41 protein-coding genes and 1 riboswitch are annotated in these 45882 nt (G+C 48.0%); of the genes, 7 read left to right on the top strand and 34 right to left on the bottom strand.

The genetic code is table 11. The annotated features are described in order from the left end of the window. Window positions 1–186 precede the first annotated feature (186 nt). From ABEW34_RS27865 to queC, 6 genes are all read right to left on the bottom strand, one after another. Window positions 187–801, bottom strand: a complete 615-nt coding sequence (locus ABEW34_RS27865) for a hypothetical protein (protein WP_430163812.1) — start codon at window positions 799–801, stop codon at window positions 187–189. 28 nt (window positions 802–829) lie between these two features. Then, window positions 830–2143, bottom strand: a complete 1314-nt coding sequence (locus ABEW34_RS27870; RefSeq protein WP_430163815.1) for a cohesin domain-containing protein — start codon at window positions 2141–2143, stop codon at window positions 830–832. A gap of 608 nt (window positions 2144–2751) precedes the next feature. Beyond that, complete coding sequence (gene queF, locus ABEW34_RS27875) at window positions 2752–3249, bottom strand: preQ(1) synthase (RefSeq protein ID WP_430163818.1); 498 nt, start codon at window positions 3247–3249, stop codon at window positions 2752–2754. Between the two features lie 195 nt (window positions 3250–3444). Next, window positions 3445–4182 carry a 7-carboxy-7-deazaguanine synthase QueE gene (gene queE, locus ABEW34_RS27880; RefSeq protein WP_430163821.1) on the bottom strand — a complete coding sequence of 246 codons (738 nt, stop codon included), beginning with the start codon at window positions 4180–4182 and terminating at the stop codon, window positions 3445–3447. Beyond that, window positions 4175–4660, bottom strand: coding sequence for a 6-pyruvoyl trahydropterin synthase family protein (locus tag ABEW34_RS27885; protein WP_430163824.1), 486 nt, complete (start codon window positions 4658–4660; stop codon window positions 4175–4177). The genes queE and ABEW34_RS27885 overlap by 8 nt, the downstream gene beginning before the upstream one ends. Then, on the bottom strand, window positions 4657–5352 hold the full coding sequence (gene queC, locus ABEW34_RS27890) for a 7-cyano-7-deazaguanine synthase QueC (protein ID WP_430163908.1): 696 nt from the start codon (window positions 5350–5352) through the stop codon (window positions 4657–4659). Before queC ends, ABEW34_RS27885 begins: the two co-directional genes overlap by 4 nt. Window positions 5353–5593: 241 nt before the next feature. Further along, a riboswitch (PreQ1 riboswitch) is annotated at window positions 5594–5637 on the bottom strand. A gap of 202 nt (window positions 5638–5839) precedes the next feature. Here queC and ABEW34_RS27895 point away from each other — a divergent pair. Further along, entirely contained in the window at window positions 5840–6634 is a 795-nt protein-coding gene (locus tag ABEW34_RS27895; protein WP_430163827.1) for an AIM24 family protein, read from the top strand. A 106-nt stretch (window positions 6635–6740) separates the two neighbouring features. On the opposite strand, the gene ABEW34_RS27900 is transcribed toward ABEW34_RS27895, so the two are convergent. From ABEW34_RS27900 to ABEW34_RS27930, 7 genes are all read right to left on the bottom strand, one after another. After that, on the bottom strand, window positions 6741–7148 hold the full coding sequence (locus ABEW34_RS27900) for a VOC family protein (protein WP_056040071.1): 408 nt from the start codon (window positions 7146–7148) through the stop codon (window positions 6741–6743). 22 nt (window positions 7149–7170) lie between these two features. Next, the gene (locus ABEW34_RS27905; RefSeq protein ID WP_430163830.1) at window positions 7171–7896 is read right to left on the bottom strand and encodes a nucleoside phosphorylase; all 726 of its coding nucleotides are present in this window, start codon (window positions 7894–7896) and stop codon (window positions 7171–7173) included. A gap of 1 nt (window position 7897) precedes the next feature. After that, window positions 7898–8569, bottom strand: a complete 672-nt coding sequence (locus ABEW34_RS27910) for a sulfite oxidase-like oxidoreductase (RefSeq protein ID WP_430163834.1) — start codon at window positions 8567–8569, stop codon at window positions 7898–7900. Window positions 8570–8613: 44 nt separating this feature from the next. Beyond that, window positions 8614–9537 (bottom strand): ABC transporter permease, encoded by a 924-nt coding sequence (locus ABEW34_RS27915; RefSeq protein ID WP_430163837.1) that lies wholly within the window; start codon window positions 9535–9537, stop codon window positions 8614–8616. Window position 9538: 1 nt separating this feature from the next. After that, window positions 9539–10591 carry an ABC transporter permease gene (locus tag ABEW34_RS27920; RefSeq protein WP_430163840.1) on the bottom strand — a complete coding sequence of 351 codons (1053 nt, stop codon included), beginning with the start codon at window positions 10589–10591 and terminating at the stop codon, window positions 9539–9541. Window positions 10592–10595: 4 nt separating this feature from the next. Further along, window positions 10596–12083, bottom strand: a complete 1488-nt coding sequence (locus ABEW34_RS27925; RefSeq protein ID WP_430163843.1) for an ABC transporter ATP-binding protein — start codon at window positions 12081–12083, stop codon at window positions 10596–10598. A 171-nt stretch (window positions 12084–12254) separates the two neighbouring features. Then, window positions 12255–13325, bottom strand: coding sequence for a BMP family lipoprotein (locus ABEW34_RS27930; protein ID WP_430163846.1), 1071 nt, complete (start codon window positions 13323–13325; stop codon window positions 12255–12257). 237 nt (window positions 13326–13562) lie between these two features. Here ABEW34_RS27930 and ABEW34_RS27935 point away from each other — a divergent pair, with 237 nt between their 5' ends. Then, window positions 13563–14945, top strand: coding sequence for a hypothetical protein (locus ABEW34_RS27935; protein WP_430163848.1), 1383 nt, complete (start codon window positions 13563–13565; stop codon window positions 14943–14945). 131 nt (window positions 14946–15076) lie between these two features. Here ABEW34_RS27935 and ABEW34_RS27940 read toward each other — a convergent pair whose 3' ends face one another. Next, the gene (locus tag ABEW34_RS27940; protein ID WP_430163850.1) at window positions 15077–15547 is read right to left on the bottom strand and encodes a MarR family winged helix-turn-helix transcriptional regulator; all 471 of its coding nucleotides are present in this window, start codon (window positions 15545–15547) and stop codon (window positions 15077–15079) included. Window positions 15548–15773: 226 nt separating this feature from the next. On the opposite strand from ABEW34_RS27940, the gene ilvD reads away from it, so the two are divergent. Continuing rightward, window positions 15774–17459 carry a dihydroxy-acid dehydratase gene (gene ilvD / locus ABEW34_RS27945; protein ID WP_430163852.1) on the top strand — a complete coding sequence of 562 codons (1686 nt, stop codon included), beginning with the start codon at window positions 15774–15776 and terminating at the stop codon, window positions 17457–17459. A 475-nt stretch (window positions 17460–17934) separates the two neighbouring features. Here ilvD and ABEW34_RS27950 read toward each other — a convergent pair whose 3' ends face one another. Then, entirely contained in the window at window positions 17935–19311 is a 1377-nt protein-coding gene (locus ABEW34_RS27950; RefSeq protein WP_430163855.1) for a polysaccharide deacetylase family protein, read from the bottom strand. Window positions 19312–19477: 166 nt separating this feature from the next. Here ABEW34_RS27950 and ytvI point away from each other — a divergent pair, with 166 nt between their 5' ends. Further along, window positions 19478–20623, top strand: coding sequence for a sporulation integral membrane protein YtvI (gene ytvI, locus ABEW34_RS27955; RefSeq protein WP_430163857.1), 1146 nt, complete (start codon window positions 19478–19480; stop codon window positions 20621–20623). Between the two features lie 7 nt (window positions 20624–20630). On the opposite strand, the gene ABEW34_RS27960 is transcribed toward ytvI, so the two are convergent. Next, window positions 20631–22463, bottom strand: a complete 1833-nt coding sequence (locus ABEW34_RS27960) for a peptidoglycan D,D-transpeptidase FtsI family protein (protein WP_430163860.1) — start codon at window positions 22461–22463, stop codon at window positions 20631–20633. Window positions 22464–22640: 177 nt separating this feature from the next. Here ABEW34_RS27960 and ABEW34_RS27965 point away from each other — a divergent pair, with 177 nt between their 5' ends. Both ABEW34_RS27965 and ABEW34_RS27970 read left to right on the top strand, forming a co-directional pair. Beyond that, window positions 22641–23597 (top strand): phosphodiester glycosidase family protein, encoded by a 957-nt coding sequence (locus ABEW34_RS27965; RefSeq protein WP_430163863.1) that lies wholly within the window; start codon window positions 22641–22643, stop codon window positions 23595–23597. Window positions 23598–23602: 5 nt separating this feature from the next. Then, window positions 23603–24616: a GtrA family protein gene (locus tag ABEW34_RS27970; RefSeq protein WP_430163866.1), complete on the top strand. Its 1014-nt coding sequence runs from the start codon at window positions 23603–23605 to the stop codon at window positions 24614–24616. Window positions 24617–24831: 215 nt separating this feature from the next. Here ABEW34_RS27970 and ABEW34_RS27975 read toward each other — a convergent pair whose 3' ends face one another. From ABEW34_RS27975 to ABEW34_RS28025, 11 genes are all read right to left on the bottom strand, one after another. Further along, a complete protein-coding gene (locus ABEW34_RS27975; protein WP_430163910.1) occupies window positions 24832–26883 on the bottom strand; it encodes a methyl-accepting chemotaxis protein in 2052 nt (683 codons plus the stop codon). A 374-nt stretch (window positions 26884–27257) separates the two neighbouring features. After that, window positions 27258–28517 carry a peptidase U32 family protein gene (locus tag ABEW34_RS27980; protein WP_430163913.1) on the bottom strand — a complete coding sequence of 420 codons (1260 nt, stop codon included), beginning with the start codon at window positions 28515–28517 and terminating at the stop codon, window positions 27258–27260. A gap of 56 nt (window positions 28518–28573) precedes the next feature. After that, window positions 28574–29506 (bottom strand): peptidase U32 family protein, encoded by a 933-nt coding sequence (locus ABEW34_RS27985; protein ID WP_430163869.1) that lies wholly within the window; start codon window positions 29504–29506, stop codon window positions 28574–28576. 14 nt (window positions 29507–29520) lie between these two features. Beyond that, window positions 29521–30618, bottom strand: coding sequence for an endolytic transglycosylase MltG (gene mltG / locus ABEW34_RS27990; RefSeq protein ID WP_430163872.1), 1098 nt, complete (start codon window positions 30616–30618; stop codon window positions 29521–29523). A gap of 89 nt (window positions 30619–30707) precedes the next feature. Then, window positions 30708–31022 (bottom strand): DUF1292 domain-containing protein, encoded by a 315-nt coding sequence (locus ABEW34_RS27995; RefSeq protein ID WP_430163875.1) that lies wholly within the window; start codon window positions 31020–31022, stop codon window positions 30708–30710. Further along, on the bottom strand, window positions 31022–31318 hold the full coding sequence (locus ABEW34_RS28000) for a DUF1292 domain-containing protein (protein WP_338555341.1): 297 nt from the start codon (window positions 31316–31318) through the stop codon (window positions 31022–31024). The genes ABEW34_RS27995 and ABEW34_RS28000 overlap by 1 nt, the downstream gene beginning before the upstream one ends. A 54-nt stretch (window positions 31319–31372) precedes the next feature. Next, a complete protein-coding gene (ruvX, locus tag ABEW34_RS28005; RefSeq protein ID WP_056040037.1) occupies window positions 31373–31789 on the bottom strand; it encodes a Holliday junction resolvase RuvX in 417 nt (138 codons plus the stop codon). A 21-nt stretch (window positions 31790–31810) separates the two neighbouring features. Then, window positions 31811–32074, bottom strand: coding sequence for an IreB family regulatory phosphoprotein (locus ABEW34_RS28010; RefSeq protein WP_056040153.1), 264 nt, complete (start codon window positions 32072–32074; stop codon window positions 31811–31813). A gap of 59 nt (window positions 32075–32133) precedes the next feature. After that, complete coding sequence (alaS, locus tag ABEW34_RS28015) at window positions 32134–34767, bottom strand: alanine--tRNA ligase (protein WP_430163880.1); 2634 nt, start codon at window positions 34765–34767, stop codon at window positions 32134–32136. Window positions 34768–35289: 522 nt separating this feature from the next. Next, a complete protein-coding gene (locus ABEW34_RS28020; RefSeq protein WP_056040033.1) occupies window positions 35290–36360 on the bottom strand; it encodes an AI-2E family transporter in 1071 nt (356 codons plus the stop codon). 227 nt (window positions 36361–36587) lie between these two features. Then, on the bottom strand, window positions 36588–37646 hold the full coding sequence (locus tag ABEW34_RS28025; protein WP_430163883.1) for a hypothetical protein: 1059 nt from the start codon (window positions 37644–37646) through the stop codon (window positions 36588–36590). A gap of 473 nt (window positions 37647–38119) precedes the next feature. Between ABEW34_RS28025 and ABEW34_RS28030 the strand changes: the two genes are divergently transcribed. Next, window positions 38120–39478: an Nramp family divalent metal transporter gene (locus ABEW34_RS28030; RefSeq protein WP_430163886.1), complete on the top strand. Its 1359-nt coding sequence runs from the start codon at window positions 38120–38122 to the stop codon at window positions 39476–39478. A 53-nt stretch (window positions 39479–39531) separates the two neighbouring features. Here the strand turns inward: ABEW34_RS28030 and ABEW34_RS28035 are convergent, their stop codons facing one another. The 7 genes from ABEW34_RS28035 to skfA all read right to left on the bottom strand — a co-directional run bounded on the left by ABEW34_RS28035 (window position 39532) and on the right by skfA (window position 45726). Continuing rightward, window positions 39532–39966 (bottom strand): TlpA family protein disulfide reductase, encoded by a 435-nt coding sequence (locus ABEW34_RS28035; protein WP_430163888.1) that lies wholly within the window; start codon window positions 39964–39966, stop codon window positions 39532–39534. A gap of 19 nt (window positions 39967–39985) precedes the next feature. Further along, window positions 39986–40492, bottom strand: a complete 507-nt coding sequence (locus tag ABEW34_RS28040) for a HEAT repeat domain-containing protein (protein ID WP_430163891.1) — start codon at window positions 40490–40492, stop codon at window positions 39986–39988. Between the two features lie 17 nt (window positions 40493–40509). Further along, window positions 40510–41979: a sporulation killing factor system integral membrane protein gene (gene skfF, locus ABEW34_RS28045; RefSeq protein WP_430163894.1), complete on the bottom strand. Its 1470-nt coding sequence runs from the start codon at window positions 41977–41979 to the stop codon at window positions 40510–40512. Further along, window positions 41972–42700 carry an ABC transporter ATP-binding protein gene (locus ABEW34_RS28050; RefSeq protein ID WP_430163897.1) on the bottom strand — a complete coding sequence of 243 codons (729 nt, stop codon included), beginning with the start codon at window positions 42698–42700 and terminating at the stop codon, window positions 41972–41974. Before ABEW34_RS28050 ends, skfF begins: the two co-directional genes overlap by 8 nt. 11 nt (window positions 42701–42711) lie before the next feature. Further along, on the bottom strand, window positions 42712–44226 hold the full coding sequence (locus tag ABEW34_RS28055; RefSeq protein ID WP_430163900.1) for a CPBP family intramembrane glutamic endopeptidase: 1515 nt from the start codon (window positions 44224–44226) through the stop codon (window positions 42712–42714). Between the two features lie 27 nt (window positions 44227–44253). Then, window positions 44254–45459: a sporulation killing factor system radical SAM maturase gene (skfB, locus tag ABEW34_RS28060; RefSeq protein ID WP_430163903.1), complete on the bottom strand. Its 1206-nt coding sequence runs from the start codon at window positions 45457–45459 to the stop codon at window positions 44254–44256. Window positions 45460–45552: 93 nt separating this feature from the next. Continuing rightward, a complete protein-coding gene (gene skfA, locus ABEW34_RS28065; RefSeq protein ID WP_430163906.1) occupies window positions 45553–45726 on the bottom strand; it encodes a sporulation killing factor in 174 nt (57 codons plus the stop codon). Window positions 45727–45882 lie beyond the last annotated feature (156 nt).

Here is a 45882-nt window from a genome sequence, read left to right on the forward strand (position 1 = left end):
AGAACAATTTCTCTTGCTTGTTTCTTGCGTCCGAACCGTGTATCTCTCGGCCGGAATTAGAATATACCATGGGTTCCTATACTATTGCAAGTGTTTTTTCGAAAATAAATTAAAAAACATTCATAGCCACTCTTATTGCAGCTAAATAAGACCCCTTATTCTCTAGCTCAACCTTGCCCCTTCCATCTACATTCTGACAATTAAGCCCTCCTGTCTAATCAGTTGCCATTCCTCTGCGGAGGCAAATGCAGGCTTATGTCCCCAATCATCGTCTATTCCATATTTCATTTGGCAGTACGCCAGCGTCAAACAGGCCATCATCGCATCTGTCGCATGTTGATTTGCCTTGCCTGCTTTTTGGCCTCTCTGTTCCAGGGGGATAAGATTGCTATTAAAGGATATATGAAAGTCAGGATCTATCTTCACCTTAAAAACATCTGGAAGCCGCTGAATGTCGTGAAGCTCCTCCCTATTCAATCCAAGCCTGGACCAGCCATTGCTCGGATAAACCTCGTACAATCTCGAAGACTTCTCCCCCTTCCGAGCTGTAAACGGGTAGATCGTGGCGCTGTCCATCACGTTCAACAGCAGCCTGCGACTGCCAAGCAACATGCCATTCATACTGATTGGCGTTGTCGCAATCGGGCTTTTGGCATTCGCGGCGATGTCGGTAATGCGACAATCGACAGCATCATTTTTTCCACGATGCACATTACCGAATTTCGTTTTAAACCGCTCCCTTGTATCGGAATAAGCTGCCGCTATTAAATCCTCCCATGAAGATCGATAGTGAAGCCGCAAATGCTCCCGTGGAATGGAGAAGGGAATATCAACACCCCATGGAGCAGGCGATTGCTGCTACAGTTCCATTTGAATCAATTGCTTCAACAACCACTTTATGAACATCATCTGTGCCATCGTACCACACGTTGCTATAATCAACGCTGCTACTGAGTGCTTCCGCTGAAACTTTCCCAGAAATCGTATGTTTTTGCTCACCCTGCCCGTTCAAAACGGTTACTACTGTATTTTTCACCGACTCATATTCAATCACCTCTGCACTGCTGTTCAGCGCCTGGACCTGAGACAGATCAAAACGGAATGTTCCCGCTGTCATGCTTGAAAAATGAAGGGTCGCAAAAGTTCCAGCACCGCTGTAGCCCGTTATATCCCCGACCAGCGATACAATATAGTCAGTACGCACGCGCCCATTGCCCAGTTCGACTATTTTCTCTCTCGTAATGAGCGCTGCACCAGCATTCGCTTGCTGCTGATGATTTCCAAGTGCAACGCTTGGCCCCGTCGAGCCCTTAAGCAATGCGCTGTCATAAGTCAGACTGAACTGTGCGGCATACAAATCATTGACTCGGGCAAAATCAATAGCGATATCAAAAGTCTCACCGATTGCTGCTTCGATTTTAGAAGCAACCGCTGCAATTGCAGGTTCCGTCGGTTCTTTTTCACGTACGTAATCGACAGTGTAGATCGGCTGTCTGCCATTAAACGCAGCATCGTGAACGGTTACATAAAATCGGTTAAGCCCATATTTAAGCGGCACTTCAACGCTAAATTCACCATTTTCAGCAAATGTTCCATAATAATATGTGTTTGAAGAATTACTAGGGCTAACAGACACCGTAATGCCTGAATAATTGCCCAATGCATCAATCATCAAATCGCTGATGACACGCCCATGAATCGTTCCTACATCATCTACTGCGGTCACAGACGGTTCACTCAACTCAGAAACAGGCGGCGTCAAATCAATAATGACATCGATAAGCTTATCCAATAGCAAGTCCTCTTCTCCCAAGCCCACCTGTGGAATGATCGCATAATGGCCTTCTTCTAATTGGATATGCTCCGAATTAAGCCACACCTCTCCCATCCAAAAGGCATAACCATAGTAACCCGGCCCCATATTTTCAGTGTCCTTGAACAATCTTCCTTTATAGGTTAGCGTCTCCCCTTCTATCGCGTAAACATCAAGAGAAAAATACGGGAGATGCTCGTTGACATTGACATCAATATTCGTAAAATCTGCGTAATTATCCCAATCTGGCGAAATCGCATAAATATCAAGTGTCAGATCTGAAATCGGCTCAATCTGCTGAGAGCTGGCCTTTAATTTGCTAAAATTCATTTTGTCAAAGCTCATTGGCAGCTTAATTTGCTTTTGGTCTGTAGAAGGCTGCGATTCTGCCCCCTCTACGTGTATGTTTGAAAAAACAGAGAAAGCGTGAATGCAAATACGAATGTGAGTACTAGCTCCTTTCTAAAAATGAGTTTGTAATTCCTACGTTGCAGCATAACATTCCTCCTTAATTGATAAATAGCAGGTGGCAAAAACCAAGTCTAACTTTCTCGTGCCATCCATCTGATCATTTTATAGGAGAACCTCTGCAAAAAATGTAGAATTGCCTGCATGCAAAAAATCCGGAATCCCATCTTAATGAAGAATTCCGGATTTTTTGACGTTATTACTCTAGTGAGGTCAAGCTAATTAGAATCGAAAGCTCCGTTCGAGCGCTAGCGTTTTGCTTTTTTAACGCTTTTCTTAGAAGCTTTCGCTTTCGAAATATAGCTGCTGCCACGGCTTCCGCAACTATCGCGATTTCCACGGCTGCGGCGGCTTTTGTGGCAGGAATCTTGAGTCGCATCTACGTCGGAATACTTCTATTCAATGATGGCGGTTTACAACGTTGATTTGATGCACAACCTCAACGATTCGCGGATGAAAGACGTCGTTTACTAGCGGTTATCTATTTTTTCCGGGTATAAGTCATGGTTCATCAGGCGGTTTTCCGCCATCTGCTCGTATTTTGTGCCCGGCTTCCCATAATTGCAATAAGGGTCGATAGAAATGCCGCCACGCGGCGTGAACTTGCCCCATACCTCAATATAGCGGGGGTCCATCAGCTTGATCAAATCGTTCATAATAATGTTTACACAGTCCTCGTGGAAATCTCCGTGATTGCGGAAGCTGAATAAGTACAGCTTGAGCGACTTGCTTTCTACCATCTTTACATCAGGAACATAGGAAATATAAATCGTGGCAAAATCCGGCTGCCCCGTCATCGGGCAAAGGCTCGTAAAATCCGGGCAATTAAACTTCACAAAATAATCCCGGTACGGATGCTTATTATCAAAGGACTCCAAAATTTCCGGCGAATATTCGAACGTATAAGCTGTTCCCTGATTGCCAAGCAGGCTGATCCCCTGCAGCTCTTCCTCTTTTCTTCCACTCATCGTTATTCACTCCTTCTCTTATCACTCATCGCAAGCCTTCTATTTATAAACCCCTCTATCTAGGCACAGTGAACAAGCGTAAACGGCTGAAAGCCGTCCTCTAGCGGCAAAGCTACGGTTTCACGTAGAATCATAGAGAATGGATGGAAAAATGATATCCACTCCTAAATTTAAATAAAGCGTTACTCCGCTTGGCTAAACGCCGCGTTTGTTGCCCCACACCCAAGCGTGCAGCTGCGGCAGCACCCTCACCTGATTCATATCGCTGCGAACCATCACGCGTTCAATCAGCCATTCATACCGCTTCACGAGCTTGTCGCGCAGCTTGCCATTATCGCCTTCGGCAAGGTCATCATTGCCCGCTTGAACGAAAAAAAGCACTTCCGGATACCGCGCGTGTACACTTGCGGCATATGCCAGGTCAGCGTCGTCAAATACGACGACCTTCAGGCTAAAGCTGCGTGCCGCCTCCGACAGCCGGCTTACGATCTGGTCCAGCATGTCCCAGTTGGTCATCATTCCGGAGCTGGGCGGCTTGGGCGACAAGGTCAGCTCGTCAATGTCGAGCAGCCAGTCCTGCCACTTGCTGCCCTGCGTTTCCAGCGCAACCTGGATGCCTGCGGCATGCAGCCCGTGCACCAGCTCGCCCGCATGGCGAAGCAGTGCCGGGTTGCCGCCGGACAGCGTCACATGCGAGAACGCTTCTCCGCCGACGGCGTGCAGCTCCGACATCACTTCCGCTGCGGTGAGCATGCGGATCTCATCCTTGCCTGTTCCATCCCACGTAAAGGCAGAATCGCACCAAGCACAGCTGTAGTCGCAGCCGGCTGTGCGGACGAACATCGTTTTTTGTCCGATGACCATCCCTTCCCCTTGCACAGTCGGCCCGAAGATTTCCATAACCGGGATACGTGCTTCAGCCTGCTTAAGCATCGGGAGCAGCCGCCTCATCTTGGACTTGCTTAGCCGCTAACAGCTGAACCGTCTTTTTGGGGCGGTAAATGACGTAGCTCGTTGGCGTCTCGCGCAAAAACACTTGGACACAGCGCGGCTTGTTCGCCAGCTGATCCAAATAATTTTGCGTAATTTCATAGATGGTGCGCGCAACGACTTCCGTTGTCGGAAAATACTCCGCGCTTTGCGCATGGAAATGCTCGTTGTCATCATTTAAATACGTATGGTCAAAGCGGTCATGAATAAGCCGCTTAATGAGAGCAAAATTAACAAGAAAACCGGAAGCATCGAGCTCATCGCCAGCGATCGTCACATTGGCGAAATACGTATGCCCATGGATCTGGGCACATTTGCCCGCATCGGCGCTCGGAATGCTGTGCGCGGCGGCAAAATGCATATCTTTGTTCAGCTCATAGCTGTAGGAATGTGTTGCGGAAGGGTAAATTTGCTGAATCACTCGGCCATCTCCTCCTTGCGGGAAGACAAATATTGCTTGAGACCCTGCGATCTGAGCTTGCATGCCGGGCATTCGCCGCAGCCATCTGAGATGATGCCATTGTAGCAGGTCAGCGTCTTGTTTCTGACGAACTCGAAGGCGCCCAGCTCATCGGCAAGCTGCCACGTTTGCGCTTTATTCAGCCACATGAGGGGGGTCTCAATGACGAACGGGTAGTCCATCGCGAGATTAAGCGTCACATTCGTTGATTTAATAAAGATGTCACGGCAATCGGGATAGCCGCTGAAGTCCGTCTCACAAACGCCGGTTACGACCGTATGTGCGCCAATCTGCTTGGCAAGTATCGCTGCGAACGATAGAAACAGCAAATTACGGCCATCTACGAATGTCGTCGGCAGGCCGCTTTCTGTTTGTTCAATCGCAATATCGTCCCTCGTCAGCGCATTTGGCGCCAGCTGATTAAGCAGTGACATATCCAGCACATGATGCTTGACGCCAAGCTCCTGCGCAATTTGTGCAGCAGAGTCCAGCTCCAGCTTGTGGCGCTGTCCATAATTGAACGTCACAGCCTCCACAACGTCATAACGCTTGAGAGCCCAAAATAAACAGGTCGTGCTGTCCTGCCCTCCGCTAAATACGACGACGGCTTTTTTCGCCGCTTGTCCGCCTGATGCTGCTTGATTTTGCTGCATTTCTTGTGCTGCTTGCATTTCTTGTGTTGCTGTCATCTTTCATTCTCCTCTCTTTAATGCCGGCTAGAGCCGGAGCATGCAGAGAGATCCTTCGAACCTTTTGCCCATAAAACAAGGTGAAACGGCCGAAAGCCATCCTCTGGCGGCAAAGCTGCCGTTTCGCGATGAAATATAAGAGTGTATAAAGGTGAAAATTATACCTTCTTATATTTAAAAAAACGGAATTCATCCTGCCATTCCATTTTCCTTAGTTTTTTATAGAGGGAGTTCGCGAACCTCTCCTGTCGTGATGCGCCGTGTGCAGCGTTCACTCCAGACTTTACATTTTCACACCTCTCGTACTATAGCACAGCTGCGGGCCGCTGAACAAGGGAAGACATTGGGCCCACACAAGGATAATCGAGCTTTTTGTCGAATACATGAGGGACTGGAAATACTTCACTTTCATCATCCTATAAAATGCATGCAACAGGAGGAAGATACGTCAATGGCTTTTAAATTAAATAATGTGAAAGAAAACAAAAACGTCTTCATTCAAGATCAAATGGGCGGATTCAGCATTTTGGAATACAAAGAGGATCTCAGCTCCACGAATGCTCTGGAAGCACAAGCGAACTATTTTATGAATCAAAGCAATATGCGCAAAAAACAGCTGATGATTGAGCTCAGCAACAATGAAATTATGATGAGCGCAGGTGCCATGCAGTATATGATTGGCAGCATTGAAATGAATTCCGGCATTAAAGGCGTCGGCGGATTGATGCGCAATTTAGTCGCTGGCGCTGTAACCGGCACGTCCGCCGTCAAACCGGTATACAAAGGGACAGGCACGATTATGCTGGAGCCGACCTATCGCTATTTGTGGCTTATTGACGTGGACAACGACCACATCGTCATCGAGGACGGCCTATTTTTAGCCTGCCACTCGACTCTCGAATTAAGCGTAAGCGCACGCAAAACACTTTCCTCGGCTGCGCTTGGCGGCGAAGGGCTGTTTAATTTAAGCGTTAGAGGCAAAGGCGTGCTCGCTATAGAAGCGCCGATCCCTTCAGAAGAAGCGGTTGTCGTCGAGCTGCAAAATGATGTGCTTAAGGTAGACGGCAACTTTGCTTTGATGTGGTCGAGCTCCCTTGATTTCACTGTAGAAAAATCCGGAAAATCGCTTTTGGGCTCCGCCGCTTCGGGCGAAGGTCTCGTTAACGTGTACAGAGGAACGGGCCTCGTATGGCTAGCGCCGCTTACCGACTACAAACCGTTGCCACAAGCAGGAGCACGACGTTAATCCGACATACACACAAAAAAGACCGCTCTCCCCTCAAAAGGGAGTGCGGTCTTTCGTATGAACGCCTATTAAGAAAGCTTTTTAAGAACGCCTATTAACGGGCAGATTAGCGGGCAGGCAAATTCAACTGCCACGATACGCCATATTTATCCTCCAGCCAGCCGAACAACGTGCTGACCGGCGATGGCGACAATGGCATTAATACTTTGCCTTCCTCCGCCAGCTTCGCGAAAACCTCGTTGATTTCCGCCTCGCTGTCGCAATTTACAAATAAGGAAAGAGCAGGAGTAAAGGCATGGGGATGCGAATCGCTGAGTTGGTTGTCAATGCACATCACCTGCTGGCCTTTTATTGAGAAAATAGCGTGCAGCACCTTAGGCTTAGCGCCAGGCTCGCTTTGTGGATAATACTTTGCGCTTACAATGTCAGCATCCTCGAACGTGGAAACATATAGCTTCATCGCCTCGTCAGCTTGTCCCGAAAACATCAAAAATGCAAATACCTTCTGCTCCATTTGACCTTCACTCCCTCTTCAATTATGCGCTTGCCAGTGTCACAGCTGCGTTCAAAGCAGCAGCAATTTCCCGTTCGATTGCTTCTGCTACAACGTTCGTATGCGGATCATATTCTTGTGCCAAATCGGCATCGGCATAGCCATCCAAAGCTAGAATCGCTCCGGCGCGTGCACCTCGCAGCGTTGCAATAATGTACAGTGCGGCAATCTCCATCTCGACTGCAAGCGCGCCAGCCTGCTTGTACTGCTTATGCGGAATGTCCACGACGCCTGTAAAGAAAGCATCAAGTGTAACGGTAATACCCTTCTTCACAATGCCGCCTTCCGCAACAGCCGCCGCATAAAGGGCGCTGCTGACTTCATGATCGGCAACCGCGGGAAAGCCTTCTGGCACCAGCTGGCGCGTCAAGCCGTCTGCGCGAACCGCAGCCGTGCTGACAACTAGGCTGCCGGCCGGATAATCGGCCGAATAAGAGCCCGCTGTCCCAACGCGGATCAGCGTCGTTACGCCGCCCTTGATCAGCTCCTCAAAGCATACCGCCGCACCCGGCGAGCCAACGCCATGGCTGACTACGGCAAGTCGCACTCCTTTGTAGGTTCCGACGAAGCTGCGGTATTCACGGCTGAATGCCAGCTCGCGCTTTTCCTCCAAATGCCCTGCAATCGTCTCGGCGCGTTTCGGATCGCCGCAAACGATAGCAATAGCAGGCAAATCCTCTGTATTCACTTGTAAAATTGGCAGCAGCAAGTTAATCCCACTCCTTCTTATGCCATTCATCTTCTGGCAGACCTAAATCTTCTCCCGAGAAGCGCTGCTCCTCAAACGGATCCGCGTAATTGTGGAAGCCGTTGCGCTCCCAGAAGCCCGGGCGGTCCTCTGTCATAAATTCAAAGCCGCGAATCCATTTCGCGCTTTTCCAGAAATACAAATGCGGCACCACGAGGCGCAGCGGCCAGCCATGCTTTGGCGTCAGCTGCTCGCCATCATAGCTGTGAGCAAGCAGCACATCCTCCCGCAATAAATCTTCAAGCGGCAGGTTCGTTTCATAATCCTGATCGGCATGAATCATCACATATTTGGCTTCCGGCTTAATGCCAAGCAGCGGCAGTAAATCCTTGAATTTGACGCCTTCCCACTTCGTATCCAGCTTCGACCAGCGGGTCACGCAATGAATATCGCTAACCTGCGTCGTTTGCTTCATTGCCATCAGCTGATCATAGGAAAACACCGTTTCCTTCTCGACAGCACCGCTAATTGTCAGCGTCCATTCCGCCATATTATACTCAGGCACTTCATTCTCATGCAAAATCGGAAAACGATCCGTCAGCGCTTGTCCAGGCGGAACCCGGTGGGCGATTTCCGCGGCCACTTCAATATGCCGAACAGGCGCTTTTTTCAAACGTTCAGCTTTACTAAGCATACTCAATTAAACCTCCTTCAATTAATCGGCTTGCAGCAGCGCTCCTAGCGTGAGCTTTCGTTCGCCTTGCGCGCTTCCGCCAAATAGCTTTTATCCTTGAAGAAAAACATCGCAATAATCGTCACTACATAAGGCAGCATCATTGTAAAATGGACCGGCAGCGCATAGCCCTGCAGCCGGGTGCTGAGCGCATCCATAAACCCGAACAGCAAGCTCGCACCAGCAACGCCAAGCGGATTAGACTGTCCAAGCATCGTGGCAACTAGCGCGATAAAGCCTCGTCCTGCCGTCATGCCTTCGGTAAACATGGTCACTTGACCGAGCGACAGCTGCGCACCAGCTAGTCCGCACAAGACGCCGCACATCAATACAGCACCATACTGAATATGCGTCACTTTGATGCCGAGGCTTCTCGCAGCAACCGGATTTTGGCCAGCAGCGAGCAAGCGGAAGCCCGAAACGGTTTTAAATAAATAATACTGCAAACAAGCGACGAGCACGATTGATAAATAAACGAGCGGCGAATGGCCGGAAACGACATCTCCGACCCAAGGAATGTCCTTAATCAGCGGAATATCCCATTTTGGCAGGCCTACCATGCTTTTATCATAATAAGCGCCTTTGACATTAAAGATCGCCCGCAAGGAAAACGTCGTCAGCCCAAGCGCAAGAAAGTTAAGCGAAATCCCTACGACGATGACATTCGCCTTCAAATGAATGGCCATATAGGCAAGCAATAAGGAGAACACGAGCACACAGACGATAGCAAACAGCACAGCGAGCCATACATTGCCCGTCAAATGGTTGCCGACAATCGCCGAGAAGGCGCCAATGAGAATGAGCCCTTCCAAGCCGACGTTAAACAGGCCGACCCGCGCGCATAACGCACCGCCGAGCGCAGCAAGCAAAATCGGCGTAATCATGCGGAGTGTCGAAGCGAACAGGGAAACATCAAACAGCTGATCCACCTTAAGCCCCCGCCTTCTTCTTTTTCTTAAAGAACGAATAAGTAAACTTTGCGGAAATAAATAAAATAAGTACGGCCTGAATAATGCTCGATACTTCCAGCGGCACATCGGTATTGCGCTCGACGCCCATGCCGCCGGTTTGCAGCGCGGCCAGCAATATGGCAGCCAGCGCAGTGCCTAACGGATTCGATCCAGCCAGCAGCGTCGCCATAATACCTGACCAAGCGTACCCAGGTGAGGTAAGTGCACCATCCAGATAGCGGTATTGGGTGCCTAGCACCTCCCCGGCTCCGGCTAGACCGGCAAGCCCACCGCTGGCGAACATGCTGTACAGCATCAGCCTTCCGCGATTAACACCGCCGTAGCTCGCGAATAGCGGATTGCCGCCCATCATGCGAATTTCATAGCCTTTAACCATATAACGCATAAACCAAGCAAGCGCTATTGCCCCAATCAGCGCGAACAGAAACCCTGCATGCAGGCTCATCCCTTGAAACAGCTTGGGCAGCCACACGCTCTTATCCACCATGACCGTCTGTGCCATAGCGGCCGAGCCGGATCTGTCCATCAAGGGGTAGGAAACAACATAACCGGCAAATAAGGAGGCTATATAATTAAGCAATAAGGTCGTAATCAATAAGTTCATGCGAAACCTAGCATCCAGCCATCCGGCAAAAGCGGACCATAGTCCGCCAGCAATTACGCCGGCAAGCAGCGCTGCAACAAGCTTAAACCAAGCTGGACCTGGCAAATAAATCGCGGTCACTGCGGCGCTTAGCGCGCCAAGCACCATTTGTCCTTCGGAGCCCATATTGAAAAAGCCTGCGCGGAAGGCAAGCGCCACCCCAAGCCCAATCAGCATTATAGGAGTAGCGCGGCTTAATGTATTCGTGAAAAAATAAAAACTGCCGAAGGCGCCCTTCCACATCTCGGCATAGGTCTCCGTGACAGATCCGCCAACAATCGCGATGGCGATAGCGCCTGCTCCGAGACCGACAATGATGGCGAGAAGCGGCTGCAATAACGCCCCCAGTATTCCCTTAAGCTTGTCCACCCGTTTATCCTCCCGCCATTAACAGACTAATTTCTTCTTCCGTAGCCGTTAAGCCCGGCAGCTCGCCAACGATTCGGCCTTCATTCATAACGAGCACGCGGTCAGACAGCTTTAGTATTTCCGTCAGCTCCGAGGACACGAGCAAAATCGCTCCGCCATCAGCCCGCCGCTTCAGCAGCTCGCCATGAATAATTTCCATTGCGCCGATATCGACGCCACGGGTGGGCTCGGCTGCAATTAGAAAAGGGGTTTCCTGAGCAAGCTCGCGGGCCACAATCAGCTTCTGCAAATTGCCCCCCGATAAATATTGCGCCTTCGTATGAATCGAGCCTGTCTTAATGCCAAAATGCTCAACCCAGCCGCTTACGAGCTGGCGAATAGCAGCTCCGCGCAGCACCCCTCCGCGCTGATAACGGCGGGCATGACCCATTAGACCATTTTCCAGCACTGTAGCGTCCTTGGCCACACCCCATTGATAGCGGTCCTCCGGTATATGAGCTAGCCCTTGCTCACGAATGCTGCGCACTGATTCGCCTGTAACCTCTTTGCCTTGCAGCTCGATTTTTCCAGAATCGACTGGAACAAGTCCTGAAATCGCCTGCAGCAGCTCCGATTGCCCATTGCCGGAAATGCCGGCGATGCCGACAATTTCTCCCGCGTGAACGGTAAGGCTGACTTGATCAAGCTTCGGCTTTCCATGCGCGCCTTTTATCGTAAGCTGCACCGCTTCCAGCACCTTCTCGCCACCCGCGGGGGCCTCTTTCTGCAAGTCCAGCAGCTCGCGGCCAACCATCATTCGCGACAACTCATCAATACTTGTATCCGCTGCATGAACCGTACCGCTGAGCTTACCGTCGCGCAGCACTGTAATGCGATCAGCTACATCCATAATTTCCTGCAGCTTATGGCTGATTAGAATGAAGCTTTTGCCTTGCGCGGCCAGCCGCTTGATCGCAATAAGCAGCTCCTTGACCTCAAGGGGAGTTAATACCGCTGTCGGCTCGTCCAAAATAATAATTTCGGCTCCCTGATGCAGCACCTTCAATATTTCTACGCGCTGCTGCAAGCCTAGCGAGCAATCCTCTACCTTTTTCCACGGATCAACGGGCATGCCATAAGAAGCGCCCAATTGCTCGGTTATAAGTGCCGCTTGCTTGCGATCGAAGCTTACTGCCTTGGCGGGCTCCCTGCCGATGACGATGTTTTCAGAAATGGTGAACGTTGGGAACAGCATAAAATGCTGATGCACCATCCCGATTTTGCTGTTAATAGCATCCGATGGGCTATGAAACGCCACCTGCTTGCCGTTTACAACGATGCTGCCAGAAGTCGGCGTCTCCATGCCATACAAAATACGCATCAATGTCGTTTTTCCAGCACCATTTTCTCCGACCAGCGCATGAATTTCTCCTTTAAGCAGCGAAAAATCCACTTCGCTATTGGCCTTTAGCGCTCCGTAGGATTTAGTAATCTTATTCATTTGCAGCAGCATGCGGGCAGCTCTCCTCTCACAATAAACCATGGTGAAACGGCCGAAAGCCGTCCTTTGACGGCGCGCGGCGTTTCAGTCCGAGAAATATAGAGAAAGGATGGCGAAATCATATCCTTTCCTATATTTCAAAAACAAGCAAACCGGCTGCTCGCTGGCAGCCGGTGCATCTTCTTATTTCGCCGCTGGAAGCTCTACGACGACTTTGCCTGAGATAATATCTTCAGCAATAGCTTTCACTTTCGTAATTGTATCTTCACCGACGAATGGGCTAAGTTTTGATTTGCTGTCTGTCGTTACAAAAGTAAGACCTACACCTTTCTCTTTCAAGCCGTAATCAGTTGCAGTAAAGTCGAATTGGCCATTTGCGAAGGCTTTAACCGTTTCATAAGCTACTGTATCCGTACCTTTCAATTGGGAAAGGACGATATGCTCAGGATCAAGCTCTGTACGGTCAATGTCTTGGCCGGAAGCGTACAGGCCTTTTTCCTTCGCTGCTTCAAATACGCCAAGATCGCCTACTGCCGACATGCCCGCTACAAAATCTGCACCTTGCGAGTATTGAAGAAGTGCAAGCTCCTTGCCTTTTGCCGAGTCATTGAAATTGCCTACGTAGTTGGTCAAAAATTTTGCATCTGGGTTGGTGCTTTTAAGTCCTTGCTCAAAACCGTATGTGTATTTCTTAAGCAGCGGTGTATCCATCGCTACTACTGCGCCGACTACATTTGTTTTAGTGGAAAGGCCCGCCGCTGCGCCAAGCAGATAAGCTGCCTCCTGCTCACGGAACACGACGCTGCGAACGTTCGGCTTATTCACGGTTGTATCGATAATCGCGAATGGCTTGTCCGGATTTTCTGTTGCTACTTTATTAAGAGCATCCTCCGCTTGGAAGGTTGCTGTAATGATCAGATCGTAATTGTCTGCTACCGCTGCGCGCAGGTTTTGCTCGAATGCAGCAGGGTCTGTCGATTCAATCGTTTTCACTTCTACGTTAAATTCTTCGCCAGCTCTTTTGAAGCCTTCATCCATCGATGCGAAAAACGGGTTAACGCCGATTTGCTCAGGAAGCACTAGCGCAACGCGCTTTTGCTTTGCATTTTCAGGAGAAGCTGTTGCTGTTCCAGTATTTGTAGCCGTGCCCGTATTCGTGCCGGTGCTGCTGTTGTTTGTTCCATTCGAGCCGCAAGCCGCCATTAAAACGACAACCATCAATAATGAAATTGTTAACGCCAGTGTCTTTTTCATCTGTGAACGTTTCTCTCCCTTAAATAGCTTGTATTTTTCTCTTTATCCTAGTAAGCTTATCGGATTTTGTCAATAGCGAATATTCGACAAAACTCTTGTTTATTCTACATTATTTTCATGAAAGTTAGTTATAAAAATACGATGTTGACACAAAATTGTAACAATGCTAGTATAATCGTACTATTCCGAGTCATTTAATATGTTTTGGAAAATAATATCCAATACCGGAGGGAATTTATGAGCACAAAATATCCTGCACTAACCAGATCCTTATTGTCCGCATCTCTGGCCCTATCCATTGCTTTATCATCGGCAGTCCCTATTTATGCAGCTGCTTCTACTACAACAGCAACAAGCACAGCAACGACTGCCGCTTCATCCGAAGCTAAGCTGTTCCTTAAAGAGAAGTTCGGCATCACCTTTACGACCAGCACGATTACAAAAGGACAATTCATTCAAGCTGTAGCGGGTGCGCTTAAGCTGGAGCAGCCGGAAGAGCTTCCTGCCTTCACTGATTTGACGGAGACCAGCCCTTATTATACCGCAGCAGCTGCCCTTCATAAACAAGGTATTCTCACATCAACAACTGTAAACGCTGAGCAAAAGCTGACAGCAGCTTCCGCTTTGTATATCGCCGTTAAAGCAGCTGGACTTGAGGAGCTGGCCCATACATACCCACAGGCGAAAATTGCAGCTGGACTGAAGAAGCTGAATATCCCTGCCTCCTCCCTTGGAACAGCAGCAGCACAAGAGCTTGCCGCAGCCGTTGATACAGGCCTGCTGCCAGCTTCCCAGTACGGTGCCATTAAAGGCAAAGGACTGACGCCGCAGCTTGCCGAAACACTAATCGTGCAAATTCTTTCCTTTAAAGGAGAATATAAGCACTTCATCGGCAACATCAGCGATAGCACTATTTACGCTGAACTGAATGATGCTTTCAAAACGTCCAACATTATTCAAGCGCCTGAGCTGCAAACGATTGTAGATGCGGCGCTCAAAAATAATTTGGTGACGGGCTACAACCTGAAGGATGCGCGTTTTGACGCTAACTTCACGCCATCGCTATCTCTCACATATGGACACAGCGACCTAAAGCATGTGATCCAGCTTATCGGGCTGCTGCGCAGCGAAGGCATTGACGCTAAGGTCCAACTGGAGCCTAAAACATCCGCCTTTGTCTTCATGAAGGAATGGGGCGAGCCACCAACAAAGGATACTGAAAATTATAAAGTAGTCCAAATCGAGAACGGCAATTATATTACGTATGCGAAGGAATTTGATATCGCTTTTGAGTTCAAAACTGCAGCGGATAAAGCCCGCTTCCAGCCTATTATTTTGCAATATGCAAAAAAAGATAAAGCCGATCAGCCTGGCCTGATCTATGGCTCATGGTTCCAGCCGCTTTATTATTCCTCAACCAAGCTCAATGATTACGAGGTCATTACGAACAATAAGATTACAGGCAGCGGTTATTATTATGCCCAGTCCTTCTCGCTGAATGATCAATCGAAGGACATCGTAGAGGGCTTCCGCAAGCTCGATCCGGCGGTCAACATTGATTCCTATACGTTCTGGGTAGACAAGCCCTTCCATAACTACTTGAATGGCGAGGGTCTATAAGCATAAGATCGGACCAGCTATAGTTAAAAAGGGACTCCTTCGTGCAAACGAAGCGAATCCCTTTTTTTCATATGAACGCTGAGTGGAAGCTTACTGGCGACATGTCAGTACCGAGGGCTAATCAGCCGGGGTTAAGCCTCGCTGTTATCCTCGCGCTTGCGTTCCAAATTTTCACTCATTTTCGTGAACATGCTCACGGTAATATCCATATCCTCCAGCGAAAAGCCTTCATAAAGCCTGAGCATTAAATCTTCGCGAACCCGCATGATGCCGTCGACCAATTTACGCCCCTCATCTGTAATCGTGAGCAGCACAATACGGCGATCCTCTTCGCTGCGCTCGCGGTCAATATAGCCAAAATTAATTAAACGGTCAGCGACGCCAGTGACCGCGCCGCTCGTAATTTGCAGCAGCTCCGCCATAACCGACGCTTTCTGCGGGCCATGCTCCGACAGCAGCAAAACCATCTTTGCATCCGTCATGCCGAGCCCTTGCACATTAAACCGATTCCATTCGGCATGGATAAGCCGTCTAAGCTGGCGGAAGGCCTCGTCCATTTCACGCATTTTCTTTATTCTGTTTTCCGTATTTTCCTGATTCATTTATATCCCTCGCGATACTGGATTTCTACACGGCTCAATGGAATATTTTTCTCACGCCATATGAAAACCACGATAATTATACTTTTCCTACTACTATAGCTTGTTTTTCCTTGATAGCCAAGCCAGAAGCCGTTTTAAGCACATAAGTCCATCAACATTACTAGCCAATGCTTGTCCTCTGTGTTAAACTCAAAGGTATCGACTTTTCATACTGGAGGGATTTTTAATGGCACCTAAGAAGATGCGTTCCGACATGATAAAAAAAGGATTTGACCGCGCACCACACCGCAGCTTGCTGCGTGCAGCGGGAGTAGCGGAGGAAGATTTCGACAAGCCCTTCATTGCTGTTTGTAATTCCTATATTGATATTGTACCTGGTCACGTTCATTTGCAGGAATTCGGAAAGCTTGTTAAGCAAGCGATTCGCGATGCTGGCGGTGTTCCTTTCGAATTTAACACCATCGGCGTTGACGATGGAATTGCAATGGGACATATCGGCATGCGCTACTCGCTGGCGAGCCGCGAAATTATTGCCGACTCTGTAGAAACCGTTGTAAATGCGCACTGGTTCGACGGTATGGTCTGCATACCGAACTGTGACAAAATTACACCAGGCATGATGATGGGCGCACTTCGCGTCAACATCCCGACCATGTTCGTCAGCGGCGGACCAATGAAAGCGGGTAAAACATCCGATGGCCGCTCGATCTCGCTCTCCAGCGTTTTTGAAGGCGTTGGCGCTTATCAAGCTGGCATCATCGATGATAAGGGCTTGCTGGAGCTTGAACAGTTCGGCTGTCCAACTTGCGGCTCATGCTCAGGCATGTTTACGGCCAACTCGATGAACTGTCTTGCAGAAGGCCTCGGCCTCGCGCTTCCAGGCAACGGCACGATTCTTGCTGTAGCACCTGAGCGCAAGGAATTCGTTAAGCAATCGGCTACACAGCTGATGAAGCTGATTGAGCTTGGCATCAAGCCTCGCGACATCGTAACGAAAGACACGATCGATAATGCTTTTGCCCTTGATATGGCAATGGGCGGTTCCACAAATACCGTTCTTCATACGCTGGCACTTGCACATGAAGCGGGTATTGATTACCCAATCGAGCGCATCAACGAAATTGCTGAGCGCGTGCCGCATTTGGCTAAAATCGCTCCGGCTTCCGATTACCACATCGAAGATGTGCATCTTGCTGGCGGCGTTAGTGCTGTACTGAATGAAATGTTCAAAAAAGAAGGCACTCTGCATGGCGATTGCATCACTGTAACGGGCAAGACGCTTCGTGAAAACGTAGAGGGCTGTGAAATTCAAAATACCGACGTTATTCGGACCATTGATAATCCGCATAGTGAGCGTGGCGGGCTTGCTGTACTATTCGGCAACCTTGCTCCAGGCGGCGCAATCATCAAAGTCGGCGCGATCGACAAATCGGTTAACGGCTATCATAAAGGTCCTGCTATTTGCTTTGATTCCCAAGATGAAGCTCTTGCTGGCATTGCTAACGGCAAAGTTAAAGAAGGACATGTTGTCATCATTCGTTATGAAGGACCTAAAGGCGGACCTGGCATGCCAGAAATGCTCGCTCCTACTTCGCAAATCGCTGGTATGGGCCTTGGCGCTAAAGTCGGTCTCGTAACCGACGGCCGCTTCTCCGGCGCATCCCGCGGCATCAGTATCGGCCACGTTTCACCGGAAGCGGCTGAGGGCGGACCAATCGCTTTCGTACAAGACGGCGATATCGTTGAGCTGGATATGAACAACCGTGGCATGAACGTTTTGATCAGCGATGAAGAGTTCGAGAAACGCCGTGCTGCATGGCCAGGCTTCGAACCAAAAATCAAACGCGGTTATCTCGCGCGTTATTCCCACCTCGTTACAAACGCCAGTCGTGGCGGCGTAATGAAAATGTAGTTTAACTTCAAGCAGCGCTTCGGCGCTGCTTTTCTTTTTGCCCCTATGTAAATGAAAAATCGAGTAGGAGGCTAACCACTAGTTGAGTAGCTGACCTCTTACACCACCGTACGTACCTAATGTGATTTCTGTTCGTCAGACCGAGGGTTTGCCTCCGGCTTCCATCAGATTCGGCCTTGCGACCGACACCTTTGCCTTTGACTAGCCGTTCCTACTGCCAAGCCTGTAGCGGACTTGCACCGCCTAGTTATCGCCCATGCCGGGCGCACAACAAAAAAGCACGCTTATCCGCGTTAGCCGCGAACAAGCGTGCTTTTTTGTATGGTCATGCCTAGCAGCGCTAGCTGGCCAACTTGCAATTACGAGCTCGACGTCTCCCTTTGGGTCAATACCCCAGCAAGCACCATCGAGCCTCTTGACTCTACCCCATTGGCATCTGGCTTAAGCTTGCCTGTAAACAGACGCCGATGCCCAACTATATAGCAGAGGTGCTGCCCTCTACAGGAGGAACAGAATCCGCTGCTGCAGCTTGCCCTGAGCTTACCCGCAGCAACGCTGCATGCATATTTTGATAAGCTTGCATTTTGCTCATTGGCATGAGCAGCATGCACGGATCAATCGATTTCCTGCGCTCCTTGCTCTTCGCATTCCGTTGTTTCTTCGTCAACACGCGCATAAGCAGCCGCAAATAAATTCGGGTCGTGCGGGCAAATAAACCGCTAGGCAAAGGGAACACCTCAAAGCCAAGCCGATCCGCCCCTCGATGAATCATCGTAACGCCATATATCGCTTTCGCATCCACTGCATCAGGATCATGGGCCAATTGGCTCGCAAGCCTAGGAAGTGCAGCTTCTACTTCCCGCAGCATCCTGATTCCCGCAGCCAGTGGCGAAGCCGCTTCCGCAGCAATGCCGGACAGCTTGCGGTTGTCAAAATGCAGCTCCACAACGCGGTCTCCCTTGTTTAAACGCTGGCCATCTGCCAGCTCAATCGGTTGGCCGCTGTAAGAAATCGTTCGATAATGGAACGCCGGTGGTGAATCTTCCCCTACCTGCTTGAGCTGAAACAGGAGATGGAACACTCGCTCATATTGCAGCCACAGCGCTATAAGTGATTTTTTCCACCAAGACAGCTGGCGCTCCTTTGCCCGCTCTGTCAGCTTAATCATTTCTTCAATCGCAACAAAACGAAAACCTTGCTTGCAGCCTTCCTGCAAATATGATTCAAGGGCAACCAGCATATTAGCAGGGGCCTCATGATGGGCACCCGGCGTTTGCCCGCAATCATGGAGCAGCAGCACTTCGCCAGGGCGGAGCTTCTTTAGCATTTTTCGCTTAAGTCGCTCCGCGCCCAGTCTCCTGTTCCAATCGCCGAACATTGACGACCATAAAACAATTTGCAAATGTCCAATGCCAGCAAAATCAAACACATTGATAATGCCCCAAGGAGGCCGATAATAATTGGAACGGCTCCCCGTTGCCTCTCGTATTATTTCGCATGTACGCTCGATCTGACGCTTGACGGACCTTGGCCGCATAAACCAATTTGTTCGATGAACATAATTGTGTATGCCAAGCGTATGACCTTCCTCATGTATTTTGCGTAACAGCTCCGGGTGTGCTTCGCCATGTGCGCCAACGATGAAAAAAGTCGCTTTCGCATCATAGCGAGCCAGCAACTCGAGCAGCTTTGGCGTATAGACAGCATCCGGGCCATCGTCAAAGGTAAGGGCAATTTCCTTTTTTACCAGGCCTTTCTTAAAAACCCGAAATCCGAAAGTACGACTGATAAAAGCAGGGAGGAAAGCGTAGAACGAGAAAAAATAAAGAGTCCAGACAACCAAGTTCTCCATATATGTTTCCCCACCGTTATTAAAATTTTTGCTGCATGGAATCGGCGATAATCCAACAACGATAACTTTAATTGTATCATAAGGCAGCAAAAAATAGGCAGCAAAATTAAAATTATAGTACAATCAAAGCGAGATAAACGAAATTGGAAAAGAGAGGTTTTCAGTTATGCTACCGTTTTATAAAAAATATTGGCGAACCGCATTCGACATTGCACTAATCGCATTAACGGTTTATTTAATTATGCTTGCCTTTAGTCATTTTTATCGATTGGCTACACCTATCATTTTCTCCTTTGTTATATTTATGTGCATTGAGCCGCTGGCACGCAGGCTTAACAAAATCGGCATTAAGAAATCCATCGCTTCAGGCATATCCATTTTATTGTTTTCTATTCTTATTCTCTCCGCCTTCTCCGGGCTCGGTTACATTGTTTCGAAGCAGGGCTCCGAGTTTCTGGACAAGCTGCCGGAATATGAGACCATTCTCAAGGAACAGGTGGAGCTCCGCACTTCACAGGTGCAAAATAAAATTCAGGCCCTCCCGCCTGAGCTCGTCACACAAATTACGGAATACATCCAGGGTGCTGCCGAATATGTGCCGAATTTGGTCAAAACGCTGTTTGCCGGAACCGTTGGCTACGTCTCTTCGTTCTCCAGCTTTATGTTTAACTTTCTGGTCGGTATTATATTAGCTTATTTCCTTAGTATTGAAATTAATGACTGGAAAAAAACAGCGGCGGATAAAACGCCAAAAACGTTTAAAAAAGCCTTTTTCTTTTTGCGTGAAAATGTATTAAAAGGCATTTCCGGCTATCTGAAGGCACAAGCCAAGATGATTACGATTACGTTTTTCGTCATCTTCATCGCCCTGCTGCTGCTCGGTGTCAAAAATGCCCTTGTCGTCGCCGTCATCTCCGCTATTTTTGATGTGCTGCCGCTGCTTGGAGTAGGCACAATCTTCATTCCTTGGGTTATTTATTTGTTTATCGTGGGGCATACCTCGCTTGCGGTATGGCTGTCCGTATTGTATCTCGTCGTCGTACTGGCGAGGCAGCTGTTGGAGCCAAAAATTACCGGAGATACGCTCGGCGTATCTGCATTTACGATGCTGGCGTTTATGATTATTTCGCTCAAGCTGTTCGGAATTGCTGGCGTCATCTTATCACCCGTGCTCATTATTTTGCTCAAAACCTTATATGACCAAGGCTTCTTCCATCGCTGGATCAGAGCGCCGCAAGGCGAATTCGACAACCAGGTGCCGCCTGCAGATGCTGGAGGCAGCGGTAGTTCGCCAGTTCCTCCAAGCGTTTAAATTCGCTTTACCGCTTCGCTATAATATCCATGACGCCGCGAAACAGCTTCGTCGCCTGATTGCTTGTACCAGGACTTCGGTTCTCAGCAAGTACGGCGACGGCGTATCGCGGCGTATTTGTCGGTCCGTAGCCGATAAACCACTGGTGGACGCGCTCCTTGCCGCTGAGCAGCGTCTGTGCCGTACCGGACTTCCCGGCAACGGGCCATAGACCGTCGCGAATAGAGCGGCCCGTTCCTCGCTCAGTGACCGCCTTCATCCCTTCCAGCAGCATGCCCGCGGTTCTTGCATGTATCGGCGTTCCCGCCTGCCGGGCTTGCAGCGGCTTTAGCTCCACCATCAGCTGTCCGTTTGCATAACGAATTTCACTCACGATTCGCGGCTCCAGCCGCTGACCGCCATGCAAAATCGTCACGACCAAATTCGCCGCCTGCAGCGGCGTCATCCTGACATCTCGCTGGCCGATACCGCTTTGAGCCATAATGCCTCCGTCTACGTCAAGGGTAGGCTTGTCCTGCAATTGCTGCCAAATGCTCACAGCAAACAACTGTCCGTCCTCTTCCTCGCCAAGCAGCCGCAAACGTCCGGCAAACGGGCCAAATGCTGATTCGGCATGCCAGCCAGCTGGAGCACCAATGCCAAGCGCCGCCGCTGTCTGATACAGCTCATAGCCGCTCAGCCGTTCAGCGAGCGTTGCAAACACAATATTGCAGGACTGGGCTAAACCTTCCTCAAGCGTCAGACTTCCGTGGCCGTCCTGCTTCCAGCACGTTAAACCATATTTTCCATACTTCCCGCTGCATGTGAACACTTCTTTTTCGTCCACAACACCAGCCTCAAGCGCTGCCGCTTCCGTTACGAGCTTAAAAATCGAACCCGGAGCAACCGCTTGGAGCGCATGATTCGACCAATCGGTTACTTCATTGCGATCCAGCTGCTGCGGATTCATCTGCGGCCGAGATACCATGCTGACGATATCTGCATTTTGTGCATCCAGCACGACGATTGCTCCTGCTTTCAAGCCATTTGCATCCGCATAAAGCTCAAGCTGCTGCTGGAGCTTTAAATCGAGCGTCGTCTTTACCTTCAGTGGATAATATTCGCTATCTGGCTGAAAAACCCGCAGTCCCAGCCCCTGAAGCGGATGGCGCTGCCCATCGAGAAAAAAAGATACCGACGTTGGCCCGTTGCCTCTGAGCAGCGTATCCAGCGATTTTTCAAGTCCGGCACCACCGATTTCATCTGTCAGCTTGCGCTTGCCTGACGCCAGATCCGCTCCATAAGCCTGCTCCAGCCATTCCGGGTGCTGGCTTATAAAGCCAATAGCCTGTCTGGCATTAAACTGCGGCAAATACCGATTGTGATAAGGGAGCACCTTGACTCCGTTAATATGGAGCTGCGAAAGACCAGCAAGCTGGCCCATAGACAAGCTCAAAGGCGCTTTCTGCCCTTCCTCCCGCCAAAAATCGGCACTCTTCAGCCCATCCCACCTATTCACTAATTGTTCGTAGGACACATGCAATAGCTTCGCCAGCTTGCGCAGCTCCGCCACTTCTCCCCGTGCCTCGCTCTCCACTGGAAACAGCGCCAATGCAGAATAGCTTTCCCCAGTAATGGCGCTTCCATAACGATCTATAAAATCGCCGCGTCCTGAATCGAGCACCAAATTTCGCTGCCGTTGAATGGCCGCCTTATTTTTCCAATCGTTATGCTTGCCCAATGTCTGTACAGCGGGCTGCGCCAAGCTTGGCACCAATTGCAGCGTCGCCAGCCGGATCAAATAACCTGCCATTATAACCGTTAAAAATATTGCTACAATTGCTGCACGTCGCCTGACCATTTCCGCAGCCCCCTTTTCCTTTCAGTATGGCCTTAATGCCAACGCATAAACAGCATCACCCTTTCCTTAAGCCCTTCTGCACCTGCTCCAGCTGCCCAAAAAATAGTTCAGTTTCATTTAAGGTAGCCCAAGTATGATAACCAGCAAGAACCTACATGAAGAGGTGATGCTTCTATTATGAAGACGCACAAGAAAACAACCAAAAAGAAGAAACGGATATGGCTGATCGCATTGATCGTTACACTCTTAGGACTTGGCTCATTGACATATGGTCTTGCAGACCGTTATTTGATCAAGCATGTTGAAGTTGTCGTAACAAACAATACAACAACATCTACCAGCTCAAACGAAATGGCTGCAACTGCTGATGTTCAAGCCACTTCTGATGACTGGAACTACACCAGTGACAATATCCAAATCAAAATCAACCAAGTGCAGACCGGTTCTGGTTCAGATCTGATTACGTATTATGTCGCAGATGTCATTGTTAAAGATGCCAGCAGTCTGCGCTCCGCATTCGCCGACAACAGCTTTGGAACGAATATTGTGGAGGATACATCGGTCATCGCTTCCAGCAATCATGCTATTTTTGCAATCAACGGCGATTATTATGGCTTCCGTGATGATGGAGTCATTATTCGCAACGGCATCGTATATCGCGATGAACCGGTGCGGGATGCGCTGGCACTGCTGGATGACGGAACGATTCAAACTTATGACGAAACAGAAACTTCTTCCTCCGATCTGCTTTCAGAAGGTGTCACCAATACGTTGTCATTCGGACCAATCCTGATTCAAGATGGCAAAATCACTAGTGATTTCAGCAGTGTCAAAATCGATACCAATTTTGGCAACCGCTCCATTCAAAATGCGAATCCAAGAACTGCGATCGGCATGATTGCCCCAAACCATTATGTGTTTGTCGTAGTTGACGGGCGGAAGGAAGGATACAGCCGCGGAATGACACTAACCGAGCTTGCTGACGTCATGGCGGGTCTTGGAGCTACAGAAGCCTACAACTTAGATGGCGGCGGTTCATCGACGATGTATTTTATGGGCAGAGTTGTCAATAATCCGCTTGGCAAAAACCAGGAGCGTGGCGTCAGCGACATCCTTTACATTGGAGAGGAGTAATCATCATGACTATATTAATTCCGTCCTACGAGCCTGATCATCGGCTGCTTGATTTGATCCAGCAGCTGCATGCGTTCCAGCTTGAGCCCATCGTCATTGTCGATGACGGGAGCGGTACCAGCTACCACGAAATTTTCGAAGCGGCTGAAGCGTCCGGCTGTACCGTTATAACCCATGAGGCCAACCTCGGGAAAGGACGCGCCTTGAAAACAGGGTTCGGCTATATCCAAGAAGCCGGTTTGCCGGGTCATGTCGTCTGTGCGGATAGTGACGGGCAGCATCTGCCCCATGACATTAAGCGGATTTTCGAAAAGCTTCACAGCCAGACAACGCCAGGCATCGTGCTGGGCAGCCGTCGCTTCAGCGGGACCATTCCACTGCGCAGCCGCTTCGGCAACTCGGTCACTCGGTCAGTCTTCTCCCTCACTACGGGCACTAAAATTTATGATACGCAAACCGGCTTGCGCGGCTTTTCACTTGCAATGCTGGACTGGTTATGCCAGATTCCGGGCGAACGGTTCGAATATGAAATGAACATGCTGCTGACCGCCCACCTTGATGGATATAAAATTACCGAGGAATTTATCGATACCGTCTATTTGGATCATAATAAATCCTCCCATTTTCGTCCGCTGATCGACTCTTTCCGCATTTATTTGCCGATAATAATGTTCAGCACATCTTCCCTGCTATCGGCGCTGTTAGACTTCACGCTATTATTTCTTATTCAGAGTATTAGCCACAATCTTCTCTTGTCTGTCGTTGCAGCAAGATTATGCAGCTCCATCTTCAACTATACAATGAACCGAAAGTACGTGTTCACGGGCGGCAAAGTATCCAAGCTTCATCAATCGCTGCCTAAATATTTTTCGCTGGTCATCCTTGTGCTGCTCTTAAATTATGGCTTGCTATATTTTTATAATGAAACGCTGATTATTCCCCTTGTCATCGCCAAACTGCTTACCGAGGCCTCTATTTTCCTTTTCAGTTATTGGGTCCAGCGCAAGTATGTGTATTAGGGTGAATTCCCTGCATGAAAAGCTTGGCTTCCGATCGCCATTACCCTTGCATTTCTTCTAATAAGCCTCTATATGTAAAAATGCAAGGGCAAAAGCGTAAGCTGACGCTTCTCCAGCACACCCTTTTCATTCCGTTACGTATTTTTCACCATGGTTTTAAAAAAAGCCGTTTGATCGGGAAAGCATCCCGTTCAAACGGCTTTATATACAGCCTGCTATTCGATTTTGAATTTCGCGAGCGAATCTTTCAGCTCGCGCGATACGCTGCCCAGTTCTTCCGACAAGCTGACGAGACCGTCGCTAATGCTAAGCTGCTCGCTGCTGAGGGAAGCCACCTCTTCGGATGTTGCCGAAGACTGCTGTGCTACTGCGCTGACATTCGTCATCGCCTCGGACAACACTTCCTGAGACTTGTCCAGCTCGCCAATGGAGTCCGTTACCGAATCCAGCTTGTGTACAAACTGTACCATCTGCTCCTGAACACCTACGAAAATATCCGTCGCCTGCTTCACAGAAACAATTTGCTCCTGGAATAAAGGATAGGCATCCGACAATACGCTTACCGTATTGTCAATTTCCTCCTGGATTTTTTCCGTGATTTGACCTACGACATCAATCGATTGACGGGATTGATCGGCCAGCTTGCGAATTTCATCAGCAACGACCATAAAGCCTTTGCCCGCTGCACCCGCCCGCGCCGCTTCAATCGCCGCATTCAAGGATAAAATATTTGTTTGCTTCGTCAGATTGTTCAATACATCCAAAATTTTAACGATAGAGCCTGTGCTGTCTTTGAGGCTGTCTACCTTTTCAACCATAGAGCGGGTCATTTGCTCGGTCTGCCCAGTCTTATGGCTCAGCTCGCCCATGTAGGACGCTCCGCGCTCACTCGCCTTCTCAACCTCACCAGCTGCACGCACAATTTCCGCATTCGCCTGCTTCACCGTTTCCATTTGCGTCGAAATATTGCCGCTCAAATCGCTGCCTCGCTCTGCTTCAACAGCAAGGCTTGATGCGCCATTTGCAATTTCTTCGGTTGCGACTGATATTTCCCGTGAAGAGATCGCTGTCTTCCGCGATACATCCGTCAGCTCGCCTGCTGTATGCAGCACAGTATCCGCAGATTGCGTAGCCTGCTTCGCCAAATTGGTAATTTGCGTCATCATATCGTTAAAGCTTTCGCTCAGCTCGCCGATCTCATCGGAACGTTTGCGAATCGTAGAACGAACCGTCAAATTGCCCCGCTGTCCCTCGTTCATCAAATTGCGCAAGTTCGTCAGTGGCTGTGCAATCGTTCTAATCACGAGGAAGCCAATTGCAATTGCAAGGAATACAGCTACAATTGCAGTAATAATGGTCATATTGCGAATGACTTTTGCATCCTCTACCAACGTATCTACCGGAATAAGTCCCAGCAGCTTCCAATCAACGGAATCAAATGTTTTATAAACCGTCAGCATGGATTCGCCAGCGCTAGTATTCAATTTTTTCGAGCCCTCTATTGCAGCGTCGCCTTCCGTTGGAAGAGCTACTGGAGCTGGCTGACCAATGAGCTCATTATCAGGAGCGGCAATATAGTTATTTTGACCGTCTACGATTGAAAGCTCACTGCCGGGTCCCAAGGATACTTCTTTGAATCTTTCCTGAATGCTTGCCAAATTAATTTCAATCAGCAGCATATAGGAAACTTCATTAAGCGTGCTATCCTTCAAAAGACGGCCGATGCCAACCGTTGGCGCGCCGTTTGCACCGCCAAAGCCTTTCGGCTGGGTCGCAATCCATAGCGCCTTGCCGTTCGATTCCTGCACCTTGGCGAACCATTCTTCCTTCTTCATCGCATCAGATGCAACAGAAGATGCGTTTCCTGCCGTTACGACTGGCAGCTTGTCATCCAATGGCAGCAAATAAAGTGCCTTAATGCTGGAGTTTCCAAGCACGTAATCCTGCATTTTGTTTGACAGCTCGCGGCTTGCTTCAAACCGGGTATAGTCGTCCTCGCCGTCACGCATTTTACCAATCAACGTATGTAAGTCTTTGTTAATCAAAATTTGCATCGTCATTTCTTCATAGTTATCCAAAATAATGTTCAAGTTCGTCGTTACCTGGCTGACGGTCTGAAAGCTAGCCCCGGAAACTTTACGCTCGACAATCGTTTTCGTTTGGGAATATGAAATTAGACCTACTGCCAGAACGCAGGCTACGATACTGGCAAAAATAATTAAAAACAGCTTCGTTCCTACGGATTTATTAACCTGGTTCAGCTTCATTTCCTTGGACAGCGATAAAAGCTGCTTGGATGAGCTCTTCCCGTATTTGCCTGTCTTAGAGACGATTTTTTTCATAATCGGTTTAGTGCCGCTCCAAAATCCAGAAAGGGCTTTCATAGGTTTGCCTGATTCTGCTTTTTCCCTCGTAGTTTTCTTCGACTGAGTTTTGTCCTCATTTTTTTTCAATGATGACACCGCCTTTTTTATTTGTTACGGACTAGGTCTCTAGAAGCGTTCAATATGTTGTCAATGAATCCTTGTGCTCTCTTTTCTTATGTAGCCCCTAATTCTATATATCGGCTTTCAACTCACAAATAATTAATAATTAATAAAAAAAAACACTATTTTCGATAATCGAAAACAGTGTCGTGGTCCTAGTTATTTTTTATCATCAATTTACGCAGCATATCCATCGGTTCAACAGGTGCAAAAGTCTTAATGTGGATGCGCTGAAGCGGGTGTCTTGCGGCATCCAGTTCCTGTCCCTTGTCATCGGTCATCTGCGTAATCGTCTGCTTGAAGAAGCGTCCGCCGGGTCCTACAAACTCAACTTCCTGTCCCAGTTTGAAGTGATTGCGCTGCTCTACAACCGCAATTCCAGTCTCTTCATTGTATTCCAGAACAACCCCGGCAAAATCATAAGGAGCTGGCTTATCTTCCGGCTCATAAATATGATCCTCCGCACCCGGTGTATCGAGAAAAAATCCCGTGTTGAGCGGACGATTCGCCGCTTTGAAAATTTCATCCAGCCATTCCTGCTTCAGCACGAAATGTGCCGGATCTTCAAAATAGGAATCAATCGCTTGACGATACACATTTACCACCGTAGCAACATAGTGAATGCTCTTCATACGGCCTTCAATCTTGAAGCTGTCTACGCCGACATCAATGAGCTCCGGCAAATATTCAATCATGCAGAGGTCTTTAGAGCCCATCGTGAATTGATCCTCGCCTTCTGAATACATCGGCACATCATCAACGAACAAATCGTATTTCCAGCGGCATGACTGCGAGCAGCCCCCACGGTTGGAGTCCCGATCGGTAAAGTGATTGCTCAGTACACAGCGGCCGGAAAAGGAAGAGCACATCGCGCCATGAATAAAAGCTTCAATTTCGATATCGACATGCTTTTTAATTTCGGCAATTTCTTCAAAGCTTGTTTCTCTGGCTAGAACGACGCGTGGCAGTCCTTCTTCCTTCCAAAACTGTACCGCCTGCCAGTTGAGCGTGGATTGTTGGGTGCTCAAATGCGCTTCCAGCTTAGGAGCTACTCGCGCAGCCGTCTCGATTATAATCGGATCTGCTACAATAATCGCTGAAATGCCGACTTCTTCCAGATTGCGCAAATACTCCTCAAGCCCGCCGATATCCTCATTATGTGCGTAAATATTCGTAGCCACGAATACCTTAGCGCCATAACGATTGGCAAACTCGACGCCTTCCCTCATTTCCTCAAAGCTGAAATTGCCTGCGTTGGATCGAAGGCCGTATTTTTGTCCGCCAATGTATACGGCGTCAGCGCCATAATGGATGGCGAATTTCAGCTTCTCCAAATTGCCTGCCGGGGCAAGCAGCTCGGGACGATCGAGTCTATGGCGTTTCCCCTGATAGCGGGTTTTCACAGGGCTCGTCACCCCTGAATACGTGTTTTCTGCAACTGTCATCGTTGCTGCACCTCCTGCTCCATACCTCAATACACCTGTTCTTTATAAAAGAAACCAAAGCTCAGCTCACGCTGCGGATCCTGCGCTTCTTGAATCGGCTCCAGCCACTCATCCTGAAAACGGTAGCCCTCGGGATCGGCCATATAAGCGTCAATAACGTTCCGATAAGCCCTTACTACGATTTCATTATATTCTATCGACTTGAGCAGCCCTTCAATCTTCAAGCTCTCGACGCCGATTTCCATCAGCTCATGCAGGTTTTCCAGCATGCAAATATCATCCGAGCTCAAAATATGTGTCCCGTTGACGTCCTCAAAAATAGGGAAACGCTCATCTTTACGCTCAGCTTCCATCACGTATAGCCCTTGCTCCTTGCTGGCGCTGCCAAGCTTGCCGGAGTCTTCCTGATGATCCAAATAGCTGTTCACAAGCGAGCGCTTGGAATGATAAATATTCGTCATGCCATGAACCTGCACCTCGATTGGCATCGTGGAGTTTTCTTTGATTTCAATAACCTGATCCATATTCAGCTCACGGGCAAGCACAAACCGCGTAGCGCCGCGCTTTCTCCAATATTCAGCTGTCGCGTAATTCGTTGAAGTCATTTCGGCATTCCAATGCAGCGGCATGCCTGGAGCGGCAATCCGCGCAGCCATCAATACAGCGGGGTCACCGAACATAACGCCGTTTACACCAGCTTCGGCCAATGCCTGCAAATAGCCAGGCAAAGATTCCACGACTTTGTTTTCGATCAAATTATTTACCGATACATAAATGTTTACGCCATGAGGCGCCGCCAATTCGACTGCTTGCCTGATCATTAACAGATCAAATTGTCCAGCAAGACGCATGCCGTAGCGTGCTTCTCCAATCAGGAAAGCATCAGCCCCGGCAGCAATTAGGCGCTCCAGCTCCTCCAAGGATGAAGCTGTCGTTAATAATTCCGGCTTTACTGCCATGCTCCTTACACTCCTTACTTAGACTGCGCAGTTTTGTTGCTGTTAGCAATATTATGGTTATGCTCGCTAAAGGTTTTAGCAAACAGATGCTGTCCCGTTCCATCTTTCTTGGTTACATAGAAAAAATATTCCGTTTCCTGCGGATAAAGCGCCGCTTTGATCGAGCTAAGGCTTGGGGCTGCAATCGGTCCCGGCGGGAGCCCATCTACCAAATAGGTGTTATAAGGGCTGTCTACCTTGAGATCCTTATTATATAAACGTTCCTTTGGCTTATCGAGTGCATATTGCACCGTTGCATCTATTTGAAGCTTCATCGGCTTGTTCAAGCGATTATATATAACGCTCGCAACTACCGGACGCTCCTCATCAACGACCACCTCGCGCTCGACCAGGGATGCAATCGTAAGCAGCTGATGAATCGTCAGCTTGCGTTTTTCCAGCTGAATCATCCAATCATTGGGAAGTTGGGCAAGCTTGACATCAAGCTCAGAAATCATGCGGTTCAATATTTCCTGCTCGGTACTGCCCTTCTTCATTTCATAGGTTTCAGGAAACAGATACCCTTCCAGCCGGTGATGCAGCTTGGCATCGGCGGAAATCTCATTGACCGCCTCCGCATTGGTCCATGTTTGCTGCTTATCGGCCAGCTCCAAAAATTTATCCTTGTCGATCAGCTTCTCTTCCGCCAGCTTATCGGCAATTTGCAGCACCGTAAGCCCCTCGGGAATTGTAAACCGGATCGTCTCCTGCTTGACAGTGCTGCCGCTGTTCAGCATAGCGATGACATCTGCCTTATCCATGCCGGGATTCATCGAATAGGTGCCCGCTTGGAATTTGCCGCCTTCTTTCTCCAGCTTCAAATAATACTTAAAGATCAGGGCATTTTTAATAATCCCTTCCTCCTGAAGCACATCGGAAATTTGGCTCGCTGAGGCGCTATTTGGAATGACAATCTGCTTGGCCTCTGCCGTCTTGGTTGGCTCTAATTGAAGCCACAAATAAATAAATGCGCCGCCCACCACTGTAGTGATGACGCCTAAAATACTTAAAAATACGTAAAAAGCGATACGAACCTTGCTAGGCCTAGGTGACTGCCTCTTTGCGTTGTCCAACCTGCTTTCCTCCTATTTCCCCAATACGTCGAGAAAAAGAGCGGTGTGCACCGCTCCTTTTCTCGATGTATACGTATAATAAAGCTTGCTTAAGGCCGCTCATCGCCAGCAAATAACAAATCGTCATAAGCTTCGGACGCCAGTTCCCATTCTTCATCATCCTCAATCGTTTCCAGCTCCGGCTCTTCGCCAAGCTCGCCAATAACGCGGAAAAGCTCCACTTCATCCTCGCCCTTCATCGCTTCCGACTGGAGCGCAGCATAAACGTAGGAACCGAGTCTAAACTCAGCCTTGATGACGAAGGTTTCCATGACGCCGCCGCCCGCAAGCAGCTCGATTTGAGGACCGAAGGCTTCCCGCAGCTGCTCAAGCGGCTGCGGGATTAGTACCTCGCCTTGATCCATTAATTTTCTTCCTCCAATTCGCCGAGCAGCGTATTAAACGTCTCCTCCACGATGTTCCACTCTTCTTCGTCTTCAATCGTGTACAGCTGGAGATCGTCGCCATCTTCCTCGTAGCGGAAGGCGTAAACCTCATCTTCCTCTTCGCTCTCGCCAACGAGCGGAACGACCATCATATATTTCTGATCAGAGCCATCCACTTCAAACTTCATGATGACTTCGAATTCTTCTTCATTGCCGTCTTCATCCGGAATATAAATAATTTCCGGCTCTTCGAACTGCATATCATCCTTTGTCATCTTAACCCTCACCTTTTCGTTTTGTGCATTGCGCCAAAATAGCTTTCGCTCCTGTTAACGCAAGCCCTTAGAATCGAGATAATTTTGTAAAATGAGCGTTGCCGCCATTTTGTCCACTACCAGCTTTCGCTTCTTACGGCTGACATCCGCCTCTATGAGAGTACGCTCTGCGGCTACAGTAGTCAACCGTTCGTCCCAAAGGTGAACAGGCAAGTGTAGTTTCTGTCGAAGCTGCTCTGCGAATTCAATACTAATTTCGCCTCGCGGACCGATGGTGTTATTCATGTTTTTCGGTAGTCCCAAGACGATCTCACTAACCTCATACTGCTGCGCCAATTCGGCAAGCCGATCCAATTCGCCATTGTCACGGCGCTTCTTCACGACCTCAAGCCCTTGCGCAGTCCAGCCAAAAGGATCGCTTACCGCAACACCAATGTTGCGATCGCCGTAATCGAGTCCCATTGTTCTCATTGCTTGTCCGGCTCCTGACTATTATGTTTTCTTATTGTTCAAATAAAACCGGACAAGCTCTTCAATGAGTTCATCGCGTTCCTTCTTGCGAATCAGGCTCCTGGCGTTGTTGTGCCGCGGAATATACGCGGGATCACCGGAGAGCAAATAGCCTACAATCTGATTAATCGGATTGTACTCTTTCTCCAGAAGTGCCTCATGCACAGACAGCAAAATATCCTGTGAGGAGGTCTCCAAACTTTCCGGCAACACATCAAACTTCATCGTTTTGTCCATGGAACTCATCGCCAGCACCTCGCTTTCCAACTACATTTCAATGAGATTACTATCGATACACATTCCTATCATATCACACTTGCTTGGGCGAGAACCAGTTCTTCCGCAAGTTTCAGTGCTTCTTCCAATTTGGAAGCGTCCTTGCCGCCAGCCTGCGCCATATCAGGACGGCCACCTCCGCTGCCGCCGCATACGGCTGCTGCTTCTTTAATAATTTTCCCAGCGTGAAGACCCTTCTTCACCAAATCAGCCGATACCGAAGCTACAAGGCTAACTTTATCCTCTTGAACAGCGCCAAGAATAATAACGGCGGAAGGCAGCTTAAGCTTCAGCTCATCAGAAATGCCGCGCAGCGCGTCTATGGATGGCGCATTTACTTGAGCGGTAAGCACCGTAATTTCGCCGATCTGCTTCGCCTGCTGCTCCAGCGAGCCTGCTTCGATCCGGCTCAGCTTCGCCTGCAACGATTCATTCTCACGGCCAAGCTCCTTCACCTGTGCATGCAGCGCTTCAATGCGTTTAGGCACATCCCCATTGCTCGATTTCAGCAATGCTGCTGCTTGCCCCAGCAAATCAAGCTGGCTTTCCGTGTAGCTATAGGCATGGCGGCCTGTAACGGCTTCAATCCGGCGCACGCCGGAGCCAATTCCGCTTTCGCTGATCAGCTTGAACACGCCGATTTGCGAAGTGCTGGCTACGTGGCAGCCGCCGCACAGCTCAAGGCTGTAGTCGCCGACCTGCACGACGCGGACAACATCGCCATATTTTTCACCGAATAAGGCCATTGCGCCCATTTCCTTCGCTTCTGCAAGCGACTTGTTTGTAATGGTCACATCGGTGCTGTTCCAAATTTGCTCATTGACACGGCGCTCGATTTCTACAAGCTCCTCATCGGTAATGCTGCCAAAGTGGGAGAAGTCAAAACGCAGACGCTCCGCCTCAACAAGGGAACCGGCCTGATTAACATGTGTGCCCAGCACTTCTTTGAGCGCTTTATGCAGCAAATGCGTTGCCGTGTGGTTTTTAATAACGTCCTCACGAACCGCTTTCGCTACAGCTGCCTGTACTTTCTCGCCTGTCTTCACGATGCCTGACACAACGAGCGCGTGATGCACGCTTTGGCCGTGCGGCGCTTTCGTTACATCTTTCACCTGAAGCGAAAAGCCTTGGCCCGAAATGATGCCGCGGTCTCCAATTTGTCCGCCGCTCTCCGCATAGAACGGGGTACGGTCAAGCAGCACAAACACTTCGCTGCCTTCGCCTGCGCTGTCAATCAGTGCATCCTCTTGCACGATCGCCGTAATCGTCGATTCAATTACCAATTCATTATAGCCAACAAATTCGCTTTTAACCGTGAATTCGCCGAGTGCGCCGCCTTGAATCTTCATGCCGCCCGTATCCTGGCGAGCTGCCCGCGCGCGTTCACGCTGCGCTTCCATAGCTGCGTCGAAGCCTGCACGGTCAACGGTCAAGCCATTTTCCGCTGCAAAATCCTCCGTCAGGTCAAACGGGAAGCCATACGTATCATACAGGCGGAATGCATCCTCGCCGCCGATTTCCTTGCCGCCTGCTGCGCGCGCCGTGTCGACAAGCGTCGTGAGCAAAGCCAGACCATCGGACAGCGTTTCGTGAAAACGTTCTTCCTCTGTACGAATAACCTTCTCAATAAATTCGCGTTTGGATACAACCTCGTCGTAGTACACGCCCATCACTTCCCCGACAGTAGCGGTCAGCTCATGCAGGAATGGACGGTCGATGCCGATCGTTTTTCCATAACGAACCGCTCTGCGAAGCAAACGGCGAATAATGTAGCCGCGTCCTTCATTAGAAGGCATAACCCCGTCGCCGACAGCGAAAGCTACCGTACGAATATGGTCAGCAATTACTTTCAGCGCCACATCATGCTCATCGTTCACATGATATTTTACGCCAGCAAGCTCGCATGTACGCTCAATAATAGGCATGAACAGGTCGGTATCAAAGTTAGAATCGACATCCTGCAATATGGAAGCGAAACGCTCCAGGCCCGCGCCTGTATCGATGTTTTTGTTTGGAAGCGGCGTATAGCTGCCATCCTTGTTATGGTTGAATTGCGAGAATACGAGGTTCCATACTTCCAGGAAACGCTCGTTTTCGCCGCCCGGCCAGCATTCCGGATCGTTCAAATCGCCGTATTTGTCGCCGCGGTCATAGAAAATTTCCGTACATGGTCCGCATGGGCCTTCGCCGATATCCCAGAAGTTTTCATCCAGCTTGTAGATGCGCTCCTCTGGCAGGCCGATTTTTTTGTTCCAGAACGCGTATGCTTCCTCATCCTCCGGGTAAACCGTAACCGATAGGCGCTCTGGATCAAAGCCGATCCACTCCTTGCCCGTTAGAAACTCCCAAGCCCACGTAATGGCTTCTTCCTTGAAATAATCGCCGATGGAGAAATTGCCGAGCATTTCAAAAAAAGTATGGTGGCGGCGCGTCTTGCCGACATTTTCAATATCGTTGGTGCGAATGCATTTCTGCGAATTGGTAATTCGCGGGTTTTCCGGAATGACGCGTCCGTCAAAATAAGCTTTCAGCGGCGCCATGCCTGCGTTAATCCATAGCAGCGATGGATCGTTGTGCGGCACGAGCGATGCGCTCGGCTCGATTGTATGTCCTTTGCTTTCAAAAAAAGCAAGCCATTTTGCCCGAATTTCACTAGCCTTCATAGTTGATACGCCTCCAATAGGTTTCATTATTTACGCCTGCACGTTGCAGCCAAACCTGCTTTAAAACATCAAAAAGTCCCTGTCAGTTATGACAGGGACGAAAACTCGCGGTACCACCCTGGTTATCGCCAGCTTCAGCCTGCCTTGCGCTATCTCTAGCGGCACAGCCTTACGCAGCAATCTCCTCGTATGGACAATAACGGGTCCTCCCGGTGAAGTTCATTCACACTCCGAAAGCAGCTTTCAGCCATCCTTCGCCATAAAAGCTCTTGCAGCCAACGCCGGATCACGGCGAAGAAGCTTCCTCTCTGATTGACGGTCTATAGCTTACTTCTTTTTCATCAACGATTTTGATTTAAAATATAAGAATATTCACGCTTGAATTCTAAGAATTTATAAGTTTCATCCTTATATCTGCTTAGAATTTTCCGACAAAGCTCTCCGCTCGTCCCAAAAGGACGGCGCAAGCCGTTTACGCTTGAGTTGTACTAAAAATGAGTATATCGGCAGCAAGGCCCGCTGTCAAATAATCTTTCGCCGCACATAATAGGCAAACATATGCTGGACGATGACCTTCAGCGCCGCGAAAATCGGAACGGCGAGAATCATTCCCGCAACGCCCGCGACCTCTCCTCCGACCAGCAGGGCGAAAATAATCGCCAGCGGATGCATATGCAGCGTCCGCCCCACCACCTGCGGGGAAATGATGTTGCCCTCTAAAATTTGGCATAGTGTATTGATTACCGCGACGAGAATCATCATTTTGACCGATATGGTCGAGGCCATCAGAATTGCTGGAATCGCCCCCAGAAACGGGCCCAAGTAAGGAATAATGTTCGTAATGGCTACAATGCCGGCAAGCAGCAGCGCATATTCCATTCCAATGATCGTATAGCCGATATAGGCGAGCACGCCGACGATCAGACAGACCAGAAACTGCCCGCGAATGTAGCTGCCGAGCGCCGAGTCGATATCCTTCATCAGCCGAACGGTGTTTTGACGATGCGATTTGGGTACATATGTAATGATCGTCCGCTCAAACACCTCAAAATCCTTCAAAATGTAAAACGCCAGAAACGGCACAATAAAGGCAATGAACACCGTATTCAGCACCGACCCAATATTGTTGATAAAATGGATCAGCGTTTCCGACAGCTTCCGCTCCATATGGAGCAGCGACTGGTTCATGCCATCGCGCAGGCTGTCCGGCAAAAACGACGTATTGTTAATGTCGGTCACCAGATTTTGCGCCTTAATCGTCAGGTCCGGTACCCGCTCGTTGAGCTCCTGCACCTGCATCGCAAGCATTGGAATGACATTGACGAGCAAGACGGTCAGCGCTGTGAAAAATACCGTATAGATGAGCAGCACCGCCATCGTTCGTGGAACTTTACGTTCATGCAGCATCGTCACTACCGGGTTCAGCACGTATGAAATAATCATGGCAACGATAAATGGCGCAAGTATCGCTTTGAGGAAAAAATAAATATTCATAAACATCGGCTTGACCAAAATGAGCAAATACAGCGCCAGCAAGCCTAGAATCACATAGACCAACCACACAAACAGACGGCTTTTTGTGAACCGTTCCACTTTCCCTCACCCCCGCTCGCTTACCAAGGTGAAACGGCTGTCGCCGACCATTGGCGGCGGCTGCGCGTTTCAGTCCGAGAAATATAAGTCCATTTATAAGTGTGAAGCTTATAAATTCTTATATTTCAAAAGAGGCCCCTAGGCCAATCTGCTACAGTATATGTACAAGCGGGGAAAATCATCCATGGTCATTGTAGCTTACAGCAAGAATTAATATCGTTACGACACTAGGATAATGTGACGAGTTTAAAAGATGTAGTGCGGGTTGAGTCTTCCCTTACTGCAAAGCAAGCCGTTTTCGTTTTACTGTTGAAGCTAATAAAATCGTAATTAGGATCGTTAAATCCTTTTTGATTTTCCGCTACTTTCTTTCCCTTAAGTGTATAGAGGCTCCAAGTTTGGTCACCCTTATTTTTCACATATAAATAGCCTCCCCATACTTTCGTTGACCAGCCTGAACTTTCGTCATCAACAAAATTTTGTTTGATTTGGGATGAGATTTTGCCTGTCGCGTTGTTATAAACGGTTAGCATCGCTTGTGGTTCAGACAAGTTTGGTCTAAACACATTTGCAGCTTGCGGGCCGCCAGCAAAAAATGTATTTACATAGGTAAAAGCATCATCCGTGCGAATATCAACACCAATTGGATAATCCCCAAGGTTTATGTTTGTGTTTCTATAAAGATTTATAACTTTTACTGTATAATCAGAATTATTAATCCCATCTACTTGTAGATTCAATGTCAAATAAGGGTATTTAGAGTAGCTAAAATCAATTATACTTTCGCCAATTGAAAGAAAGGCTGAGAGATCCATCTGTATGATTGGCGTTTTCCACGGGCTTTGATAAACCTTAAAAATCTGTTTATCAAGCAATGCTATCCGTTCAGGAACTTGATTAGAAGGCGGCAGCCACCCAAGCAAAGCATTGGTATTAGAAATTTTGAAAGGATATTTTACAGCACTTAAAGCTTCGCCCTGCTTATTAAAAACTTTTTTCTCCAGTTTATTCTCATTTATACTCAAAACGATAAATTTGTTGCTATTCAATGAAATTGTTTCTTTTATAAACCCATTAATAGACGCATCCCATTTCTTGGACGTATCCGTCATATTCCACATTGAGATTTGCTCTTTTTCATTACTTGAAATTAAGACATAAGGGCTACCGGTTACTTGATCAATCGTACCATATTCATTCAAAGGTATAGATGCTGCAAGCAGACTAGATGTCATGGAAAAACACAAAACAAAACCTATCATTGCACATACACACTTTCGGATCATTTAATCATCTCCTTATGCATTAATATAGAACAATAAAATTACGGTTAACTTCATAATTATATGCAGTTAACCGTAATTTTACAAATTGAAACAAAACTTCGAACATATAAGCTAGTTGCAAATTTTATATTGTTCGTCTCTATCTGTTGAAGAGAATACATTTTTTATATAATCAATCTTTCCTCCATGATTCCACACTGCTTCCACAAGTCCAGAAATGTTACCAGGATAGACTGTGGCTATAATGGAGGCCGCACAAATAGAATTAGATTTCAAAATACAACAGCTGCGTGATTACCAGAGTTTGATCGGGATTGGAAAGAATGACCCCTGTCCAATCCAACAATAAGGTAAACCCGCAACCACTTAACATTTTTCCATTGACAAAAATGTTTCCCAGGAGCAATATTGTTTCATGGAACAAACAAATGCGACAGCTCCAACATGTGAGCGTAAACGAAAGAAGGGTTTTTATGAGCACACAGTCCGATCAATTGGATAAAAAGTCTGGCTGGCTCCGCGCGAGTGGAAGTGTCAGCCTTGAAGAAGTGAACTCCTCCATTCATATACCGAAAAATGCAAGCAGCTTTCGCAAATTTCTCGCCTTCGCTGGCCCCGGCATGCTGGTCGCCGTCGGCTATATTGATCCCGGCAACTGGGCAACGTCCATTGCGGGCGGCGCAAGGTTCGGCTATACGCTGCTGGCCGTTATTCTAATCGCCAATTTAATTGCAATTTTGCTGCAAAATCTGTCGGCAAGGCTCGGCATCGTTACCGGTCGCGACCTTGCCCAAGCAACCCGCGACTCCGTCGGCATGAAAGGCGCTGTCATCCTCTGGCTGCTGGCCGAGCTTGCCATTATTGCAACCGATCTTGCCGAGGTAATCGGCTCCGCGATTGCGCTGAATTTACTATTTGGCCTCCCCTTAATAGGCGGAATTCTGATTACAACACTGGATGTATTTTTGCTGCTGCTCTTGCAGAAGAAGGGCTTTCGGCTTATTGAATCGCTCATCATTGTGTTGATGGCTACGATATTCGGGGTTTTTGTGTTCGAGGTCATTATTTCGCGGCCGGATCTATCAGCGGTGCTCTCTGGCTATGTACCAAAGTTTGAAATCGTGAGCAGCCCTGCCATGCTGTTCGTATCCCTTGGCATCCTTGGTGCAACGGTTATGCCGCATAATCTGTATTTGCATTCCTCCATCATTCAGACGAGAAAATATGAACGGACGGAAACGGGACGCCGGGAGGCGATTAAGTATTCCCAATGGGATTCGGGCATTTCGCTGACGATCGCTTTTCTGATTAACTCAAGCATTTTGATTTTGGGAGCTGCGGCCTTTTATGGAACGGGCCTGAATGTAACAGAAATCGAAGGCGCTTATCAGCTGCTTAGCCCAACGCTTGGCGTCAGTATTGCCAGCACCTTATTCGCTGTTGCCTTGCTCGCTTCGGGCCAAAGCTCAACGATTACGGGGACTTTAACGGGGCAAATCGTGATGGAGGGGTTTATTAAATTTTCGATCCCGCCTTGGCTGCGCCGTATTGTGACACGCTTGCTTGCTGTCATTCCAGCGCTCATCGTCACTTGGCTGTTCGGCACGCGCGGAACGGGAGAACTGCTGCTGTGGAGTCAGGTCGTCCTCAGCTTGCAGCTTCCCTTCGCGATTATTCCGCTCGTGCTGTTCACAAGCAGCCGCACCAAAATGGGCGTGTTCGCCAACAAGCCTTGGGTCAAAGTGCTGGCCTGGCTATGCGTCGGCGTTATTACAGCGTTAAACTTGTTCCTTGTGCTTTATTTGTTCGCTACTGGGCATGAGCTAGGGTAAATTCTATTACTACTTTTTCTTTAGTCCATATTTATTCAACCTATTTGAGCAGCCTAAACGCGAATCAGGCTGCTCAAATAGGTTGTTACATTTCCGACACCAACTTTAGAGCTAACCAACTTGCCCTGTGCATCATATACATAAAAGGAGGGGAGAACTTCGCTTTCAAAAAGAGAAATCCATCTATGCTCATTATCAAGCAGTACAGGCCCATCAATTCCAAGCTCCTCTACGACTTCCTGAACCCTTTCGCGATCTAAATCTGAATCACTCATCGGCACATGAATGGACAAAAGCTGGAAAAAAGATTCATTTTCCTCGTGCAGCTGTAAAATATCTGGAATAATTTCTTTACAATAGCCGCAGCTGATTGACCATAAATAAACAAAAAGCTTTTTCTCACCCTCCGGCTCCTTGCTGTAGCATTTTCCGTTCAACCAATTTATTTCATCCTCCCATTTCGGGCTATACGACACCGCTGCATTCACAGTACCGCCTCCTTAAAAATTAGGATTGAATTTTTCGAGCCAATACCTTGGCAAGCGCCTCTTCCGCAGCAAACGCTTCTATCGGGCTGTCAGGCTGTTCCCGGTGCTGCTTTAAACATTCAATCGCGGGATCGTCTACCTGCCCCGGATCCAGAAAGGACATGGCCCAAGCTGCCCAGAAGCGCGTTTTACGATTGTCAGCATGAAGGAGCTTCTGCAGCGGCGAAATACTTTCAATTCCCATTCTCGTTAAAGTTAAAGCCGAAGCCATTCTGAGCTGTTCATTATTCTCGAGCAAAAGAGCTGCCACCTGCTCAGCACTGCCTGCAGCCTTATGACCAATTTCCCCCAATACCACAACAATCATCGTGCGTATGGAGTCATCCGCCGATTTCAATTGCTCAAGAAGCGCTGGTATAACTTGCTCCCCTTGATTTTTCAATATTTGCAATGCTCCCATTGCCTCACTGGCATCTGGGCTGCCAAGTTTTATAATCTGGGCATTTACTGGCTTCAAATCTGACATAAACACATCTCCTTATATCATCTATATGTAAATATACGAATAATTCCATAAAGGATGACAATCGCCATGACAGCCATTACGAGCATTCCGAGTGACAACTCGATTAATGTAGAGTGAAGAAATAATAATATAAAAATGATTCCTGCAAGCACGACGCTATACATGAACAGCCTCTTATAATAGGACCCTATTGATATTTCCAAGTTTTTGAGAAATACATCGACAAAAAGGCTAATGCGGAAGCACGATATCGCCACAAAAAGAATGAGCAGCCATCCAGCAGCAGCTAAAGGTGTTACGGCTAAGGTCAGGTTCCCACCGATTGTTATACTGATGATGTAGTAAAGCGCTACCGTTGCGAAAGGTGGAATTAAATCCACGATTTCAAGCAAAATCATTTTTTTCAATCTGGAACCAGGCAAAAGAAGCAAATCTCCCGATTGCGCATGCCTAATTAAACCAGAGAAAAAACCGCCTATTAAGGCCGAAGCTAAAATAATCCCAAAATAAATCATTAACCATGAAGGCCATTTGATAACCATAACAATGGTCAAACCAGCACCTCCGATGAATTGAAAAACAAGCGCCGTACGATGCTTGCGCCATAACACCCACTCGAACCAGACAAAGGCAAATACACCTGTCCATGCTTTTCCGCCCCAATAGCTTGCTTGATCGCCCCCTTTCACAGAAGCGGCCAACGAACTAAAGCTGCTAAAGCTAGACCAAAAATCAGCTTCTCTTGTAAGCTTCTCCTTTAATTCCAATCCCTTTGTTGCAGTCTGAATGACAAGGATAGCCAGTACAATAAATACGACTACGAACATAAACCCCGCAAAATGAAACTCCCCTACCATAAATGCGCCTACATAAAAAGCAAGAAGCTCCATCGCTCCAGCAATGGAAGGAAACAAAGGCTCCTCCATCTGGGTAAAAAAGAAAGAGAGCACGGTCACCACAAGTCCGGCGGCACCAACGATGCCCACAGCCATCAAAACTCTCCATTTTCCTCGCGATGAGGAGGCTGCAAATAACCCCGCTTCAAGCAAGCTAATAACGATCAGGCTCATAAATGCCTTGAAAAATAAATGCTCATATGTATGACCCATCATGAAGCGAATCGTATCTGCAATTAGGGCTGCGCCTAACCAAAAGCTGCTTCGAACCAATAGCTGCCAGCATAGGCACGTCCATACAATACGGCTCATTGACATAGGCAGCATATAAACCCACATGACATCCTCCATACGGGAAGGAAGCCTGTTTGATAATAAGCCAAAGAGAATAAAAATAAATAAAAGAACGATGACGACCCAACCAACAAGCTGGGCCATAGCTTCTTCGGGCTTTGACAATACATTCAATTGCAGCAAACTAAACAAGGCTAGAATAAGCAGCGGTGCAATTATCGCAAATTTGCTGCCCTGCCTATTCGTCAACCATTGCCTCGTGCTGTTTTTGAACAAAAAGACAGCAAGGTTAATCATCCGGCAGATGACCCCCTAGTTGCCCAATCACATCTTTTTTCCAAAGCAATCGCTGTTCTTCATCATTAGGGACGATACTTTCAGCGACAATGCGGCCTTTTTTGATTAAAATAACGCGCTGGGCGGTTTCCATAACAAACTCAAGACTATGGGAGGAAACGATAATACTTTTATTGAGGTCTCTATTTTTCAGCAGCCATTGCGCTAGCCATTCTTTAGAGGGAATATCGAGCCCTACAGTGGGCTCGTCAAACAAATATAAGTCCGCCTGTTGAATGACTGCTGCTGCTAACACGACGCGCTGTTTCTGCCCTTTGGACAGATTGCCCGCCGGGCGGTTTGCATATGACTCCAAATTCACCTCTTTAAGTGCTAAAAGTACGGCTTCCTCCAGCTTTTTTGGGGGAATACGGAAAGCTTTTGCTTTAAATTGCAAATGTTCAGCTACTGTAAGCATAGGATACAGGGAGGGACTATCAGGAATAAAGGAGAGCAGCCTTTGAGCTTGCTCGGAGCCCGCCTTAAATCCATCAATTGTAATGGTGCCCTTCTGGGGCTTATAGAGACCTGCAATACAACGCAGGGTTGTCGTTTTTCCAGCTCCATTCGCGCCAAGCAGTCCGACAATTTCACCTCGTTCTACCGTAAAACCAATGTTATCGACTCCTTCATTGCCGGGATATTGCTTGACCAAATCCTGCACAAGCAACAGCTGCTCCATATGCTACCTCCTTATTTATTGATGTAAGAGTGGTGTGCAGAAGGCTCCTCCTTAACCCCAATTGTGTTTTTCAACTGAAGCTTATAATAAAGAATCGGGATAGACAGCAAAACAAAATTATGAACAAAATGGGCCACTATTACTGCCAGAAAACCATAATGAATAAATATGAACCCTAAAAATATGCCAAACACCACTAACTGGGCCCATCTAATCCATCCTGGGTTATACCCGCTTCCTTGGTGCAAAAATGCCCATAAAATCGAAGTAATGGCCACTGCAAGCCATTCATTTTGTAAAAACCATAATAGCGTTGAAATGCCTAATAAGCGAAAAATAATTTCTTCCAAAATAGAGCTTTGCAAACTAATGCTTAAGCATTGCTTGAGCCGAAAGCCGGATAAAAAAATAGACCGGTCTGAAAGCTCTGGCGATATGCGAACAACGCCTTTAGATTCTAGAAGCTTAAATATAAAAGCAAAACCCCCTAATGCTGCTAAGGCTGAACAACATCCTATCGTAATTTGGAGGAAAGCGCTATCGAATAACAAAAGGGACTGCCCTACAGCTAATTTCACGCCCGCAAGTGATGTAATAAATGCCATGCTGCCATAAGCAATGCTGGCTACAACAGCGGAGACAATACCGATTGCATATACAGATTTAATCGTCAAACGGGAATCAAACGCATTAACGATACTCATGGAAATATCATTGTTGACTGTAAGCAAGACAGCAGCAGCAATGACTAACCCTATGCCTAAGCTAAGCAGTGATTGATGGGCGCCCTCCACATAAATGAGCAAAAGAACGCCAGCGATTGTCGATAAAAAAGAACCGACAAATCCCGATAAATTAAGCGCAGAATCACGAAACTCCTGCCTGACGACTTTGCCCATCGTTTCTGTAAGGATTTCTGTCTCGCTCAGTATACGGACTAAACAATTTTCTTGGGTTTGAACGGAAAGCTTCATTCTTATTTCTGCTGACTCCTGCATATACCAATAAGTTACAATGTCAGACAAATCCTCTTCACGAATGCCTTCCCCTGTTATTTTGGCGTTGCCCCATAGCCCATTCTTGTTTCTGTCAAGGATGGATTTAATTTCAGCTGGCGTTTTCTTTGCCATTAATGACTGGGAAGATGCTAGTCTTTGTGCACCTGCATCCACATGCAAAAAAGTAATTTCACCCTTCGCATTTATACCTACTGCTACCGAGCTGCCTTGTTTCACGAAGCGAATTCTCCATGATTCCACCAGTCCCCATTGATATAAAACCGACCGCAGCCGATCCAGCATATTTAAGTGATGCAAGCGGTTTACCGTTTCCCGATCATTCCAATACATACCATATGCGCGCCATCCTGAAACATCTAATCCACAAAGCAATTGCAAATAATCCGCCGCAACTGCAGTCGCTTGTTCTTTAGGCATTAATATAGACGGGTAAGAACGAGGGCGATTTTTAATAAACAAAACAAGCCCGATCATTGCCGCTGCAATGAAAAGGATGATCTTTACCATACTTGCCTTCAGTCCTTTCTATATAGATTAAACAAATGGCAAATCCGCTTCTTTGGGCAATTCGACTTTTCCGATACATTTGCAAGACGTAGCATTTTCCCGCGCACGCAGGAGCCTTTCAGGTGTGCCTATATCATCAAGCGAGTCTTTTAAAATATGACCCATGCTGGCACCTTCGATTTGACAAGGAGTGACCTCTCCATCTGCCCGAATATACCAAGCTAAATAGCCTGGCGTGCAAAAGTCATTACATCCATCATTCCCCTCATTACCCCAATCGGTAATGAGCAACCGATCACCCCAATTCCTTACCGCCTCTTTCAACTTTTCGTCGACGTATAAGTATTGCTCGTTGTCCAGTTCAAAATAATGATTGTCAGCTCTGCCAACTGGCAATGTAACACCTGCTCTGAAGGCTGCGGCTCCAGCAAGGGCGGCATCCTGAATAACCGCACTGATATCTTCATAATTTTGTGGATTAACCGTCATTGCTATTAGACAAGGTATCCCTCTTTCGGCTAATCGCTTGATGTTCCTCATTGATTCTATGTAAGCGCCTTTTTTCCCTCGCAGCTTGTCATGTTTATGTGCTGAACCATCGACACTGACTTGGACAAAAATATTTCCAAGGGCGCTAATAAGCTCGATTTCATCCTCTTTCCAATATAAACCATTGCTAAATAAATGTACATTTGTAAATAATGTACTGGCTGTTGTTACAATTCTTTTAAACCCTTTTGCCAGCCTTGCTTCTCCCCCAGTTAAGGTGATATCCGAAACCCCGCTCGCGGATAGCTTCTGCAAAATTTCCATCCAATCCTCCACCGCCAGCTCCTGTTCTAACGGCTTGCCTGAGCTTGCGTAACAAAAAGAACAAAATAAGTTGCAGCCATTCGTTAATTGTAGTGTACAGCTAATTGGCAAATAAGATTTTGTTGATCCCGTGAGTCGAAGCGTTCCAAGCGCTCCTTGCATCCAGCTTTCAGTGAGCGGATGCTGATTCAATTCATGGACCAGCTGTTCCGTACTGAACGGGATTCCATTTATGTTGCTCCACACTTTTGCGGTTTTTTCCACGCTTTTCGTTTTGGCAAGCAATAAGGCGAGCTGGGCAGCTGTTCCGCTTAAACGAAAATAATACATGCTATTACGCTCTACCAGCATGGCTCCATCCGGTTGTAAATGAAGAAAGTAACTGGGTTCGTATGAGACAGAAGCAGCATCATTAACCATTTAATCCCTCATCTCCGTTTTTAAAAAATAATGAAATAATAAATTTGGACACAGGAGAAACCTTGACGATGGCCTCTTCTGTGTCCTCGTTTTCTATATCGCCAGATTGATAGGAGTTGGAGGCAAGCATGCACGTGTTAAAGAAATACTTTTAGCTCCCCAACAAGCGGCACACCCAATTGACTTGACTAGAGATGTGCCAACTGGCTTATCCAGCCCAGTAGAAACCGATGATTCCCAGGTTGCTTTAATTTCTTTTTCTTTCATAAAAACACTCTCCCTTTACATTATTTGAATACAATTACAATTATAAATTAAATTCTCGATTTAAGGAATAGAAAGAAAGCACCATTTCCATTTTATATTTCTGCCACATCTAGTCGAATTGTGACGCAAAGCTTGGAATAAAATTAAAAATAGCAA

Source organism: Paenibacillus algorifonticola, assembly GCF_050481745.1.
Classification (GTDB): Bacteria; Bacillota; Bacilli; order Paenibacillales; family Paenibacillaceae; genus Pristimantibacillus; species Pristimantibacillus algorifonticola_A.

Bases quoted from the DNA above. Each gene is read 5' to 3' on its own strand.
- ABEW34_RS27870 (WP_430163815.1), bottom strand. From the start codon at position 2,143: ATGAATTTTAGCAAATTAAAGGCCAGCTCTCAGCAGATTGAGCCGATT.
- queF (WP_430163818.1), bottom strand. From the start codon at position 3,249: ATGAGTGGAAGAAAAGAGGAAGAGCTGCAGGGGATCAGCCTGCTTGGC.
- queE (WP_430163821.1), bottom strand. From the start codon at position 4,182: ATGCTTAAGCAGGCTGAAGCACGTATCCCGGTTATGGAAATCTTCGGG.
- queC (WP_430163908.1), bottom strand. From the start codon at position 5,352: ATGCAGCAAAATCAAGCAGCATCAGGCGGACAAGCGGCGAAAAAAGCC.
- ABEW34_RS27895 (WP_430163827.1), top strand. From the start codon at position 5,840: ATGGCTTTTAAATTAAATAATGTGAAAGAAAACAAAAACGTCTTCATT.
- ABEW34_RS27900 (WP_056040071.1), bottom strand. From the start codon at position 7,148: ATGGAGCAGAAGGTATTTGCATTTTTGATGTTTTCGGGACAAGCTGAC.
- ABEW34_RS27910 (WP_430163834.1), bottom strand. From the start codon at position 8,569: ATGCTTAGTAAAGCTGAACGTTTGAAAAAAGCGCCTGTTCGGCATATT.
- ABEW34_RS27925 (WP_430163843.1), bottom strand. From the start codon at position 12,083: ATGCTGCTGCAAATGAATAAGATTACTAAATCCTACGGAGCGCTAAAG.
- ABEW34_RS27930 (WP_430163846.1), bottom strand. From the start codon at position 13,325: ATGAAAAAGACACTGGCGTTAACAATTTCATTATTGATGGTTGTCGTT.
- ABEW34_RS27935 (WP_430163848.1), top strand. From the start codon at position 13,563: ATGAGCACAAAATATCCTGCACTAACCAGATCCTTATTGTCCGCATCT.
- ABEW34_RS27940 (WP_430163850.1), bottom strand. From the start codon at position 15,547: ATGAATCAGGAAAATACGGAAAACAGAATAAAGAAAATGCGTGAAATG.
- ilvD (WP_430163852.1), top strand. From the start codon at position 15,774: ATGGCACCTAAGAAGATGCGTTCCGACATGATAAAAAAAGGATTTGAC.
- ABEW34_RS27950 (WP_430163855.1), bottom strand. From the start codon at position 19,311: ATGGAGAACTTGGTTGTCTGGACTCTTTATTTTTTCTCGTTCTACGCT.
- ytvI (WP_430163857.1), top strand. From the start codon at position 19,478: ATGCTACCGTTTTATAAAAAATATTGGCGAACCGCATTCGACATTGCA.
- ABEW34_RS27960 (WP_430163860.1), bottom strand. From the start codon at position 22,463: ATGGTCAGGCGACGTGCAGCAATTGTAGCAATATTTTTAACGGTTATA.
- ABEW34_RS27965 (WP_430163863.1), top strand. From the start codon at position 22,641: ATGAAGACGCACAAGAAAACAACCAAAAAGAAGAAACGGATATGGCTG.
- ABEW34_RS27970 (WP_430163866.1), top strand. From the start codon at position 23,603: ATGACTATATTAATTCCGTCCTACGAGCCTGATCATCGGCTGCTTGAT.
- ABEW34_RS27975 (WP_430163910.1), bottom strand. From the start codon at position 26,883: ATGAAGCTGAACCAGGTTAATAAATCCGTAGGAACGAAGCTGTTTTTA.
- ABEW34_RS27985 (WP_430163869.1), bottom strand. From the start codon at position 29,506: ATGGCAGTAAAGCCGGAATTATTAACGACAGCTTCATCCTTGGAGGAG.
- ABEW34_RS27995 (WP_430163875.1), bottom strand. From the start codon at position 31,022: ATGGATCAAGGCGAGGTACTAATCCCGCAGCCGCTTGAGCAGCTGCGG.
- ABEW34_RS28000 (WP_338555341.1), bottom strand. From the start codon at position 31,318: ATGACAAAGGATGATATGCAGTTCGAAGAGCCGGAAATTATTTATATT.
- ruvX (WP_056040037.1), bottom strand. From the start codon at position 31,789: ATGAGAACAATGGGACTCGATTACGGCGATCGCAACATTGGTGTTGCG.
- ABEW34_RS28010 (WP_056040153.1), bottom strand. From the start codon at position 32,074: ATGAGTTCCATGGACAAAACGATGAAGTTTGATGTGTTGCCGGAAAGT.
- alaS (WP_430163880.1), bottom strand. From the start codon at position 34,767: ATGAAGGCTAGTGAAATTCGGGCAAAATGGCTTGCTTTTTTTGAAAGC.
- ABEW34_RS28025 (WP_430163883.1), bottom strand. From the start codon at position 37,646: ATGATCCGAAAGTGTGTATGTGCAATGATAGGTTTTGTTTTGTGTTTT.
- ABEW34_RS28030 (WP_430163886.1), top strand. From the start codon at position 38,120: ATGAGCACACAGTCCGATCAATTGGATAAAAAGTCTGGCTGGCTCCGC.
- ABEW34_RS28040 (WP_430163891.1), bottom strand. From the start codon at position 40,492: ATGTCAGATTTGAAGCCAGTAAATGCCCAGATTATAAAACTTGGCAGC.
- skfF (WP_430163894.1), bottom strand. From the start codon at position 41,979: ATGATTAACCTTGCTGTCTTTTTGTTCAAAAACAGCACGAGGCAATGG.
- ABEW34_RS28050 (WP_430163897.1), bottom strand. From the start codon at position 42,700: ATGGAGCAGCTGTTGCTTGTGCAGGATTTGGTCAAGCAATATCCCGGC.
- ABEW34_RS28055 (WP_430163900.1), bottom strand. From the start codon at position 44,226: ATGGTAAAGATCATCCTTTTCATTGCAGCGGCAATGATCGGGCTTGTT.
- skfB (WP_430163903.1), bottom strand. From the start codon at position 45,459: ATGGTTAATGATGCTGCTTCTGTCTCATACGAACCCAGTTACTTTCTT.
- skfA (WP_430163906.1), bottom strand. From the start codon at position 45,726: ATGAAAGAAAAAGAAATTAAAGCAACCTGGGAATCATCGGTTTCTACT.